The sequence below is a fragment of the Catenulispora pinisilvae genome (assembly GCF_015356865.1).
In the GTDB taxonomy this organism is placed as follows: Bacteria; Actinomycetota; Actinomycetes; order Streptomycetales; family Catenulisporaceae; genus Catenulispora; species Catenulispora pinisilvae.
In genome coordinates, this window is record NZ_JAAFZA010000011.1 from 1 (window position 1) to 57,671 (window position 57,671).

Genomic DNA, 57,671 nt, shown 5'->3' on the forward strand with positions numbered 1-57,671 from the left:
GCCCCACTGTCCGCCCCACCGTCCGCCTCAAGCCCGGCGACGTCCTCGGGCTCGGCCTGCTCGGCCCCCGCACCCGCAAGCTGCGCGCCGTCCTGTCCTCGCTCGGCATCTCGATCGGGATCGCGACCGTCATCATGGTCGTCGGTATCCCGGCGTCCTCCCAGCGCGCCCTGACCGAGCAGCTCTCCGCCCTGGGCACGAACCTGCTCACCGCCCAGGCCACGGTCGACCAGCAGACCCAGACCCTGCCGCCGGTTCCGGCGTCGGCCCCGGCCATGGTCGCCAGGATCCCGCCGGTCCAGCGGGTCAGCGCGGTCGGCAACACGCAGGCCGAGGTGCGCCGTTCGCAGGCCATTCCGGCGCAGGAGAGCTCCGGCGTCATCGCCCTGGCCGCCCAGGGCTACGATCTGCCCGCGGTGATCGGGGCCGACCTGGCCGCCGGCCGCTACCTCACGCCGTCGGACGAGGCGTTCCCGACCGTCGTCCTCGGCTCCGTGGCCGCCACCTGGCTGGGGATCACCACGCTCCCGCCCGGCCAGCCCGCCCCGCAGATCTGGATCGGCTCCCAGGCCTTCACCGTGGTCGGCGTCTTCGCGGCCAGCCCGCTCGCCCCGGAGGTGCAGCAGGCCGTCGTCGTCGGCTGGGACGCCGCCCGCCACTACCTGGCCTTCGACGGGCACCCGACGCAGATCTACGCCCGGGTCCAGGAGTCCCAGATCGACGCGGTCCAGTCCGTCCTCGCCGCGACGGTGTTCCCGCAGAACCCCGGCCAGATCGTGGTCAGCCAGCCCTCCGCCGCCCTGGCCGCCAAGCGCCTGACCGAGACCGCGCTGTCCGGGCTGTTCCTCGGCCTGGCCGGGGTGGCCCTGCTGGTGGGCGCGGTCGGGGTGGCCAACACCATGATCGTGTCAGTGCTCGAACGGCGCCGGGAGATCGGCCTGCGCCGGGCCCTGGGCGCCACCCGGCGCCAGATCCGAGGCCAGTTCCTGACCGAATCCGTCCTGCTGTGCCTTCTCGGCGGCCTCGCCGGCGCCGCGGTGGGCACCCTGGGCACCGCCGGCTATGCCATGTCCCGCGACTGGCCGGCCGTCATCCCCGTCGCCTCCGTGGTCGGCGGCGTCGGCGCGGCGCTCGTGGTCGGCGTGCTCGCCGGGGTGCATCCGGCGGTGCGGGCCTCCCGGCTGCCGCCGACCGAGGCGTTGGCCACCGTGTGACGGCGCGTCAAGCCTCCGGCAGCGTCGCGGCGATTCCGGCGATGAGCCGGCCGAGCGCGCGGTCGAACAGCACTCCCGAATCGGACTCGTGCGGCGAACTGGCGTCGAGCACGACCCGCCGCACGTAGGGGTACTCACCGGACTCGATCACCGACATGACATACGGGATCCAGTCCGGGGCCATGTTCGCGTGGTCGGCACTGCCGGTCGCCGCCATGGCCCGGGCCGCGTGGTGTTCCTGCTGGGCGTGCCCGATCGCGAACGTCCGGATGATCTCGGCGACGTCCATCATCTCGTCGATGTCCAGGCCGAGTCCGTCCAGGCCGGCCAGGGTCACGTCGACCATGCGCATGATGGTCGGCCCGAAGACCGGCCCGCGCGTCATCACCTCTGCCCACCAGGGGTGGGCCAGCACCAGGGCACGCAGGTTGTGCGCCATGCGCCGCAGCGTCTGCTCCCAGTCCGGCTCCGGCATGGTCGCCCAGCGCGGCCAGTCCTGGCGCAGCACTTCGTCGGTCATCAGCAGGTGCAGCTCGTCCTTGTTCCGGACGTAGCGGTACAGCGACATCGGGCCGGCGCCGATCTCGGTGGCCACCCGGCGCATCGAGGCCGCCTCCAGGCCCTCGGCGTCGGCCACCGCGATCGCGGCCTTGGCGATCTGGGCGCGGCTGTAGCCGGGCACCCGGCCGCGGCCGGTCACCTCGGGCCGCAGCCAGATGACGGCGTCGTCCTGGTCGGGCATGCCCTCATCGTAGTCATTGCGTACGGTGAACGCATAAGGTAGCCTCCGATGCGTACGACGTACCCATAGGAGGGGCGATGCCGGAGACACTGCTGGAAGCCGAAGGGCTCCGCAAACGGTTCGGGACCACCCAGGCCCTGGACGGCGTGGACCTGACCGTGCCGAACGGATCGATCATCGGCCTGCTCGGCCCCAACGGCGCCGGGAAGACCACGATGCTGCGCATCCTGTCCACGCTCACCCGGCCGGACGCCGGCCGCGCGACCATCGCCGGATTCGACGTGGTCCGCGACGCGGCCCGGGTCCGCTCGGTGATCGGGCTGGCGGGCCAATCCGCCGCCCTGGACGAGAAGCTCACCGGCTACGAGAACCTGCTGATGTTCGGCCGGCTCTCCCGGCTGACCGAACGCGACGCCAAGGCCCGCGCCACAGAGCTGCTGGCGCACTACGACCTCGCGGCGGCCGCCGACAAGCTGGTCTCGACCTACTCCGGCGGCATGCGGCGCCGGCTGGACCTGATCAGCAGCCTGATCGTCTCGCCGCGGCTGCTGTTCCTGGACGAGCCGACGACCGGTCTGGATCCCCGCAGCCGCAACGAGATCTGGGCCACCGTGCGCCAACTCGTCGCCGAGGGCACGACCGTGCTGCTGACGACCCAGTACCTCGACGAAGCCGACCAGCTGGCCGACCGCATCACCATCGTCGACCACGGCCGCGTGGTCGCCGACGGCACCCCGGGCATGCTGAAGTCGGCGATCGGCACCCGGGTGCGCGTCCAACTCGCCGCCGACGCCGACCCGGCCCACGCCGCGCGGCTGCTGGCCGAACTGACCGGATCCCCGGCCGGACCCGGGAGCCTCCCGCACACGATCGAAGGGGCCTGCGACCCCGCGCTCAAGGTCCCGGCCATAGTCCGCGGACTCGACGCCGCCGGGATCGCGGCCGAGGACGTCCTCCTGCACACGCCGAGCCTGGACGAGGTGTTCCTCACGCTGACCGGCAGCCAGGCCGGCGTTTCGGCCGATGCCCCGAACGCGGCGTCGGCCGACCCCGACGCGAACCCGGCCGACGCCTCGGACCGCACCCCGGCCGACGCCCTCGAAGGAAGCGTGAACCGATGACCGCCCAGACCGGGACCGCCCAGACCGGCACCCCGTTGACCGTCGGCCCGGCGCGCACCGCCGACACCCCGTTCGGCCGCGCCGTCCTGGCGCTGCGCGACGGCCGGGCCATCGTCCTGCGCAACCTGTCCCAGATGCGCCACGCCCCCGGCGAGATCGTCGGCGCGGTGCTCTTCCCGATCATCATGGTCGTGATCTTCGGCTACATCTTCGGCAGCGCGATCTCCGTCCCCGGCGGCGGCGACTACCGCGACTTCCTGATGCCCGGCATGTTCGCGATGACCGCCACCTTCTCGGTCATCGTGACGATGAACAAGGTGGCGGCCGACAACGGCAAAGGCGTGATGGATCGCTTCCGCTCCATGCCGATGGCCCGCTCCGCGGTCCCCTTCGGCCAGACCGGCGCCGACCTGATCATGTCAGTCCTCGGATTCGCCATCATGTCGGTCGTCGGCCTGGTCGTGGGCTGGCGCATGCACGACGGGGCCGGCTCGGCGCTCGCCGCCTTCGGGCTCATCCTGCTGTTCGCGTACGCGCTGCACTGGGTCGGCGTCCTACTCGGGCTGATGTTCAAGAACGAGTCGACCGCGGACCGGATGACGCCCCTGGTCTTCCCGGTGACCATGCTCTCGAACTCCTTCGTCCCGACCACCGGCATGCCGGCCTGGCTCCGCGTCATCGCGGACTGGAACCCGGTCTCCTCCCTGACCCAGGCGGCCCGCCACCTGTTCGGCAGCCCGGGCGCGGTCACCAGCCACGCCTGGCCGATGCAGCACCCGGTTCCGGCGGCGCTGATGTGGGCCGTGGTGATCCTCGGGGTGTGCGTTCCGCTCGCGGTGCGGCGGTATCAGCGCGCGGGACGGTGAGGCGCCGGGCGCGGGTGTGCGTATGGGTGTGGGTTCTGGTTCCTACGATGGCAGCTTCGCAAGATTCCGTGTGATCTGAAAGAGGCGGCCCGGGGCGATGACGTACACCACGATCGGAAGGCTGCACCGGAACTCCGAGGACGACTTCACACTGCCGTCGGTCTACGACGGCCGCACGGTCGTCGACCGCTTCCGGTTCGCCATCGGCAAGCGGCCCGAGATCGATCGCGGCGGGGCTGAGCGGGTGCTGGCCCGGCGTCAGGAACGGGATCCCGGTCTCCAGCACCTGATCGACCAGGCGCGGACTTCGCCGCACAGCGATCCGGAGTTGGTCGCGGAGCTCGCCGACGTCGACGTCTTCGACCTCGCGGCCCAGACCCCGCGGCAGGCGGCGTTGGTGGCGGCGGTGATCCGCGCGGGTGGGTACTCGGATGCGGCGGACGCGGCCCACGCGGCGGTCGCCACGGTTGCGGAGGGCGCGGGCGGCGCCGTCGCCGAGGTCGAGATCTGGGAGTGCGCAAGGGATCTGGCCTTCGCGCTGGAGGCATTCGCACACTTCTGCCACCTGGCCAGCGAGCCCGGCGCGGTCCGGTTGCGACGGGCCGAGCAGGCGCCGATGCTGCTCGACGTCTGGCCGCACCTGAGGCGCCTGCTGGAGCTCCGGCGCCGGGTTCCGGGCCCGGACCACGTCGACGCCAAACAGGCTGCGGCCCGGCTACGGGAAGACGATCCCACCGGCTTTCATCGAACCCTGACCGGCTTCCTGTTCCCCGAAGAGGGGCTCTGGGGCCGGGACGACCGGTACGCCGCGCTCCAGGGGCTTCTTCCGGCCGTCGCCTTTCTTCCTGGGATCCGTAGTGCGGAGCACGCTGTGGAGCTCGGCCCGGCCTTTCGCGAGCAATCCTGGGAGTGGTGCGGCGACCTCGACATCGAGTTCACGTTCCTGACCTACGTCGGCGCCGGCGCCCTGCCGTTCCTGCTCGCCTGGCTCGACGGCGGCCATCGCTGTGAGCCCGGCGGCCCCTGCGCCGTCCACGATCGGGTGCTGGAGCTGGTCGCGCGGATCCCGAGCGCCGAGGCGATATCGGCGTTGCTGGAGCGGGCCGGGGACGCCAGGGTACTGACCCGATTGCACGAAGCCGTGGCGCGATTCCCGAGGCGGGCCTTGCAAGTTCTGGCTGAAGTCGACCCGGCTGAAGTCGATCCGGCCAGGGGCGAAACGGGGGAGATCGCCACCGCGGTCCTGACCGAGGTCGTCCGCGCCGATCCGGAGTTCGCGCGCGCGGAGCAGGCGTACTTGAGCCCGGTCGGCGACAAGCGTGTCAGCGCACTGCTTCCCGATGATCCTGACAACGCCGCGCTCATGTCTCAACTCCCTGCGATTCTCGCCGTGCCGCCGTGGCGCGATCGGAAACGCAAGCCCGCCAGGCTGATCACGGTCGAGGCCCTGGTGCCGCCGTCCGACACCGAAGTCGGCTGGGAGCCCGGCGAGCGCGAGCGCTGGCTGGGCCCGCAGGACGCCGGCTGGGCGCCGCAGGAGGGTTGGTCGGGCCTGCTGCAAGAGATAGCCGAGCGCACGGCCGACGAGCTGACCGCGCTCTACTTCGCCGCGCACGGACCGGACGACCTGGTCCGTCCGCTGCTGACCGAGGGCTGGCGGCCGGTGATCAAGTCGGACGACGACCGGGTCCTGGCCTTCGTCGCGCGGTACGAAACCCTCGCACTGCCTGCGATTCTCGGCATCGAACGGCGGCCTGCGCTGCGCGCGCGGCTGCTGCTGCCGTTCGCGAACCCGGAGATCGCCGCGTTGATGGTGGACGGCGCGAGTCGGCTGCGCAGCGTGCAGGGCGCGGCGACGGACTGGCTGCGCCGGCATCCCGAGGCGGCGGCGCGGTGCGTGCTGCCGACGGCGTTGGGCAAGCGGGGCAAGTTCCGCCGCGGCGCCGAGGCGATGCTGCGGAGCGTCGAGGCGGCCGGTGCCGACGTGCCGGCGATCGCGACCCGCACCTACGGCGCCGAGGTCGGCCAGGCGGTCAAGGAACTGCTGGCCGACGACGGGCTGGGCGCCTTCCCGCGCACCATGCCCACACCGCCGCCGGCCGCCCGGGCCGCGCTGTTGGCCCCGATCCGGCTGCGGGACGGCCGGACCGCGCTGCCGCAGAGCGCCGTGCAGGCCGTCGTCGACATGCTGATGATCTCGACGCCGGACGAGCCGTACGCCGGGTTGGAGACCGTCAAAGCGGTCTGCGACGCCGACTCGCTGGCCGAGTTCGCGTGGTCGCTGTATACGGCCGCGCGCGAGACCGGCCTGCCCGCGCTGCGCGCGTTCGGAGACGCGAGCATCGTCGAGCGGCTGCTTCCCGTGCTGCGGGAGCAGAACGAGATCGGCGAGAACACTGTCGGGGACGAGTTCCAGGTACTGGCCGCGATCGGCGGAGACCGGGCCTTGACGACGCTGCACACCTACGCGGTGAAGGGCCGGCATGCGCTGACCAGGAAGACCGCGCAGGAGCAGTTCGACGCCATCGCCGAGGCGATGGACCTGTCGGCGCCCGCGTTGGCCGATCGGGTGGTTCCGGACCTCGGCCTGGGGCCGGACGGCACGCTGGTGCTGGACTACGGGCCGCGCCGGTTCGTCATCGGGTTCGACGAGCTGTTGCGCCCGGTGGTCCGCGACGAGGCCGGCGATCCGGTGAAGGCACTGCCGAAGCCCGGGAAGAACGACGACCCGGAGCTGGCGGACGCGGCGTACAAGAAGTTCACGGAGCTGAAGAAGAGCGCCCGAACCGTTGCCCTGGACCAGATCAAGCGGCTGGAGTCGGCGATGCGCGGACGGCGGCGATGGGATCCGGAGGACTTCGCCAATTACCTGGTGGCGCATCCGGTCATGCGCCATCTGGTGCGGCGACTGGTCTGGGGCGTTTATGACGAGCAGAAGAACGTGCTCGGCTCGTTCCGGGTGGCCGAGGACCTGAGCTATGCGGACGCACACGACACCGACTACGTGATCCCGTCCGAGGCCGGGGTTCGCATCGGCGTCGCGCACCCCGCAGATCTGGGTCCGACGCTGGGGGACTGGTCCGAGCTCTTCGCCGACTACGAGATCCTGCAACCGTTCGAGCAACTGGGATGGCCGATCCCGGCCCTGACCGACCGGGATCGCACCGCCAAGCTGCTCGAACGGCCTTATGTCACACCGGATCCGACCCACATCAGTTACCTGGGTTCGCAGACCTCGATCTCCGCTTCGGCGATCGTCTGGCTCCAGTCCCGCGGCTGGCAGCGCGGTCCCCTCCCCACCGGCTCGCTCGCCGACGGCGCACGCTGGCGCCGTACGCTACGGCCGGTGGGCGGCGATCGGCACGTGGTGCTGGAGCTGGAGCCGGGGATCCTGGCCGGGGCGCCGGGCCAGTCCGAGCCTCAGTACATCACCGCGGTCTGGCTGAGCGGGACCGGCGAGGACTCCGAGTTCGACCGCGACGCGTTGCCCTGGTCCGAGCTTGACGACGCGACGGCGGCGCAGGTGTTGCGGGAACTGGAGGAGATGGACTGACGGTCGGTGCCTTTGCCTTTGCCGGCGAGCTGCTGTGGCCGACCGACGGTCGTCTGCTAGCGATCGGCCGCTGCCCGCCGGCGCCGATATTCCGCCGCCCTGGCCTGGTAGTTCTCGTGCTCCTGTTGGTGATCCGGCGGAAGGTGCGGCGCGTCCGCGGAAGTCGTGGCGAAGAACCGCGTGAGTGCGGTGTTCGAGCCCGCGGCGAGTTCCCCGGAGCGCGGGAACATCTCCGCCTCGTAGCGCGCGACCGCGTCTTCGAGGCTGCTCTCCTTCTGGATGGCGTGCTTGATGGCGTGCGCGAGTTCCGCACCGTCGAGCAGCGCTAGGTTCGTGCCGTGGCCGCCGAAGGGCGCCATCAGGTGGGCCGCGTCGCCGAGCAGCGTCACGCCGGGGACGCGGTTCCAGGTCAGCGGAGCCGGCAGCGCCCAGAAGCTGCGCGCGACGTAGTCGCCGTCGTTGTCGGTGATCAGCGGGCGCATGACCTCGGCCCAGCCGCTGAACTCCCGCACTAGGTGAGCGCGGACGGCCTCGTGGTCGGTGACGTCGACGCCCGCCGCGACGTCCCAGTCGAGCGCGGCGCGGAAGGCCACGTAGCCGCGGACCACGCCGTTGCTGTTGCGCTGGACGATCACCGCGCGGCCGGCGCTGTCGGTGGAGAACATGTGGCCGTCGCCGACGATCGCGGCGACCTCGGGGTGCCTGGTGTCGACGGCGTCGAAGCGGGCGTCGAGGAACTGGACGCCGAGGTACTGCGGCGCCGCGTCGGTGAGCAGCGGGCGGACCCGCGACCAGGCGCCGTCGGCACCGATGACGAGGTCTGCTTCCGTCTGCTGGCCGTCGGCGAACTCCAGCCGGTGCGCTCCGCCCCCGAGCGGGGCCACGTGGACGAGCTTGTGCCCCCAGCGAACCGTGCCGGGATTCAGGTGCTCGTAGAGCATGGTCCGCAGTTGGCCCCGGTCGATCTCGGGAGCCGCCTGGTCGTCCCCGGCCGGAGTGAACGCGGCCAGCATGGTGCCGTGCTGGTCCCGGCGGGCCTTGGCCTGGCCTTCGAGGCGGGCCAGGGCCAGGAAGGCGTCCATCAGACCGGCGTCCTCCAGCGCGATCTGGCCGGAGTCGGCGTGCAGGTCGAGGGTCCCTCCCGGGTCGCGGGAGTCCACGGCGGTGTCCGCGTCGTATACCGCCGGTTCGATGCCGTGCCGCTGGAGGACGCGGGCACACATGAGGCCGGCGGGGCCGCCGCCGACGATGGCTATGCGAGGTGTGGTCGTCATGCCTCCCACGGTAAGTGAATCGGATCAAAAAGTCGAACGGTTCTAAGTTTTGATCCGATCGACGGAGATGCCCTAGGCTGAGCCCGTGACCGAGCCCGGACGCCGCGAACGCAAGAAGGCCGCCATCCGCCAAACCCTGGCGGACACGGCCCGCGACCTGTTCCTGGAACGCGGCTACGACGCGGTCGGCGTACGGGAGATCGCCGAAGCCGCCGACGTCTCCGTGGCCACCCTCTTCAACCACTTCCCCGACGGCAAAGAGGCACTGGTCTTCGACCAGGACGCCGACCGCGAGGCAGCTCTCGTGGCCGCAGTCCACAACCGCCCCGCCGGCCGAACCATCCCCCAGGCCCTACGCCAGTCGCTCCGCGACGAGCACTCCCTCCGGATCCGCACCGACCCGCGCTTCACCGCCTTCCTCCACCTGATCGACACCACCCCGCCGCTGCGCGAATACGCCCGCCGCATGTGGCTCCGCCACGAGGACGCCCTGGCCGCGGCCATCGCCACCGACACGGGCCTGCCCACCGACGACCCCGCCTGCCAGGCCCTGGCCCACTTCGCCCTCGAAGCCGTGGCGCTGGTCCGAGGCCGCGACGACGCCGAGGCCGCGCTGGACCGCGTCTTCGCCCTACTCGACGCGGGATGGACGGGCCTGACGCAGGGTCTGTAGGTCGCACTTGAGACCATTCATGCGGCACGAGGAGTGAGTCGGCCATGAACGACCAGGTACCCGTCACCACCCGGATCGCTGATCCGGCCCGCCTCCCGTTCGCGTACGCGGACGCGCTCAATGCCGGGGACGCCGACGCCGTCCTCGCGCTGTTCCACCAGGACGCGACGATGCGCACCTTCAGTGGCGAAGTCCTCACCGACCGGGAGGCGCTGCGCGCTGAGACGCTCCAGTCGATCGCGGCCCGGGCGCGTCTGACCAACAAGCCCAGGTCCACCCTGATCGGCGGCGACACGGCCCTGAGCATCGTCGATTGGGACCTTGAGGCGACGTTGCCGGACGGCACCCGGATCTCGCCGACCGGAACGACGACGGCCGTCGCCCGCCGGTCCGCCGACGGGTCGTGGCGGTTCGCCGTCCTCCACTGTCAAGGAACAGTCGGATCTCCCCAGTGGCGGACGACAGAGCCCTCCGCTGGTGGACGGTAGAAGTTGGACGGTAGAAGCCCTTACGCGGCCCGGGCGGATAGCTGAGCATAGGGCGCATGCGTATCAGCCTTGGTGATGTATCCCTATGGTTCGACGTATCCGGGCCGTCAGTCATCCCGCAGGGGGACACGACGGTGGAGCGCCCGGTCCTGGTGGCTGTGCACGGCGGCCCCGGCCTGGATCACAGCACGGTGAAATCTGCCCTGGAGCCACTGGCCGAAGACTTTCAGATCCTGTACTTCGACCTGCGCGGCCATGGTCGTAGCGATCAGAGCAGCGCAGAGTTCTGGAACCTGCGGACCTGGGCTGATGACCTGCGGCAGCTGTGTGACGCGCTCGGGCTGCGCAAGCCGGTCGTCCTCGGCAGCAGCTTCGGCGGGGACGTCGCGCTCACCTACGCGGCGCTGTTCCCTGATCACCCCGGCGGCGTCATCCTGGCCAACACCACCGGCGGCCGTAGGGACCGGCAGCGCGTCATCGAGGCGTTCGGCCGCCTCGGCGGCGACGAGGCAGCTGCCGTCATCCAGCGCATCTTCGCCGGGGACGCCGGGGACGCCGGGGACACCGAGAACGGCCAGGCTGAGTTCAACGGCCAGGCCGAGTTCAACCGAGTCTGCTACCCGCTCTACAGCGGCACACCGGGCTGGGCCGAGGAATCCCGCCAGTGGATGGCCCGGACCGTCCGAAGCACGGACGTCGCAACGTCCTACGACTACGAGCGCGAGAACCGCATCTTCGATCCGTGGGGAGTGCTCAACGCCATCAGCTGCCCCATGCTGGTCCTCGCCGGCGAGGACGACCCCATCTGCCCGCTGCCCGTGGTCGAGGAACTGGCCAGTCGGCTGCCCGCGGAGAACACCCGCCTCGTGCGTCTTCCCGGCGCGCGCCACACCATCTTCCGCGACCGCCCGGACCTCGCGTTCCCAGCCGTAAGGAACTTCGTCTCCCAGATCTGGGAAAGCCAGTCCGGCCACTGAGCCCGCGTCACACCGGGAGCGACACCGGGGTGCCGAGTGCGGCGAGATTCGGAACTTGGTCGCTGAGGCCTGAGTCCGTGGCGGTGAAGCTGGAGGCGTCGAGCACCATCGTGATGACCGTGCCCTGCGGCGCTTTCGCACCCGGCGCAACGCTGCATGAGTCGCACACGAAAGGCGCCTTGCCCACCACCTCGATCGCCCAGACCGCTTCGCCGGGATCGGTGGCCACGACGTCTCCGCCCATGGCCAGGTTCGCGGCGCGCCGGGTACTACGCACCGCCTCGGCGGACCGCGCCACGCCGCCTTCCGCACTCGCCGCCGCGTCGGCCAGCCGCGCGAGCCGGGCAAGGGTCGCCGACGACACCGTTCCGTCGATCAACGCGGAGTCCGGGCCAGGGCTCGTGCTTGCCTTTGCGCCCGACGTGGTCGTGGCGGAGCCCGCTCCAGCCGATGCGCACCCTGCGGCCAGCGCCAACGCGGCCAGCGTCACAGCCGCCGAGGCAGCCGTCCTGGCCCGGTTCTCGCCCGATGTCATGTCTCCCCCTACGCCATTTGATTCGCCGCGGTCGACCGGCGAAGGTTGGACGTCGCGTACCGCCCGGGGGTTCCAGCGGGCCGCGGCACCGACGCCGCCGCGCATGTAGGGACCCGAGATAGATGAGCAGCGCGCCCTACGTCTCCTCAATAGTTGAGCAGAGTTCAGACGGGGCTGGTCATGGTAGTCGAGCAATGGCCCCAACCCACACCCCGCTGAAATCCGTAGCGCACGCGTGGCACCACAGTGCGTCGGCCGGGGCAAGGCAGGAGTAGATAGCACTACTATTCTCAGGCCTCTCAGTTGCCTTGGTGGGGGCCGGACGGAGCGGGGCGGGATGATGGAGAACAGCCGGTTCGAAACGCTGGACGCCAGTGATCTTCCCGGGGTGGCCGGGTACACGTTCCGGGCACGGATCGGTGTCGGTGGGATGGGGCGCGTGTACTTGTCCTTCACACCGGGCGGGCGTGCCGTCGCCGTGAAGGTCGTGCGGCCCGACTATGCGGCCGACGGGGAGTTCCGGCGGCGGTTCAAGCTCGAAGTCTCCGCCGCGCGCAGCGTCGAGGGGTTCTACACCGCCCCTGTCGTCGACGCCGATCCCGAGGGGCCGGTGCCGTGGCTCGCCACCGCCTACATCCCCGGTCCGTCCCTGGCCGACGCCGTGCGGCGGCACGGTCCGCTCCCCGAGCAGGCCGTCTTCCGGCTGCTGGCCGGGGTTGCCGAAGGGCTGAAGGCGGTGCACGCCCGCGGGCTCGTCCACCGTGATCTGAAGCCCGCCAACGTCCTACTCGCCGCCGACGGGCCGCGCGTCATCGACTTCGGGATCGCACACGCCGTCGACGCCACCACCGCCAGCCTCACCGTGAAGCGGATGGGTACGCCCGCCTACATGGCTCCCGAACAGGTGCTCGGCAGGGAGGTGGGGACCCCCGCCGACGTCTTCGCACTCGGCGGGCTCATGTACTTCGCCGCCACCGGCCGGACCGCGTTCGGCGAAGGGCTGGCCGTGTTCCACCGGATCACCGATCTCGCACCCGATCTCCAGGACTGCCCCACCGATCTCGGGCCGATCATTGAGCGCTGCCTCGCCAAGGAAGCCGGCGCACGTCCCACGCTCGACGAGGTCATCACGCTGGTACGCGACCAGTTCGCCGAGAAGACGCTCGCGCACACCTCGTCGTGGCTGCCGCAGACTGTCGTGGCTGAGTTCGCCTTGTACGACGTCGCAGCGGCTCCGGCGATCGGCGGAACGGATCCGGGACCTACGGCGCAACCCGGTCCGGCCGTCAGGTCCCCGGGCGTGTCCAGGCCGCCCGCTGCCGACCGGCCGCCACTTCCCCCGACACAGATCGCCTCAGATGCCACGCAGGACGGATCGCCGTTCGCAAGACCGGCGCCGTACCCACAAACGGGACAGCCAGGACAGCAGAACGAGCCGTACTACCAGTACGGACCACCCGCCCCTCCACCGACGGGAACCAACCCGGCCATGGCGGTGATGGCCACGGTCGGCGTTCTGGCCCTGGTCATCGCGGTCGTACTCGGCGTGACGCAGCCCTGGAAGCACACGTCCTCCGACAACACCGGCCAGACATCGAATGAATCGACTACCAGCACCACCACCACGACTCCCTACGTGCCCCCGACGACGTCCGAGTACGTGCCCCCGACGACGTCCGAGTACGTCCCGCCGACGACCGACTACCTCACAACGACCACCCCCGCGTTCAGCTGGAGCAACCTGAACGAGGCGGCGTCGGACACGACACCGCAAACCGCCGAAGCCGTGCTCCCTGAGACCTTCACGGATTCCGACGGCCGCGTCTACAAGCAGCAGGGCGCCGGCGCAGACCCCTGCGTAGAGAACTCGCAGACCTCGTCAGTGCAGAATCTGCTCAGCTCGAACCACTGCTCCGCCATGGTCGACGGCAGCTACACCAACGATGCCGGCACCATCTTGATCAGCATCGAGGTCATCGTCTTCCCCGACGCGACGACCGCCTCGAGCGTCGAGTCCCAACTCGCCAACACCAAAAGCGGCGATCTGGGATTCTGGTGCCCGAAGACCGGCACCGGCGCGTCGGTATGCGACAACGGCACCAACGGCGCGATGAGCCGCGGAAACGTCCGGGCGGACTATCGCTATGTCGTCAACTCCGATGCGGTTTACATCGACTTGGCCGCCAGCGGCAACGATACTGCGTTGCAGAACGGGGCGCAGATGGCGGCGAAGTCCGCCGGTCCCGAGGTCTACTGGAGCGGGCGAAGCAGTTGAGACTTCAGCTCACCTGTCAGTGCCGAATACTGCACCCTACCTGGTGAAGCGACGCTTTGGACCCGTGCTGTCCGCCGCCGAGACGACATGTTGCCGATGGCCTTGCTCACGACGTCGCAGATACCCAGCCGGCAAGCGACCCTCAGCCCCGACCGCGCTCAGCACACCAGTAGAAACCCGAGTGATGCTTCTGGCCAGCCCGATTCCGCACCGTGCGCCACGGTGCCGACCGCACCACGTAGGTGGAATCAGTCACGCACACGTTTGAAAGTGCTGAGATACCGCGCACTGCTGACTCACTGCTGAGATACACGCTCGATTGCCAACCTAAAGCCGATCCCTACAGCGCACCGTCAGCTCTGCGCCATATCCACGAACCGCGAGTAGTGCCCCTGGAAAGCGACCGTGATGTTCGCGGTCGGACCGTTACGGTGCTTGGCCACGATCAGGTCCGCCTCGCCCGCGCGCGGTGACTCCCGCTCGTAGGCGTCCTCGCGGTGCAGCAGGATGATGACGTCCGCGTCCTGCTCCAGTGAGCCGGACTCGCGCAGGTCGCTCATCATCGGGCGCTTGTCGGTGCGCTGCTCGGGGCCGCGGTTCAGCTGGCTGATGGCGATGACCGGGACTTCGAGTTCCTTGGCCAGCAGCTTCAGTGACCGTGAGATCTCCGACACCTCCTGCTGGCGGTTGTCGGGGCGCTTGGAGTTCGCGGCGCTGTGCTGCATCAGCTGCATGTAGTCGATGATCACCAGCTGGAGGCCGTGCCGCTGCTTCAGCCGCCGGGCCTTGGCCCGGATCTCCATCATCGACATGTTCGGCGAGTCGTCGATGAACAGCGGCGCCTCCGACACCGGGCCCATCCGTCGTGCCAGCCGGGCCCAGTCCTCGTCGGTCATGGTGCCGCTGCGCATGTGGTGCAGCGCCACCCGGGCCTCGGCCGAGAGCAGGCGCATGATGATCTCGTTGCGGCCCATCTCGAGGGAGAAGATGACGCTGGTCAGGCCGTTCTTGATGGAGCAGCTGCGAGCGAGGTCCAGGCCGAGGGTGGAGTTGTGGGTCGGGATCCACGAGTGGCCGGCCAGGTAGAGGTGGTCGTCGTTGTCGACCTCGACGCACCGCACCGGCACCGAGTCGATCCGCCGAACGGCGGTGATGTACCGCTGCCGGGTCGTCGGGTGGTCCCGCGTGGTCTGCCGCACCAGTTTGCGGGTGAGGCGGAACACCGGGTCGGCCGGGGTGAACGTGACGGTGTGGGCCGTCGTAGTCGTTCCGGAAAGGACGGCCTGGTAGCCGAGGCTGAGGATCAGCTCGTGGGTGTCGAGGGCCAGCCGCCGGTTCGTGACCGAGAACCGCACGGTCCCGGTGCGGTCGACGGACCCGTTGCTGTCCAGCAGCCCGGCGAGCAGCGCACGCCGCTGCCGTACAGAGGCCCGCAAGTACGCCGCCGGGATGTGCTTGCCGTCGAGTCCGTCGAGTCCGTCGAGTCCATGCGCGGCGTCCGAGTGTCCGGCGTCCGAGTGTCCGCCACCCAGCAACACGCCGAGGGCGTACGGCGACAACGGCAGGTCCGCCTCCGGCAGCTCCACCGCCGAGGCCACCGGCACCGAGTGGTTCAGTCGCCGGTCGGCCGTCTCGCAGCGCAGGGTCCCGGCGATCTCCTCGGTGGTCTTCACCGAACCGGTCGCGCGAGGCGGAGGTGGGCCGCCGGCGCCGACCAGCGCCCCCTGGGCGGCCCGCTGTGACGCCCGGGTCTCGGTGAACCACTGGTGCTGCCCGTCGGCGGCGATGACCGAGCCGTCGGAGAACTCGACCTCGTAGCAGGGCCGGTCGGTCATGACCTCGGTGGCGGCGATAACGCGGGTGGGCCGACCGTCGGCACCGAGCAGCAGGTCGCCGACGTGTACCTCGCCCATCGTGGTCCAGCCGCTCGGGGTCGGCAGCGGGGTGTCCAGCGCCAGCGCCTTTCCGATGGCCGGACGCGCCGCGATGATCACCATCTGCCCCGGGTGCAGCCCGTTGGTCAGCGCGTCCAAGTCATGGAACCCGGTCGGGACGCCGGTCATCTGGCCCGAGCGGTTGGAGATCGACTCGATCTCGTCGAGCGCGCCCTCCATGGCGTCGGCCAGCGGGATGTAGTCCTCGCTGGTGCGGGCCTCGGTGACGTTGTACATCTCCTGCTGCGCGGCGTCGACGATCTGCTCGACGTCGCTGCCGTCGGTGCTGTACCCCATCTGGACGATGCGGGTGCCCGCCTCGACCAGCCGGCGCAGGACCGCGCGCTCCTTGACGATCTCGGCGTAGTAGCCGGCGTTGGCCGCGGTGGGGACCGAGTTGATCAGGGTGTGCAGATAGGGCGCCCCGCCGACGCGGTTGATGTCACCCTTCTTGGTGAGCAGGGCCGCGACGGTCACCGGGTCGGCCGGCTCGCCGCGGCCGTAGAGCTCCAGGATCGAGGCGAAGACCAGCTCGTGGGCCGGCTTGTAGAAGTCGATGGCCTTGATGACCTCGATGACCTCGGCGATCGCGTCCTTGGACAGCAGCATGCCGCCCAGCACCGACTGCTCCGCCGGGATGTCCTGCGGCGGGGTCCGCTCGAAGCCGCCCTGGTAGGCCTCGTCCGCGGTGTACGGCAGGTCGTCGATGCTCATGTCCCGCCTCCCTTGCCCGCATCACCACACCCGCGAAACCATCGCCTTCTTTTGTACGCGACGGGTCCGACAGGGCCGAAGCCTCCACGGTACGGAACCGCGCCCCGCGGGTCGAGGCGGCCGTCCACACCCCCTGTGGATAACCTGTGGAAAACCCGGGGATCGCTGTGGAGACACGCCGGTGAGCCTGGGGACAGAGTGTGGAAGGCCGCTGTGAATAATCCGACCATCGACCGATCGTGAAGCCCTGACGTGCACGGGAGCGTCGCCGGTTCGTCCACCGGCTGTGGACGAAAATTTTCCTGGAAGAATCTTGCTCAGAGCCCAGGCCTTTGCTAGACAGCGGGCCGTTATGCCGTGGTCTTCCCCGTCATCCGGTCCAGCAGGTTCCGGGTCGCGGTCTGGATCCGCTTGTCCACGAACCCTGGTGTGGACAGCCCGTGGTTCCAGTGGAACGTCCCGGCGTCGAAGACCCACGCCCCCGACGGGTACTGACACAGCACCGTCTGCTGGGTGTCGGTGATCGGCTTGTCCTTCGGCCCCTCGGCGGTGAACGGCGAGGCGGCCAGGATCGTGGCCTTGGGCCCGCCCTTCACCCGCGGGAACACCTTGTCGGCCTCGCCGGCCACCAGGTGCGGGATCTGCTCCCCGTCCTTGAGCCCGGTCCCGCGCCAGAACCAGTGCGAGGTCGTGGACACCACCAGCGGCAGCGGCTTGGGGTCGGTGATGATCGCCGTGTACATCGACCCGAGGATCTGCTGCTCGGGCTGGTTCAGGTCGCGCCACAACACGGTGGGCGGCACGCCGCCGGTCGCCGCCGGGTCCGGATGCCGTTTGTAGCAGGTCACCTGCCGGTGCTCGGTCCCGGTCGCGGAGGGGTCCATGCGGATGTTCCAGTAGACGTTGTTCGCGGCCATGAACGCAGCACTGACACCCCTAGTAAGCGCACCCTGAAGAACGGAGCGCATCTGCGGCGACCAGTACTCGTCGTGGCCGGAGAAGACCATCGCCTTGTACAGCGTCGGGTCGATCCGTCCGGCGTGCAGGTCGATCCCGGAGGCGTAGGAGATCGTGTACGGCTGCGCCTCGACCCACTGCGCGAAGGCCTGGTCGAGCTCGAACAGCCGGGGCAGCCCGTCCTGGTGGTAGGGCCGGTCGAAGGAGACCCGGGTCGAGCAGATGTCGGCGCCGCCCTGCTTCCCGCTGGGCAGGTAGGCGTTGTACAGGCTGGCCCCGATCGACTTGTCCACCGGGTACTGGTTGTACGCCTGGTAGGTCGTGAACGGCAGCACCACCAGCAGGTCCGCGGCCTTGCCGTCCTCGCGCACCACGAACGGCACGCAGCTGCGGTACTTCTGCGCGGTCTCGAAGGTGGCCACGTACAGCCCGCCGCGCCAGGTGGCCGGCACCTTCAGCGTGTACGAGGACTGCCACGGCGCCAGCACGGTCCGGGTCGGCTCGAGGACCTTCAGCCCGGCCTGGGTCCGGCCGCTGATCTTCGGGCTGGTGAAGACCAGCTCGGAGCCCTTGCCGGTGCCGCTGCGGCCCAAGCGGTAGAACTTGATCGTGAAGCTCTGCGAAGGGCGCACGCTGACGTGGAAGTCGATCGACTCCCCGAGGTTGATGCTGGTCGCCGAGGCGTAGCCCTTGATCTGCTGGCCCTCGTCCTCGACGGCCTGGTAGCCCTCGGCGTCCGGACGCCAGGCGCCGTCGTCGGACAGGGCCAGTGACAGGGCCGGGACGGTCTCGCCGGTGTTGGTGTCCGGGACGCCCTCGACGCCCTCGGACTCGCCGTCTCCGTGGGCGTGGGGGTCGCCGTGGCCGTGTCCGCGGCCGTATCCGAGCGGCTTGGCGGCGTCCTCGGCGGCACCGCCGTGATTTTCCAGCATGTAGGCGCCGCCGGCCACGGCGGCTAGGCCCAGGCTGCCGAGTATCAGCAGTGATTGGCGGCGGGAAGGGGCGTGCATGAACGAAGTCAACCAGCTGCGCGCCAGCGGCGGCAAACAGAACCGGAACAAAACCGCTCCACCGCGTTTGAGCTGCGGTGGAGCGGTTCTGTGAACAACCTGTTTTGAGTCTTCCGCCAGACCTGCGGAAATGAATTTCCGAAAGCCCGGCGAAAAGATCTCAAAAGGTCTTTGTCAGGCGCCGACGACGGTGATCTCCACCTTCGCCTGCACGTCCGGGTGCAGCCGCACGGACACGGTGTGCGCGCCGACGGTCTTGATCGGGTTGCCGATCTCGATCCGACGCTTGTCCACGTCCGGGCCGCCCGCCTTCTTGACCGCGTCGGCCACGTCGGCCACGGTCACGCCGCCGAACAGCCGGCCGGAGTCCCCGGCCCGGGTCGCCAGCCGGACCCGCAGGCCCTCCAGCTCGCCCTTGAGCTCGGTGGCGTGCGCCAGGTCGCGGACCGTACGGACCTTGCGGGCCTTGCGGATCAGGTCGATCTGCTTCTCGCCGCCGCGGGTCCACGCGATCGCGTAGCCGCGCGGGATGAGGAAGTTGCGGGCGTAGCCGCCCTTGACCTCGACGACGTCGCCGGGCTCGCCGAGCCCGCCGACCTCGTGGGTGAGGATGAGCTTGGTGTTCATGTTCTCTCCTCCCCCTTCCTAGCGGGTGGTGCTGGTGTAGGGCAGCAGCGCCATCTCACGGCTGTTCTTGACCGCCACGGCGACGTCACGCTGGTGCTGGGTGCAGTTGCCGGTCACGCGACGAGCACGGATCTTCCCGCGGTCCGAGATGAACTTCCGGAGCAGCGTGGTGTCCTTGTAGTCGACGTACGCGACCTTGTCCTTGCAGAAACCGCAAACCTTCTTCTTCGGCTTGCGGAGAGGGGCCTTGGCCATTGGATCTCTCCTGGTTACTTCTTCACTACGAGTTCAAGGGTCCGTTTGAGGGACCGGGCCGGCAGGCCCTTGGCGGGTGAGCGCCTTTAGAACGGGGGCTCGTCGTTGCCCCAGCCGCCGTCGCCGCCGGATGCCCAGGGGTCGTTGCCGCCGCCCTGGTTCCCGCCGCCACCGCCACCGGAGTTACCGCCGCCGCCGCCGGAGTTGCCACCCCAGCCGCCGCCACCACCTCCTGCGCCGCCCTGGCCGCCGGGCCGGTTCGCCTTGGTGACCTTCGCCGTCGCGTACTTCAGCGACGGGCCGATCTCCTCGACGTCCAGCTCCACGACCGTGCGCTTCTCGCCCTCCTTCGTCTCGTACGACCGCTGGCGCAGCCGTCCGGAGACGATCACCCGCATACCGCGGGTCAGGGACTCGGCGACGTTCTCCGCCGCCTGCCGCCAGATCGAGCAGCGCAGGAACAGCGCGTCGCCGTCCTTCCACTCGTTGGTCTGGCGGTCCAGGGTGCGGGGCGTGGACGCGACGGTGAAGTTCGCGACCGCCGCACCCGACGGGGTGAAGCGCAGCTCGGGGTCGTCGGTCAGGTTGCCGACGACGGTGATGACGGTCTCGCCTGCCATGTCAGGTCCTCAAACGTGAGTGCGGGGTGTCTTACCGCTGGTCGGGACGGATGACCTTGGTGCGGACGACGGTCTCGGACAGGTTCGCCTGACGGTCGAACTCCTTGACGGCGTCCGGCGTGGCCTGCACGTCGACGACGGCGTAGATGCCCTCGCTGACCTTCTTGCCGCTCTTGGTCTTGATCTCGTAGGCGAGCCGACGGCGGCCCCAGATGTCGTTCTTCTCGATGCTGCCGCCCAGATCGCGGATGACCTTGAGGAATCCCTCGAGGGCCGGGGCGATCGAACGCTCATCGAGGTCCGGGTCCAGGATGACCATGACTTCGTACTGACGCATATGCGTAACCCACCTCCTTTGGACTATGCGGCCACGGTCTCTCCGTGGCAGGAGGGTTTAGCGCGTCTCCCCTGGTCGGCACGGTGCAACTCGCCTTCGTCGGCGACGCTACTCCGGGCCACTGACACTCGGGGAACGGTCAAGGCTACCCCGGCGAGCCGCCCGGATTGAAATCCGTGTCGGTTGACCCGATCCTGGGTATTGGTCCGATTACGTTTGTGATCCGCTGTGCGCACGTGAGTGAGGTGACAGGGCATGACGCAGACGACCCCCGGCACGGGTGACTACGGCCCCGAGGTGGCCGGCCGGCCCGGCTCGACCGCCGCGGACTACGCGGAGGATCCCCGTGAGCGCCCGGGCTTCCACATCGGCAGCCACACGCACGAACTCGCCCTGACCGTCGCCGCCCTGGTCCTGGCCGTGGTCGGCGCGGCGCTGATCGGCTGGACCGGCGGACACATCCTGGGCGGCTGGATCGCGCTGGCCGGCATCGTGGTCGGGCTGTACGCGCAGCTGACCTCGGACACCACCTATGAGCGGATGGTGAACGTCTGCTCGATCGGGATCGCCGCGGTGGCCTTCGCCTTCCACTTGCACCACGGTGGTCTCTGGTAGTCCCACCGGCACCACGGGTTCGCCGGTCAGTGGCCTCCGGGCCCGCTGACCCGGCAACCACCGGCGCGGGTGGTCCTGTCGGCGCGAGCGGTTAGCGTGTTGGCCATGGCTATGCGCATCGGCTCCCACGTCGGCAACGAAGACCCGATCGCGGAGGCGGCGGCCCGCGAGGCGAACGCCGTCCAGATCTTCCTGGGCGATCCGCAGAGCTGGAAGGCGCCGACCGTGGCCTACCCGGGCGGCGCCGCCGCGCTGCGGGCCGCCGCCGAACAGGCCGACCTGGCCGTCTACGTGCACGCCGCGTACATCATCAACGTCGCGCACACCAACAGCCGGATCCGGATCCCCAGCCGCAAGCTGCTCCAGCAGACCGTCGCGCTGGCGGCCGAGGCCGGTGCCCGCGGCGTGGTGGTGCACGGCGGCCACATCACCGCCGCCGACGACCCGGACGCCGGCTTCGACAACTGGCGCAAGGCCGTGGACCAGTTGGAGCAGCACTGCCCGGTGTTCATCGAGAACACCGCGGGCGGCGAGCACGCCATGGCCCGGCGCCTGGAGTCGATCGCCAAACTGTGGGACGCCGTCGGGCACAGCGGCATCGGCCTGTGCCTGGACACCTGCCACGCCTTCGCCGGCGGCCTCCCGCTGGAAAGCGCGCTCGCCGGCCTCAAGGCCGTCACCGGCCGGATCGACCTGGTCCACGCCAACGACTCGCAGGGCGGCTTCGACTCCGGCATCGACCGGCACGCCAACTTCGGGGCCGGCGAGATCGCCCCGGCGGAGGCGATCGCCCAGGTGATCGCCGAGGCCGGGGCCCCGGCGATCTGTGAGACCCCCGGCGGTGCCGAGGCACAGGCGGCGGACATCAAGTGGCTGCGGGAGCGCGTCGCATAAGGTTGGCGCATGGTCTTGAGGGTGCGGACGCTGAGCCGCGAGGAACATCTGGCGTTCATCGAGGAGCGCGCGGCGGAGAAGAACGCCACGACCTCTGTCAGCTTCCTGCAGTGTCCCGCCAATGGCGACGTGAAGACGGACTGGCGCCCGGAGTCGGTCGGCTGGGTCGACGACGCCACCGGCCAGGTCGTCGGCGCGGCCCTGGTGCTCTACCGGGACGTGCCGATCCCCAAGCGCGACAAGCTCCCCTTCCTGCGCCGGTCCCTGGCCTACCTCCCCGAGGGCCCGATCCTGGACCTCACCACAGCCGAGGCCGGCCCGGCGCTGAAGCAGCTGCTGGCGCACCTGCGCAAGCAGCGCGCCTTCACGGTGAAGATGGGCCCGCAGCTGGTCTCCCGGCGCTGGACCGCCGAGTCGCTGAAGAAGGCCATCGCCGACGCCGACGGCGGCGTACGCCTGAAGGACATAAAGGCGGACTTCGAGGACCCGACTGCCCTGCACGTCATCGAGAACCTGCGGGCCACCGGCTGGACCCGCAAGGAGTCCGACGGCGCCGGCTTCGGCGACTTCCAGCCCCGCTACGTGTTCCAGCTGCCGCTGGTCGACGACTCCGGCAAACCGCGCGAGCTGGAGGACATCCAGAAGGGCTTCAACCAGCTCTGGCGCCGCAACATCAAGAAGGCGGCGAAGAACGGCGTCGAGGTCACCATCGGCGGCTACGACGACCTCCCGGAGTTCCACAAGCTCTACGAGGTCACCGCCCGCCGCGACCAGTTCACCCCGCGCCCGCTGCCGTACTTCCAGCGGATGTGGAAGGCGATGGAGGCGGAGAACCCGAACCGTCTGCGCCTGTACCTGGCCCGCCACGAGGGCGAACTCCTGGCCGCCACCACCCTGGTGACCGTCGGCGACCACGCCTGGTACTCCTACGGCGCCTCCGGCGACCACAAGCGCGAACTGCGTCCGTCCAACGCCATCCAGTGGCGCATGCTGAGCGATTCGCACGCCGCCGGCTGCAAGGTCTACGACCTGCGCGGCATCAGTGACACTCTGGACCCCGAGGACCACCTGTTCGGCCTGATCCAGTTCAAGCTGGGCACCGGCGGCCAGGCGGTGGAGTACCTGGGGGAATGGGACTACCCGTTGAACCGGCTCCTGCACCGGGCCTTCGAGCTCTACCTGTCCCGCCGCTAACTCGACAGCTACCCTGTCCCGTCGCTATAGAGCGCGGACAATACGCGTACGTATAAGGAGTCGGAACCTTGTCGCTGACGCTGCACGTCGACGCCGAGCGCTGGCGCGCCCACCAGGACGAGGTCCTGGCCCGGCACCCCGATCTGGTGCCGGTGGCCAAGGGCGTCAACGGCTACGGCCTCGGCATCGCGACCCTCATGGAGGCGGCCTCCAAGCTCGCCGCGAGCGGCGTGGAGATCACGGCGGTCGGCACGGCCGCCGAAGCCGAACAGGCCAAGGACCACTACTCGGGCCGCCTGCTGGTCCTGACCCCCTACCTGGTCGGCGAGGACGTCCGCGACCTCCCGGACCGCGTCATCCGCACCGTGGCCTCCGTCGAGGCCCTGGAGGCCCTGACAGGCCGCCGCGCAGTCGTCGACCTGAAGACCTCGATGCGCCGCTTCGGCCTGGAGAAGAGCGAGATCCCCAACCTGGCCGCCGCCCTGGAATCGGACCAGACCCGCGTCGAAGGCTTCTCCGTCCACATGCCCCTGGACCGCATCACCGGCGGCCACGACTACGTCCGCGAAGCCAGCGACTGGGTCGAAGCCCTCACCGCCGCCGGCATCCCAGTCCCCACCCTGTTCGTCAGCCACCTGTCCCCAGCCGAAATCAGCACTCTGGCCAAACGCCACCCCGGCACCACAGTCCGACCCCGCATCGGCACCGAACTCTGGCTCGGCGACCGCGGCGCCCTCCAGGCCCGAGGCACCATCCACAGCGTGCAAAAGGTGAGCAAGGGCGACCGCTTCGGCTACCGACAGCACAAGGCACGCAAAGACGGCTACCTCCTCACCGTCTCCGGCGGCACAGCCCACGGCGTCGGCATGGAGAACCCCAAGAACTTCGGCCGCGGCCCATCCGGCCTGGTGAACCGGGCGAAATTCATCCGCCGCGCCGCCCTGGCACTACTGAACCGGACAATGTCCCCCTTCTCCTGGCAGGGCCGGACACTGTGGTTCGCAGAGCCCCCGCACATGCAGGTATCGGTGCTGTTCGTGCCCGACGGCGTGACCCCACCGAAGCTGGGCGAGGAACTGCCGGCCGAGGTGAGCCCGGTGATGACGCACGTGGACCGGGTGGTCTTCGACTGACGTGGCCGGGCGCCGGACGTGCGGCCCGCCGCCGCTGCAACCGGTTACCGCACACCGCACCCGGGCACGTTCTCGACCAGCTGACCACCGACCCGCCCACGCCCTTACCGGCGGCCGCATCACCAGCGCGCGTCTACGGGCCCTTCGATTGTTTTTCTTCCGGTCGGTTTTCGGTTCGTTCCCCTCGGTCGCGTCGGCAGGGCTTTGCCTACAGTGCCGGTTCTCGGGAGTCAAGTTCGCGCTGTACGCAGCCGCCACCTTCACGCCTGACCGCAGCGCGCGGACTTTACTCCCGGGGTTCGGCGCTGTACCCCTTGGGGCTGACGACGCGACCGTGGGGAACGAACCGCACCACCTCACAAACCGCCGCCGCAGGGCCCTGACCGGACCACCCTATGGAATTGCGCCAGTTCCCCGAGGGAGCCAAGAGCCCCCGCCGGAGGCGCCTGCCGTTGACTTCAGGCACCCACCACGCACGACCGCCGCCCGCCAACGCAACGTATGCGCAGTGACTCGGACTGCCGCGCACCACCCGCACAACCGGCGGCCGCCTACGCACATCGAGCGGCACAACGAACTGCGTCTCGATCCGTGATTAGTCAATACCAGGTAGTTCCGTAAAAAATGCCTTTAACCAACACACCAACCGCAAGCCACAAGCCACAACCCTGCCACCCGCACCCGTCACTTCACCCGTCACTTCACCCGCCACTTCACCCATCACTGGCACCCGTAACTGGCACCCGTCACTGACACCATCACAGGCACCCGGACCCGCTCGCCCATCTGCCAAATCTGATACGGCCGCGCAGTTCCCTGCGCGGCCGCCCCCCTTACGTTCCCTCAACAGGCCTCAACTACCGAGCATCAACGAAGCTGCCACGCCGGCGCCGGATGGCGTATCCGATGCCGAACAGCCCGGCGAGACCGGCGGCGCCGAAGGCCATCTCAGTGTTCTCACTGTGCGTGCCGCTCGCGGGCTTCGCCGGACCGGTGTTGAATCCGCCGAGCATGTGCTGGTTCGCGTACGCGGTGCCGGGGACCTTGTCGGCGTAGCGGCCGTTGACGAGGCGCTGGTAGCCCACGAGCGAGATACCGGCGGAGCCCACCGAGTGGATCGCGTCGTTGTTGAGCGGGGTCACGTGGTCCTTGAACAGCCCGTACCAGGCGTGGATCTGCGGCTCGTAGAACGCGATCGCGCCGTTGCCCAGCTTGGCGGCGGCTGCCGTCATGTCGGTCTCGGTGCTGCCCGAGGCGATGTTGAATTCGGTCCAGGCGTTCTGGTGGGCCGTGCTGCGGGCGGTCCAGACCGAGGCGCGTTGGCCGGAGGCTGAGACCGCCGCGGTGGCCATGAACTCCTGCTTGGCGACCGCGGTGGTGCCGTATGGGGCCGTCACGAAACCGGGGTTGAGGTAGTACACGGGCACCGTGGCGCCGACCAGGTGTGGTGCCTGGGCTGCGACGGCGGCGGGGGCCGGTGCGGCGGCGTGCACCGACAGCGGTGTGCCGGCCGGGCCCAGTTGGGCGAAGAAGCCGCCGAGGCGCTGGAGTACCACCGGGGATGCCGCTGCGTGGCTCGCGGCGGCGACGTCGGTGCTGGACGCGCCGGGGACGGCCGGGACGGCGGTGGCCGCCGAGCTCAGCGGCGCGACGGCGATCACGAGCGCGCCGGCCACGGCCGAGGCGCCGATCAGGGTGCGCAGGGCGGACACTTTGTCGGTACGCATCGTCGTCTCACGCTCCGATCTGAGAGAGGGTGTCGTCCCAGGTGAACTGGTCGTTGCTGACGTAGCTGTTGTAGTCCATCTGGTTCATGCGCTGGTCGTCCGGCCACGGGTCGCCGAAGCTGATGGTCTGGCTGCCCGAGTCGTAGCCGTAGATCACCTCGGAGTGGCCGCCGCCGGCGGTCCAGGAGATACCGGTCTGCAACGGGTGGCCGGCGTTGATGTCGGAGACGATCTGATCGAAGCTGACCGCGCCGCTCTCCACCCCGGGCGATATTCCCAGGGCCTGGTAGGCGGTCTGGTCCCAGGCGAGCTCTCCGGCCTGGTTCGGGCACTGCTGCGAGGTGTCCTGGCCGATGGCCAGGTCGCAGAACGAGTTCTGGTCGGTGCCGTGGCCCAGGAAGGTGGCGATGGTGTCGCCCGAGGCGGCCCAGCACCACTCGTCCTGCTGCTGGACCTGCATGTCGATGCCCAACTCGGCGGCCGACGCCGTCGTGGCGAACACGAAGGCCAGTACCGCGGTACAGGCCGCGACGAAGGCGCCACGCCGGGCAGGCGCGCGCAGCGGAGTTCTTGCTCCCATTCCAGTCTCCTTGCGGTGGCGGTGGGTGTGCTGATGGGGAAGCGGACCGGGGCGAAAGCGCCGCCGGCTGAAAGCGCTGACCGGTCCGGGCTTCGGCCGACGTGAGCCGAACATGAACCGAACGTGACCCGACGTGAGCCGAGGTGGCGATGCTCCGGACCGGCAGCGCTTTCGACGGAAAGATAAGGACTGGCGAGCGCCCCGAACAGCACCCTGCGACGCCGTCGTCCACGTACCGGGAACGCCTGTGAACGCGCGGCTCGCCGCCGCGGCCGCCGGCTTCGGCCCCGACATGCCACAACGCACGATTAATCAAGGCGCGTGCATGGAAGGACCATGGATAGCCGGTAAATTCACACCGGCCTGGAGGCATCCACTCGACCGTGCCAGCCGCCGAACGGCCGCGAATCGGAGTTCTGATGGCACACCTCGACAAGATGGGTCCCGCGGACGCCGCGGTGGCGGCGGCGATCCACACGGGGCCGTTCGACGTCGCGTTGCGCACGGCGATAGCCGCCCGCGGCCTCAGCCTGGAACGGCTCCGGAACCGGCTGGCCGACCACGGCCTGAACGTCGGCGTGACCACGCTGAGCTACTGGCAGCGCGGCGTCCGGCGGCCCGAGCGTCCCGAATCGCTGCGCGTGGTGGCCGCGCTGGAGGGGATCCTGGGCCTGCCGCCGCACTCGCTGACCGTTCTGCTCGGGCCGCCGAAGCCGCGCGGCTTCGCCCTGCGCACCGGCCAGTGGCCCAATCCGTTCGCCGACATCGTCCGGGTCCCCGGCGACCTCGGCCGCCAACTCGCCGACCTGGACAGCCCGGCCGCCGGCAAGCTGGACATCGTCGCGGAGTACAACACGGTCACGGTGGGGGCCCGGCGCGAACTGGTCGAGGTGGAGGTCATCTGGGTGCTCCGCGCGCACTACGACGGCGTGGACCGAGCCCTGATGATCTACAGCGGCGACCCGGGAACCGACGCCGACGCCATCGAGATCGTGGTCGGTGACGGCTGCCGGATCGGCCGCGTCCGGCGCCACGCCCAGACCCGCTCCGTCATCTCCGAGTTGCTGTTCGACCGGTCCCTGAGGGCCGGGGAGACCCAGGTCCTCACCTACGCGATCCGTCCCCACGCCGATATCGAATGCTGCCAGCACTTCAACGGCTACCGCTTCGCCGGAGGGATGTTCGTGCTCTACGTCCGCTTCCACCCGGACGCCCTCCCGGTGCGCTGCCAGCGATTCACCGCCCGCCACACCCAGGGACCGACGGACGAGAGCGCCGAACTCACCGTGGACAGCCATCGCGCCATCCACATGGTGGTGCCCGACATCCGGCCGGGGATCATCGGGGCGCGCTGGGAGTGGATCTGAGCCTCGCCGCTCCACACCCTCATTGGGGCGGCAGTGAGAATTGCACCTGTTCCAACCGCTGCGGGTCGCCGATCACCGAGTACTCCGTGATCCTGCCGTCCTTGATGGCGAACGTGAGCGCCAGCAGCAGACGGCCGCGCGGTGCGACGACCAGTCCCATCGTTCCGTTGACGAGTACGACGTCTGCGAACCTGGCGTTGCGGGTGAGCAGCAGCGTCTCCTCCACGACCGCGTTCGCTCCCGTGACCTCCAACGGCACCCCGGGCGGCAGCCCGACGGCGTCGGCGTGCCGGACGACGCCGGGGTCCAGGACGGCGAGCAGTCCGGCGATGTCGCGGCCGCGTGCGGCGGCCAGGAACGATTCGACGACCTGGCGGTGCCAGGCGAGGTCGACGTGTCCGGCTGAGCCCGCCGAGCCCGCCGAGCCCGCCGAGCCCGTCGAGCCCGCCGAGGTGTCGGTGACGCGCAGTCGTGCGCGGCTGGCGAGCTTCTTGGCCGCGACCGGCGTCCGGTTCACGATGACGGCGATCTCGTCGAACGGCACCGCGAACATGTCGTGCAGGACGAACGCCACTCGCTCGGCGGGGCTGAGGCGGTCCAGGACGACGAGCATCGCCCGGCCGACCGACTCCACCAACAGCGCCTCCTGCTCCGGTTCCGCCGTGCGCTCGTCGGGGATCGCGGCGACGGTGTCGTCGTGACCGGCGATCTCCCGGCGTGCCTTGCGTGAGCGGAGCATGTCCAGGCAGATGCGCCCGACGACGGTCGTGAGCCAACCCGGAAGGTTCTCCAACTGGTCCGCACCGGTGCGGTCGAGCCGGACCCAGGACTCCTGGACGGCGTCCTCGGCGTCGCTGAGCGAGCCGAGCATGCGGAAGGCGACGCCGCGCAGGTGGCCCCGGTGGGCTTCGAACCGCTCGGCCAACTGGTCGCGGTCGTCGCCCCGGTCGTCGTCCCGGTCGTCCATGGGTCACCTTTCCGAGGGCCGATCCGTCATACCCGTGCCCGGCCCGAAAGTCCTCGGAACCGGGTGCGGAAACCTACATGAAAGAGCATGACATGCCCGAAACAACGCCGCCGATCGCCTTCCCGAACGAGCCGGTACGCATAGCGGTGGCCTTCCACAGCGGCTACGGCCACACCGCCCGACAGGCGCAGGCCCTGGCCGACGGCGCCGGATCCGCCGCCGGGACGGAGGTGGACCTGGTGACCGTCGACGACCCTGACGACCCGGTGCTGTGGTCCACCCTGGACGCCGCCGACGCGATCGCCTTCGGCACACCCACCTACATGGGCGGCTCGTCGGCGGTCTTCAAAGCCTTCGCCGAGCGCACCAGCAAGGTCCTCGCCGACGACCTGCGCTGGCGCGACAAGATCGCGGCCGGGTTCACCACCAGCGGCGGGAAGAGCGGGGACAAGTTCAACACCCTGGTCGACCTGGCGGTACTGGCCGCCCAGCACGGCATGATCTGGGTCGGCCTGGACCTGCCCGCCGGCTGGACCACCAGCACCGGCTCCGAGCACGACCTGAACCGGCTGGGCAGCTGGCTCGGCGCGATGGCCCAGGCCAACGCCGACCAGGGCCCGGACGTCGCGCCCCCGGCCGCCGATCTGCGGACCGCGTTCCGGCTCGGGGAACGCGTCGCCGAGGTGACCCGGATCTATCGGCTGGGCGTCGGGGCGCTGGGCGTCGGGGTGCAGGGCATCGGGGTACAGGACATCGGTGTCCAACACGCCACCGGATTGTCGGCGGTGCGCTGAAACGATCGCGGCGTGTGGCTGTAGCTGAGGCCGACCGACCATTTATCGGTTCCGGAATGCGCGTGGTTCCACGGATACGAGAGCCCTTAGACGCCTCCTAACCTGATCCGGTAATCGGGTATTCGGGCTTTTAAGGGAGTGACATCGTGGGAGCTTTCACGCGTATCACGCTGGCCGGCTGCGCGGCCGGGATCGCGCTGAGCGTCGGCGGTACGGCGGCCGTCGCCGCGGCGAGCAGCACCTCCAGCACGCCACATCCGACCGGGGTGGTGCATGCCGCGGCGGCCATGTCCTGCGCGGACCTGGACCAGGTGTTCCAGTCCCCTCAGACGAACGGCACCTATCCGGTGACCGTCGTGTCCAACCAGCCGGACGGGATCGTCGGCTACGGCGGCGAGCAGTATGCCTACAGCTACCCCTCCGGCGGGGTCTCGGGCCAGTTCGCGAACGGTCAGCTCACCGGCAGCACCAGCAACTACCTGTTCAGCGACCGGGCCACCTTCATCCCGCCCACGGGCGGCGGGTTCGGCGGAGCGTCCCAGCCATTCTCGATCAACGCTCCGGTGCCGCTCAGCTACACGCTGGCCCGGACCGGCGCCGGCCAGTACACGGTCGGGCTGAACTTCGGCTCGGGAATCAACCGCCAGTTCACGTTCGCGGCGCAGTGCATGGGCGAGTCGCTGGTCGGCTACACCCGGGCGATCGGCAACAACGAGTACACGGACGACGCCACCTACACCATCACCATCGGCACCTTCGTTCCCACCACCATCATCCACTAGACGCTCAAGTCTTGGACTCTCAAGTCTTGGACGCTCTAGTCCTGGACTCTCAAGTCTTGGACGAGCGAGCCCCAGCCCGCTGCCCGCGATCTGATCGCGGGCAGCGCGCTGTCTCAGGCCACTGATACTTCGCGGGAGTCGGGTCTAGTCCGGTCCGCAGAAGCAGCCGACGCAGGCGTTGACGAAGACGCGCACGGCATCGCGCCGATCCGGGCTGCGCCACGCGACCCCGAGTTCGCCGGGCGACAGGCCGTGCACCGGTCGGTAGACCACGTCGTCTCGCTGGTAGATCTCGACATTGCCGGCGGGTAGCAGTGCCATGCCGAGTCCGGCGGCGACCGCCTCCAGGGTCTCCTCCGCAGTCTCGGCCTCCGCGGCGACTGTGGCGGGGCGCGGCCGGTCCGCGGCGGCCAGCCAGAACTCGCGGAGCGGACCGGCGCTTGTCGGGAGGGCGATGAAGGGCTCGTCGATGAGCTCGGCGAACGGGACCGCGTTCCCGCGAGCCAGGCGATGTCCGGGCGGCAGGGCCACCCACCGCTGTTCGGTGGCGATCACCCGCCAGGAAAGCCCGGTGTCGCGGGGGAGCGGCAGCCAGGTGATGGCCACGTCCACCGCGCCCTTGGCGAGTCCGATCGACGGATCACTCCAGGGCACCTGACGAAACAGCAGCCGCCAGTTCGGCAGGGCGTCGGCCAGCCGGTCGGTGACGGTGGGAATGAGCCCACGGCCGATCCGGGTTTGGAAGCCGACCGTCAGGATGGCTCGCTGTGTGGCGGATGCCTCGGCCGTCTCCTGACGTGCCTGTTCCCAGAGCTCGATGATCCGCCGGGCGCGTGGCAGCAACGCCGCACCGGCCGCGGTCAAGGTGACCGTGCGGCGATCCCGGTCGAACAGGGTCACCCGCAGGCAGGCCTCCAGCTGCCGGATCTGTTTGCTCAGCGCCGGTTGCGAGATGAACAGCCGGTCGGACGCGGCCCGGGTGAAGCTCAGCTCCTCGGCGACCGCGATGAAGTAGCGCAGGTCCTGAAGGCGGGCATCCATAGCCGTAGGCTATTACAGCTTGTCTTGGACGCGCGGTCCGATCGGCCGCGAAGATCGCAGCATGGGACTGACGGGAAAGACGGCTCTGGTGACCGGCGCGTCTCGGGGAATCGGCCGGGCGATCGCCACCAGGCTGGCCGGCGCCGGCGCACTCGTCGCCGTGCACTACGGCCGCGACGACAACGCGGCCCGGGAAACGGTGACCGCGATCGAGCGCGCCGGCGGGAAGGCGTTCGCCCTCCGCGCCGAACTCGGTGTGGACGGCGATGTGGACACCCTGTTCGAGGGACTGGAGCGGCGGTTGGCCGGTCAGGCGCTGGACATCCTGGTGAACAACGCCGCTGTGTTCTCCGGCACCCTCGACCAGGTGACACCGGACGAGTTCGACCGCCTGTTCGCCGTCAACGTGAAGGCCCCGTACTTCATCATCAAGCGGGCACTGCCGCTGCTCCCCGACGGCGGCCGGATCGTCAACATCTCCTCCGCCGCCACCCGCATCGCCATGCCGGAGACCGCCTATGCGATGACCAAGGGCGCGTTGGACGCACTCGGCCGGAACCTGGCCCACCACCTCGGCCGGCGGGGCATCACCGTGAACACCATCGCGCCCGGGATCACCGAGACCGCCATGAACTCCTGGATCCAGGACTCACCGCACCTGGTGGAACAGGCCACCGGCCTCGTCGCGCTGCGCCGCGTCGGCCAACCAGCGGACATCGCCGATGCCGTGGCCTTCCTGGTCTCCCGCGACGCCCGCTGGATCACCGGCAACTGGATCGACGCGACCGGCGGCATGCTTCTGGGACCCGGCACGCTCGGCGATTAGAGCGTGCGGGTCCGGTCGATCAGTTGACCAGTAGCCGCAGTAGCCGCAATACAAACAGGATCCTGACCCGCGCCGGTCTCTGTAGGCGGCCAGGACGGTAGAGGCCTGATCCACAAGTGCTCTTGATCACAGAGCTGTTCCAGCTCGACGTCTCCCGCCACAATGATCACCATGGCGATCCGTGGAGTGCTGTTCGACGTCGATGGGACCCTGTATGCCTTTGAGGGTGCCGAGGAGGCGGGACTCCACGAACACCTGGTAGCCGAAGGGCTCACTGAGCGGTTCGCATCGCCGGCGGAGGCGCTGCGTGTGTGGCGGGAACTCAAGGAGGAGGAGTACGACCGGTTCCTGCGCGGCGAGTCGACCTTCACCGGCCAGAAGAACGAGCGGACCCGACGCTTTCTCGCAGCGGCCGGGGTGGTCGGCGCATCCGAATTGGCGGATGACGCGGCGGCGGCGTGGTTCGCGGACTACGCGGCGCGCAAGAACACGACCCGGCGGGCGTTCGACGACGCGAAGCCGGCGCTGGACGACTTGGCGGGCCGGTACCGCCTCGGCGTCGTGTCGAACTCGGCGACCGTGCACCAGCGCTCGAAGCTGGAGGCGATCGGCCTGCTCGGCTACTTCGCCGAACCGCTGGTCTGCTCCCAGGAACACGGCGCCGCCAAGCCCGCCGCGAGCATCTTCCTCGCCGGTTGCGAGGCGCTGGGCGTGGCCCCCGCCGAGGTGGCCTACGTGGGCGACAACTACGAGACGGACGCGGTCGGGGCACGGGACGCGGGGTTGCAGGCCATCTGGCTGGACCGCTCGGCTGGCGGCGCTACTGGCGACGGTGCGGGTGTTGGCGCCGGTGCTGATACCGCCCCGGACACCGGTATCCGGGTGATCGCCTCGTTGACGGAGCTGGGGAGTTTGTGATCCCGATACTGGTGCCGAGTCGGTCCTAACGTCCTATTAGCCGTCAGGGCTGCACGAAGTGGTACCCGGCCTCCAGCAACTGCGGTATGAACCGCCTCAGCGCGGCGACCGTTTGTGACCGGTCCCCGCCGCCGTCGTGTTCGAGGATGATCGAGCCGGTGTGGGTGTGGCCCATGACGGTCTGCACGATGTGGTCGGTGCCTGGGCGCGACCAGTCGCGCGGGTCCACGGACCAGTCCAGCGGCCGCAATCCCATCTTGGCGCAGACCGAGAACACGGTGGGCGACCAGTTGCCGCCAGGCGCGCGGAACAACACCGGCTGCCTGGCGCCGCCCTTGGTGATGGCGTCATTGGCGCGCTCAATCTCGGCGGTCACCCGCGCCTCACTCATCCGCGACAGGTCAGCATGATCCCAAGTGTGGTTGGCGACCAGGTGCCCGGCAGCGCTGACCTCGGCGACCAAAGAGGCATGCTGTGCCGCGTTCTGACCGATCATGCAGAACGTCGCGGCGATCTTGTACTGGGCCAGCAACGCCAGCACCTGCGGGGTGTATTTGGAGCTGGGGCCGTCGTCGATGGTCAGCGCTATCGCCTTGTCGCCCTCATGGACGTAGAACTGCGGATGCCCCGGCGCCGGCGGCGCGTCATTACGGTTCGCGGCGGGCGCCGTGGTGGGCGACCCAGCGGCGCCGCCGTTGCTGGAACCAGAGCTAGAGCCGACAGGGCTAGAGCTGACAGAGCCGGCGCTGCCAGTGCTGGAGCCGGAACCCGCAGTGCCGTGGCCGGGGAACGGAGCCCCACCGGTGGTCGGACGCGAGCTGGGCTCCGAGCCGGTCGGAACGGTCGCGCCGGCTGGCGTCGTCGCCCGAACCGGCCCCGCACCGGCGGATCCGCCGCCGTTGGAAGCGCATCCGCTCAGCAACGTCACACCACCGACGCCCAACAACAACCGGCGTGACAGCCCCCGGCCGGGCCGGAGCCCGGCGTCGCGGCGAACTTCTCGAGGATCAAGGCCCGGTACGTTCATGCCAATGGGACGCGCCAACCCCACGCGGGGTTGAGCCCATCTTCGGGTCTTTAGAAAATAGAGAAGGGTGCCCCGCCGCCGCGACGGTGCTCTCCCTCACCACCAACTCATACGGCGCCCAAAATTCAGCAGGCGCCGTCTCATCCTCCTTATCCAGTCGGGCAATCAGCCGGTCGACGGCAAGCTGCGCGATGGCCGTCTTGTCCGGCGAGATGGTGGTGAGCGTCGGTGTGTTGTACCGACCGGCCTCGATGTCGTCGAAGCCGACCACGGCGATGTCCTCGGGGATCCGCACCCCGTTCGTCAGCAGAGTGCGGATGGCACCCAGCGCGACCAGGTCGTTGTAGCAGAACACCGCGTCGGGGGGACCCTGCGGGTGGGCCAGCAACGCCGTCATCGCCTCGGCGCCGCTGGCGAGGTGGAAGCGCCGGGTGGTGACGATCAGGGACTCCTCGACGGCCAGGCCGCGCGCCTCGTGCGCGTCGCGGAAGCCGCGGGTGCGCAGCTGGGCGGTCTCGCCGCTCTCCCACGGCTGGTCGCCGACGGCCGCGATGCGGCGCCGGCCCAGGTCCAGCAGGTGCTCGGTCGCGGTGCGGGCGGCGGCGACGTTGTCGATGGCGACGTGGTCGTAGGCGCTCTCCGCGATGCGCTCGCCGAGCAGTACCAGCGGCTGGTCGGCGCCGCGGCGGGCGAGGTCGGCGTGGGTGAGGGCGAGCGGGCTGAGGATCACGCCGTCGAACATCGCCGACGCGGCCGAGTCGCGCATGACCAGTTCGCGTTCCCGGTCCGGTTCGCCGTCGGTCTGGTCGACGACGACGGTGTAGCCGTGCGCGCGGGCCTTGGTGATGACCGCGCGCGCCAGCTCGGAGAAGTACGGCACGTCCAGTTCCGGGACGACCAGCGTGATCAGGCCGGTACGGCCGCGCTTGAAGTTGCGGGCCATGAGGTTCGGCTTGTAGCCGAGTTCGGCCACGGCCGCCTCGACCCGCGCGCGCACCTCGTCGGAGACGGGCGCGTACCCGTTCACCGCGTTCGAGACGGTGCGGATCGAGACGCCCGCGCGTTCGGCTACGTCGCGGAGGCGGACGCCGGCCATTGATGTCCTCCTACGGAAGGCTTGGGTGACGAAGGGTTGCTGGGAGCTGGAACAACTGGAGTAACTGGAATACCTGGAATGGCTGGAACAACGACATCCTGGGCTGAGATCCTATTGCCGCGACACGCTGGGGGAGCCGTCGATCGCGGTGCGACCCACCGGGCGCGTCGCGACGTCCACGCAGGTGTGACCGACGACCTCACCCGCGCTGACCAGCACGAGGTGCAGCCGCGCGACATCCGCCGCCGCTTCCGCCCCGGCTGGCCCCGCGGCCCCGTCCACCCGAGTAGGCATCAGCTCCCTGATCCGGACCGGTTCGCTCAGCCGGAACGGCTGCACCTTCACACTCTGTCCCGAGCCGCTGCCGGGCACAGGCACCCGCGTGAAGTCATAAGGCTGCAACGTCGCACCCCAGACCGGAACGACCGTCACCTCGACCGCCGCCGTCCCGTGGTGCGAGATCCGCACGTCGAACTCGACACCACCCTCGGCCGCGACGAGATCGCACCCGGGAGCCAGCGGGACGACGTCGGGGATGGCGACCGTCACCGCGTTGGTCAGGTTCGGCGGGTTCCCGCCCTCGTCCTTAGCGCTACGGTCGAAGGCGTAGATCCCGGCCGTCTCGTGCTCGATGTCATACAGCTCGGTCCACACATAGCCGGACAAGCCGTCGTACCGCCGCAGCTCCAGCGTCTGCCAGCGCAGGTTCCAGCCCCGCTCGACACTCGTGAGGCCGCCGCCGAACTCGCTGTTCAGGTTCGGCACCCGCGGGACCGGCCGGCCGTCGGCCATCAGCACCTTCTCGACCACCACGCCCGGTCCGATGCCGACCGGGAAACCGGGCTCGCCGTCGGCGAGCAGCGCGCGGACCTTGGCGGCCCAGCCGTCCGGGTATTCGTCGTAGACGTGCCAGTCGACCAGGTCCGTGGCCACGTGCGACCAGCCGGAGTCGTCGACCGCAGGCCGGGACGGGTCCAGCGCCTTGAGCAGGTCGTAGGCGTGCCGGGTCGCTTCCTGCTTGCGCGGATCCGCGGCCACGTCCCAGTCCAGGCCCCACTCCTCGTTGTAGAGGCCCCAGATCACGATGCTCGGGTGGTTCCCGTCCCGGCGCACCATCGGCTCGATCTGCGCCTCGAAGCGCGCGACCGCCTCGGCCGTGAAGACCCCGGTGCTCGCCGGCTCGGCCCACACGAGCATGCCGAGCCGGTCGGCGTGGTGCAGGAAGCGCGGGTCTTCGAGCTTGAGGTGCTTGCGGACCAGGTTGAACCCGGCGGCGCGGGCCGCTTCGAGGTCTGTCACGAACGCTTGGTCGTCCGGCGCGGTGATCCCGGTGCGCGGCCAGTAGCCCTGGTCCAGGACGCCGCGGACGTAGAGGCGTTCGCCGTTGAGCAGGACGCGGTCGCCGTCGGTCTCGACGCGGCGCAGGCCGGTGGTCGCGGTGACGCGGTCGGTGCCGTCGGCGGACTCCAGGGTCACGGTCACCGGGTAGAGGTGGGGATCGGCGGGGCTCCACAGACGCGGCTCGGCGATCGGGAGCCGGAACGAGACCGGCTGGGTCGGGTCGGTGACCGTGACAGTGACTGACTGCTGGTCGGCGATTGCCGCCGTGACCTGCGCACTCGCGCCAAGGTCGCCGCCGATCGAAACAGTCGCCTCGATCGCGTCCAGCTCCGCACTCGCCCGCAGCGCGACATCAGCCAGGTACGTAGCCGGCCGCGCCTCCAACCACACCGGCTGCCAGATCCCGCTACTCGGCGTGAAAGCGCAGACATCGTAGACATCGCGCGGAATGCTGCGCTGCTTCCCGTGGACGATCTCCCGCTTGTCCAGCGGCGCGTGAACCCGCACCACCAGCGTGCCCTCACCGTCGGCGTCGAGGGTGTCGGTGACGTCGAACTCGAACGGGGTGTATCCGCCTTCGTGCTCACCGACCAGCGTCCCGTTCACCCACACAGTCGCGAGGTGGTGCACCGCGCCGAAGTGCAGCACGATCCGCTGCCCGGACCAGTCGGCCGAAGCGGCGAGCTGCCGCCGGTACCAGCCCCACTCCAGCCAGTGTGCCTTAGGCCCGGCGGCCTCCGTCTCCCACGCGAACGGGACGACGATCTGCTCGCCCCAGCCATCCGGGTCGCGGGAGAAGTCCCACGTCCCGTTCAGATTCAGCCAGGCGTGCGAACGGTCGAAGTGCGGCCGGGGGTATTCAGGACGAACGGTGGACAACGGTGCTCCCAAAGATGTGCGGATACGGTCTGCCGAGCAGTGCGGTGCGAAGTCAGCCGGTGAGGCTGCCCCGCAGCGCGCCGCCCCGGAAGTACCTTTCGAGGAAGAGGAACAGGACGATCAGCGGAACCACCGTGACCAGGCCCCCGGCGATGAGCACGGGCACCAGCTGCGCCTGGGTGCCGGTCTCAGCAGCCTGCGACAGTGAGGACAGGCCGACGGTGAGCGGGTACAGATCGTTGCGGCTGAAGATGATCAGGGGCAGGAAGTAGTTGTTCCAGATCGCCACGACGCTCAACAACAGCACCGTGACCAGCCCCGGCAGGCACAGCGGCAGCGCGATCCGGAAGAAGATCCGCAGCTCGCCGGCCCCGTCGATGCGCGCGGCGGCGATCATGTCCTGCGGCACCGAGGCGTCGATGAACGTGCGCATCAGGTAGATGCCGACCGGCGAGACCATGCTCGGCAGGATCATGCCCCAGATCGAGTTGACCAGCCCGACCTTGGCGTAGACCAGGAACAGCGGCAGCGCGAGCGCGGTGATCGGGACCAGCAGGGTGGCCATCACCAGATAGAACAGCGAGTTCGCGCCGCGGAACCGGAACCGGGAGAACCCGTATCCGGCCAGGGCGGACAGCGCGGTGGCGCCGATCGCACCCGCGACGGCGTATACGAGCGTGTTCTGCATCCAGTGCAGGTACACCCCGGCGCCGCTGATGTCCTTGCCGAGGTCGGCGAGGTTCTGGAAGAGCCGGAAGGGCTTGCTGAACCAGAACCCGGGGCCGGCGTAGACCCCGGCCTGGGTCTTGGTCGCGTTGATCAGCAGCCAGACCAGCGGGGCCAGGATGAACACCGCGAAGCCCGCGCAGACCAGGGTCAGGAGCGTCGTCGTGCCCCGGCGCAGCCCGTACAGCCGGACCGGCACGGCGCCGTCGTCGGGACGCGGCTTCGGGGGCTTCGGGGGAGCGCTGGGAGTACTAGTGCTGCGTTTCACCGGAACTCTCCGTTCCTGCGCCGTACCGCGAAGGCGCCGAGCGAGACCAGGCCGATGATCAGCGCGAGCACCACGGCCGCGGCGGCGCCGAGGTTGTACTCACCGCTGCCGACCGCCGTGTTGTAGACGTAGAGCGTCGGCGTGAACCCGTAGGAGACGGCCTGCGGTTGGAAGGCCGACAGGATCGACGGCTCGGTGAACAGCTGGAGCGCGCCCACCATGTTGATGAACACCAGCATCACGATCGTCGGCCGCACCATCGGCAGTTTCATCCGCAAGATGATCGTCCGCAGCGGTGCGCCGTCGATCACGGCCGCCTCGGTCACGTCCCGTGGGATGGACTTCAGCGAGGCGTAGAGGATCGTCATGTTGTAGCCGGTCCACTCCCAGATCACGATCAGGACGATGGTCGGCAGGATCAGCTTCGAGGAGAAGAAGTCGACGTGGCCGAACCCGAGCGACTTCAGCGCCTTGGAGTACGGCCCGAAGCCCGGCAGCAGCAGGAACGACCACATCACGGCCGCGACCACGCCCGGCACTGCGAACGGGATGAAGAAGACGGTCCGGAAGAACCTGCCGAACCGCACGACGCCGGCGTCGAAGACCGCGGCGAAGAAGAACGCGATCGCGATGGTCAGCGGCACCTGCACGACGGCGAACAGCAGCACCCGCCACACGCCGTCCCAGAACTCGTGCGAACTCAGCACCGTGCGGTAGTTGGCCAGTCCCGAGAACCGCGTGCCGCCGACCAGCTTGCTGGTGAACAGGCTGTCGTAGACCGCGTATCCGGTCGGCACGATCATGAACAGCGTCAGGATCACCAGATGCGGCGCGACGAACACGGCGCCGGGCCACTGCCGACTGCGTCGGCGCCGCCGGCCGGTGCGGTGCGGCGGCGCCTGTCCCGTGGATGCCGCTGGTTCCGCTGCTGGTCCCTTGGACGCCGGTGGTCCCTTGGACGCTGCTGGTCCCGTCGGCGCCGCCGGTCCCAGGCCCGCCGACGGCCGCACCGCCGCCGCCGGGAATCCGCTCTGCTCGCTCACGTCCTCGTACTCGCTTCCTGTCGCACCCCTTCGGCCGTGGCACCCCTCAGCTCGCGGTGACGGTGAAGCCCTGGGCCTTGGCGTAGTCGCTCAGCTGCTTCTGGAAGGCCTGGAACGCCTGCGGCAGCGTCTCAGTGCCCTTGGTCACCCCGGCGAACGTGGACGTCCACTGGGTCAGCGCCGCGGTCATGATCGGCGGCCACTGGGTCTGGGCCAGGTGCTGGGCGGCGTCGGCGAACACGGCGTTGGACTTGTCGTCGCTGGAGATCGGCAGCGTCGTGTTCTGGAAGTCCGGGGAGTTCAGCAGCGGCACATAGCCCGGGAACGCGCCGGCCACCGGTCCGCTGAGGATCTTCCAGGCGTCGGCCGAACCGCCGAACCACTGCGCGAACTCGGCGGCCTGCTTGGCGTGCTTGCTCCCCTTGACCACCGCGAGCGTGGAGCCTCCCCAGTTGCCCGCCAGGTTCTGCCCGGCCTGGGCCTGCGGCATCGGGGCCGCGCGCCAGTCGCCGATCGTCTTCTTGACGCTCAGCTGCATGCCCACCGGCCCCCACGCCGGGCTCAGCCGCGCGGCGTTCGCCCCGGAGTCGAGGTTCGCCCACTGCGCGGGCGAGAAGTCCGAGGCCGTGGTGACTTCCTTCTTGTCGATCAGGCCCTGCCAGTAGTTCGCGAAGGCGGTCTGCGCGGCGCCGGTGAAGTTGATTCCCACGGAGGTGCCGCCGCTGTAGGTGAATGGGAAGGCGCCGTACTGCTGCATCAGAGCCAGCACGTCCTGGGTGCTCTCCGGATCGAAATTGGTGATCGCGGCGTTGGCATCGGCGGTGTGCAGTTTGTCGGCGGCCGTGGCGAACTGGTCCCAGGTCGTCGGGACCGTCAGGCCGGCGGCCGAGAACTGCTTGGAGTTGTAGTACAGCGCGAGCGGGCCGAGGTCGACCGGCATCGCGTACAGCGCCGAACCCTGACTCACCTGCGACCACGCCGCCGGCGCGATGTCGGCCCGCGAGGAGGCGACGCCGTACTGGGACAGGTCCACGAGGTTCTTGGTGATCTCGAACGACGGCACCTCGAAGTACTCGAGCTGGGCGACGTCGGGGGCGCCGTCCCCGGCCTTCAGCGCGTCGTTGAGTTTGACGTACTCGGCGGTCGTCGCCCCGGCGTTCTGGAGCTTCACGCAGACGTCCGGGTGCGTCTTGTTGAACTCCTTGACCACCAGGTCATAACCGGCCGACCAGCCCCAGAACGTCAGCGGGGTGGCGTTGGCGGCGCAGCCGGAGCCGCCCGCGGCGCCGGAAGCGGAGCCGCCGGAGGCCGCACCGGGGCCGGCGGTGGACGGGGAACTGCTGCACGCCGCCGCCGAGACCGCCACCAGGGCCGCGGCCGTCAGCCCGACCAGACGCCGGCCGCCGAGGCCGGGGAACGCGCGGCGGGCCGAGCCGCCGGCACCGTGGGGGGTACGCATCGTCATTCCTGCTCTCTGTCGTCATCAACCTGTGGAGCTTGGTGGCCGGCTCTGCAACGTTGCAGAGAACCGTAACTCGGCGCCCTGCAACGTTGCAATAGAGTGAACATCACGTTTCGGCCGCAGCAGACGCGACCGGTGTGCGACCCGGCGCGACCAGCGCGCGCGCCGATGGCGCCTCGCTACACGGCGGTCGTCCAGACCTGCGTGGACAGGCCGTTGCAGTCGTAGATCTGTAGCTGGGTGCCGTCGGCGGTGTTCGCCTGCGGGTCGTCCAAGCAGCGTCCGGACTGCGGGTTCAGCAGCGAGCCGTTGCTCTGCGGTGCCCACTGCTGGCCGCCGTTGCCGCTGGCGCAGTCGTTCAGCTCGACCTTGGTGGAGTTCGCGGTGCCGTCGCCGATGATGTTCAGGCACTTGCCGAAGGCCCGGACGGTGCCGTCCGGCTGCATCGCCCACTGCTGGCCGGGCACGCCGTTGCAGTCCCAGAGCTGGACCGCGTTCCCGCTGGTCGGCGTGTTGGTGTTGACGTCCACGCACTTGCCCGCCGCGCCGGGGTTGGTGATCGCCGCGGTCGGTGCGCCCGGCATGTTCCAGACCTGCGTGGACAGGCCGTTGCAGTCGTAGATCTGTAGCTGGGTGCCGTCGGCGGTGTTCGCCTGCGGGTCGTCCAGGCAGCGTCCGGATTGCGGGTTCAGCAGCGAGCCGTTGGCCTGCTCGCGCCACTGCTGGCCGCCGGCGTTGTCGCAGTGGAAGAGCTCGACCTTGGTGGAGTTCGCCGTGCCGTTGCCGTCGATGTCCAGGCAGCTGCCGAAGGCGCGGACGGTGCCGTCCGGCTCGACCGACCACTGCTGGCCGGGCACGCCGCTACAGGTCCAGAGCTGCACCGTGTTCTCGTCGGTCGAGGTGTTGGTGTTGACGTCCACGCACTTGCCGGTGGTCCCGGGTCCGGTGATCGCGCCGGTCGGGCCGGGGGCCACGTCGTAGCCGAACTGGACCTCGCACTTGCCGTTGCTCAGGTGCGTGCCGGCCAGGTAGAGGACGGTCGAGCCGGAGACGGACGGCAGGATCGGGGAGCTGTAGCCGGCGCAGGCCGTCTCCCCGCTGTCGTAGCCGCCGGTGGGGTTGGTGTTGACCGGGGCCGTCGTCTCGGTCCAACTGCCCGTGCCGAGATTCGTGTTGGCGAACAGCACGGTCCCGGACTCGTCCTGCACGGTCACCGCTCCGTCGTTGCCGGAGACCACCCGCTGCCCGGAGACGAGCAGCGTGCCGTTCGGACCGCCGATCGGGGACCAGGCCAGGCCCGGGGTGTGCAGGAGGTGCCGGCCGTCCGAGGTCTGGACCAGGCTGCCCAGGCCGGAGGCCGGGGTCCAGTTCTCGCCGTCGGGCGAGGTCTTGAGGTAGACCGAGCACGCCGTGTCGGGGTCGAAGCCGGCCTTGCAGTCCTCGTACGTCATTCCGTAGGTGCCGTTGGGCAGCTTGACGACCGTGGTCATGCCCGGCCGCTGGACATTGTCCTGCACGGCGACGTCGTAGACCTCAGAGCCCCACGTCGCGCCGCCGTCCGTGCTCGCGACGTGCGCCAGCACCTGGTTGTAGCCGTTGGCCGAGGGCCGCTCGTCGGAGAAGTAGCAGACCAGGTCGCCGTTCCCGGCCACCCCGAACTCCGGCTCCCAGATGCCGTGGCCCTGGGTGTTCGCCGTCCCCGACTCCGATGTGCAGGAGCTGCGATAGCTCCAGGTGGCGCCGTGGTCGGTGCTGGCGAACACCTCGATCGCCTGCTGTGTGTAGTCGTTGTGGTTCCACGCCGTCCCGGACGCCAGCAACGTCCCGGCCGGCAGCGAGCCCTCGGCGCGCGGCAGCTCGAACAGGGTCGGGCCGTCCAGGTCCCAGCCGTGCACGGTGTCGGTCACCGTCCCGATCGGCGAGGCCGACCAGGTGTGGCCGTCGTCCGTCGAGGTGTAGACCGGGAAGTTCGCCTTCGTCGATCCCACCCCGGAGTGGGCGAAGGTGGCCAGCAGCTCACCGTTGAGCGAGCCGCTGTTCGCCAGGCGGATCACCCGCGGGTAGCTGGCGTCCTCGTTGGGGTTGGCGGACAGGTTCGGTGCGTACAGGACGCCGGTCGTCGGCATCGCGGTGGTTGCCGTGGTCGCGGTGGCCTTGGCCGCAGTGGTTGTCGTGGTCGTGGTTGTTGTCGTGGCTGTCACGGCTGTCGCGGGCGGCGCGGCGATCAGCACGCCGGTCGTCACCGAACCCAGCAGGAGCGCCGCTACCGCACCCGCGGCGGCGACCCGCCCCCGCGTCCGGCGGGACAGTCTTCGTGGTCTGCTCCGGATCATGGAAGTCTCCTCGGTCGCAGGACTCTGCAACGTTGCAACGTTGAGCGATGGTGAACGCTGCAACGTTGCAGAGTTATGTGCGCGGAACGTTAGCGACAGATGTCCGGCGCCACAAGTGTCCGGCGCCACAAGCCCGGCGGTACAAGCCCGCCGGGATCGGTCAGCCGTTCGTCGGCGTCTCCTCGAAGGCGTCGGTCAGTTCCGCAAGCGCCTCGGAGACGATCGCAGGGTCCAGAGAATCGCAGGGGGTGTCGGAGTGGTCGGGGCGGGAGTCGTCGAACCGGGCGTGCGTGATCTGCTGGTCGGGATCGTCGATGCCGTTCCCGGCCTCGATGCCCGGATCGAGACCGACTACCAGTTGGCAACCGGCCGCGAGGTCCCGGGAGATCCAGCGCGTGAGGCTGCTGCGGTGCTGCGGTTCTCCGCGTAGCCAGCCGCGCCGGATCAGCCGCAGCACGCCGCGGATCGGCATCGTGCGTCCCTCGAAGCGTTCGGCCCGGCCGTGCTTACGCTCGTCTTCGGTCAGGGTGTAGATCGGTCTGCCGAGCTGGAGGAAGGGTTGCAGGATCTCGTAGTCGGCGAACAGTTCGGACCAGGCGGGCAGGTCGGGGCCGAGGTCGACGGGGTGCGCGAGGTGGATCGTGGCCGTCTCGGGGAGCTTCAGCGGGTCGTCGGCCAGGTCGGCCAGGCTGCGGTCCTCGGCGATGCGGAAGGCTGTCATGCACGCGGCTGCGGCTGCGGCGTCGTCCCGGTCCCGGCCGCGGGCGGCGCCGTCGTTTTCGGCGATCCAGACCAGCCGGCGGGTGATGTGCCAAGTCAGCGGGTGCGCGACGAACAGGTCTTGGAACTCGGCGAGCGTCCACCGGCGCCGGGTGGCCATGGCGGTCTCCAGCCGCCGGATCTGGTCCTCGGCGATCATGCGGACGTCCTTCCGGAGCCCGGCGAACCTTTGGTACGCCGCCTCGGCGCGCTCCGGGTCGTCCTTGGCCCCGGGCTTCGGCAGGGTTTTGCGTTGCCTGCCGTGCTCGTCGGTGACGTACGGCCGGAGGTGTTCGTCGAACCCCGCGACGAAGCGCCGGGGCCCGTAGTCCAGGACGAGGGTCCCGTCGGGGTCGAGGCCGAAGTCCGGCACCAGCCGGTCGGCGAGCCGTTCGGGCGTCAGTCCCAGCCGCGCGGCGACGTCGCCGATCCGTTCCTGCGCCCGGGCCTTGAGCGCCGGGTAGCGGATCTTCTGCGCGATGCCGTTGAGGTGCATCAGCGCCACGTCGGTGCCGATCTCGCCGAGCACGTCCAGGCCCTTGACGGCCTTGGTGGTCCGGCCCTCGCCCGGCCAGGCCCGCAGCAGCGGGGCCAGCCGGCGCACCGTCTCGTCGTCACCGAACCAGCCGAGCTGGGTCAGGGCCCAGTCGTCCCGGGCCGGCGAGCCGTCCGCCTGCCAGCCGCGGAACAGCGTCCAGGAGAACTCGGCCAGGGACTCCGGGTCGCAGGCTTCGCGGACCGCTCCGATACCGGGATACATAGCGCCGGGACTGGATATCGCGAGCATGGTCAGCAGATGGTCGGTCGTTTTGCGCGGGAGCGCCTGGTTGCGGTCGCGCAGCCGGATCTGCGGGAGCGGTCCGGATCTGGCCCACCGGCCGATCGTCGGTATGTGGTCCGGGAGCAGTTCGGCCGGATCGACCAGCATCGGCGGCAGAGCGTCGGCGGGGGCGTCGGGTATGCGGGTGTTCGTCGCCGTGAGAGAGGCGATGACGGCGCGGACCTCTGGCGCCAGCTCCGGCAGCGCGGCCGCCGCCCGTTGCGGTGCGGCCAGCAGGTGCCCGGCCAGCAGGTCGCGGGCCAGGACCGCCGCCTGCGTCGAGCCGCTGGTCGCCGGCGCGAGCAGCCGCGTCGCCCGGACCGGGAAGCGCTTCATCGCGCCGAGCAGCGCGGGCTGGACGTACTTGCGGCCGACCCGGTCCACCAGGGCCTGGAAGGCTCCGTCGGAGGGCAGCAGCGCGAGCGCGTTGAGCATCGTGCGGGTCTCGGGCACGGAGAGGTCTTGGTCCAGGGCGTCGATCAGCAGCGGGGCCATCGCCGCCCCGAGCCCGTCGACCATGGTGGCGACCACTCCCGAGGGGTAGTCCCACCAGCGGGCCGGAATCCAGTCGCGCAGCGCGGCGAGCTGGTCGGCCGAGGTGAGGGCGAGCAGCGGCATCCAGCGGATCGGATCCTGCGGGGGAGCGGCGCAGCATTCGTCGACCCAGTCACGCCGGTCCGGCACGAGATAGGAGACGACGGCCCGCTGCGCGGAGTCGCGCCGACACCCGGCCAGCCGCTCCACGGCCGCGGCGTAGACCTCATCGTCGGCGGCGGCCATCCGGGTGCGGAGCCGGCGCGACGCGTACTCGTCCCGCCACCAAGCGCGCGTGTGATGGCCGTAGCGCGGCACCGGGACGACCCGAAGCCCCCCGGTTCCGGGCGAGGAGTCGACGGTGGCAGAACCGAACTCGGCGTAGGCACAAACGGCGAACGGCAGGCCGTGCTCGGCGACCCAGCCATCGGCGAACGGCCACGCGACGCCCCCCACGGACCGGTGCACCTTGACCGCCGCGATCACCGCCGCACCCACCGCGTCCGGCGCACCGTGCAGGTGAGCCAGCGCCCGCTCGGCCAACTCCGGATCAGACCCCGGATCGCGCAGCACCCGCTCGACCTCGGCAAGGGCCTGCGACGACAGCATCGCGCGCGGGCTGGGCTCGTGCGCCCCGACGACCGCCGCATCGCCTCGCCGCTTGTGCCGGCGCTCCTTCCACGCGGCGGGGAGGATCAGCGCGTCCTCGTCGGACTTGCGGGGCCTGCTGGGCTTGCTGGGCTTGCGCGAAGAGGAGGCGGCGGCGGATCGGGTGCTCATGGAGGGACACCGTAGAGCAGCGGGGCGTCAGAGCATCCAATGGCATGCGAATGGCAGGTTGTCGTCCTGGTGCCCAGACCCGCCACCGCGCGACCATGGAGATTCTGGTCAGGGCTCTGAGAAGGGAACCTGAAGGACATCCGGTGGGGGGACAAGATGTCTAACGACGTATTGCAGATGGACGCCGACGCCATGGACGGCTTCTCTGCGCAACTTCGAGATCTGATGCAGTGTGAGTTCGACTCGCTCTATCCCGACACGATCAGCGGCGGGATGGGCGGCATCGACGCCGAGCACGCGCTGGCGGACTTGGCGAACACCACGACCCTGATCGGGCAGCGCCTCGACAGCTACCTGTCGGCGTTGGCCAAGCTCGCCGACGCGAGCGCACAAGCCGCGCGGGCGATGGATCAGAATCTCGCCGCGGGCGCCAACTCGCTGCCGTCCACGCCGTCGCAACCCCATAAGGGAAGGGGGGCGAACTGATGGCGGCGCGCAACGGGAACGACTGGAGCGTGTTCTGCCGGACCAGCGATCCGGTCCCGGGGGACGTCGGACAGATCGGCACGATCGCGCAGAAGCTCACCGACCGGGAGACCGCGGCGCACATGGTCGCCGTCGGCGTCAACGGACTGTGCACGGATCCGGCGCTCGGCAATTGGCTCGGCGCGAGCGGCGACGCCTTCCGCAACACGCTGGAGCCGTTGCCGGGGATGCTGCGGTCGATGGTGGACGCTTTCAACCAGGCGTCGGGTGCGATGTCGCGGTACGCCGCCGCGCTGACGAGCTCGCAGAGCGCCGCCGACGGCGACTACCGGCGCCGCGACGCGGCGCTGAAGGCGGCCGCGGCGACGAACGGCGGTGTACGGCCACACCTGAGGGTGGGCAGTTTCGGTTTCGTCGACGCCCCGCCGGGAGTGCCCGACACCGGCGATTGGTATACGCAGCAGGACAATCTCGACAACGACGCGGTGCCGCAGCACGACCAGGCCAGGGCCGCGCTGGTCCGTGACCTGAACGACGCCAACGACACGTTGCGGCGGGTTCTGTCCTCGCTGGGCAACCCGGCGTTCACCGACTTCAACGCCCAGTACGCGAAGAACGGCGGCGATCCGTCCGCGCTCAATCCCAGCTCGTTCCAGGGGTTGGGCATCGGCCTGGAGGACGCCGATGCCAGCGATCTGAGCGACATCCTCAACGGCGGCCAGACCGATCTCGACCCGGACGCGGTGCGTGAGGAGCTCTCGCAGGTGGCGTTCGACTATCAGAACGACCCCGAGTTCTGGAAGAAGTTCGGGCCGTCGCTGGCGAACGTCGTCGACTGGCTGCACGCCCATCAGGGTCCCGGCGACAGCGACGCCACCGACCAATCCCTGATCCAGGACCTCGGCCACCGGGTCTCCGGCGCCGCATCCAGTGGCGCGCTCACCGAGTCTATGCTGGCCGGGCTGGGGACGGCCGGGCTGATCGGGCTGGGCAAGCTGATCGGCACGACCCCCGGCGCCGACTTCGGGGACGGGCAGGGGGCGCAGTTCCTGTCCGACTTGTCACGGCTGTACATCAACAAGGAATCAGGACTCAGCGACCAGGACCCTTCGCAGCAGGACCTGGGCGGTGCCCTGAACACGGTGCTGAACACGACGTCGCAGAACAAGTACGCGGCCATCGACCTGTTCTCCGGCGCCGACGGCCAGGACCTGGCGACCAAGCTGTTGCACGGCTGCACCGTGGTGTCGGCCGAGTTCCCCGACGATCACGGCTACGACAATTCGGCAAACCCCGAGATCCCGGGCCTCGACCCGAAGACCGTCGCCGCTCTGTTCACCGCGGCCTGCCCCCGATCGCCGGCCGACGTCGGCGCTCGCGGCTCGTCCCCGCTGGCGCAGCAGACCCTGCAAGCGGGCTTCAACATCATCGAGGCCGCCGCCGCGTACAACGGCTGGCAGCCTCCGAACCCCACGTACGGCAAGGCCACGGGCTCACAGCTGCCGTCGCCGGTCAGCCAGTCGCTGGAGGGCTACGCGAAGGCGTACAGCTTCGACCTCGGGAGTTCGGCTCAGCTCAGCAACGTCGACGGGGTCAGCCACCTCGGCGTCATCCAGCCCGACGGCCAGCCCCTCCAGTTCCTGATCTCCCATCAACAGCTGCACAACTTCCTGTCGGTGGCGTTGCAGGATCCGCACAGCGCCGCAGACTTCGCTGGATTCACGCAGGGCAACTACCAGAACGCACTCAAGTTGTCCTTCATGGGCGGACCCGACTACACCAAAATCGCCGCGGGCTTGGTCGGCATGTCGCAGGACACGCTCAACGACATGCATCTGAGCGGCGCGGCAGCGCAGGACGCGGCGAACGCCCAGCACGCGGCCCTCGTCAACGCCATCCTCGGCGGTCTGGGCAACGCCCCGTCGGGCACCCCGGTCGGGGTCGGCCAGGCCGTGGACGGCTTCCTGACCCCCTACATCGATCAGCTGCCCATGTTCTCCACCGACAACCAGGCGAAGGAACAGATCATCGTCGGCCAGAGCAACGCCCAGCTCAGCGGGTCCGCGATGAGCATCGTCGTGCAGGCCGCGGTCGAGTCCGGCAAACTGCCGATCGGCGGGCTCGACGGTCCGCCGGCGAACGCCTTCGATCACGGCCGCCTGATCCACCCCGAGGACCTGAACACCTGGTGGGCCAGCGTCGGCTGGAAGTTGAAGATTCAGCCCGACAGCGGGCAGATCCAGGCGCCCACGCTGGGGACGTATGCCGACCAAGTGAAGAACGCGATCGGGGACAACCAGCCCTACTGACAGCAGGTCGCCGCTTCCGAAGGAAGCCAGGAGCGGCACTGGCGGCCCCGGCAGCCGCCGACGGCAGGACTATGCTGATAACGTCCGAGGCCGCGCGAAAGGAACCGGAGCAGTGGACCTGCCGCCTGAGACCCACGCTCGTCCGCGGTGGCATTCCACCGCGCACCCACGCTTTCGTGCGGCGGCCAGGATCGGCGACGTCTGGTGGGTGGTGCGGCTCAACTCGTTTCCCGAGCACCCAATGTGGACGCTGTTTATCGACGGCAACGGCAAAAGGTTCGACTGGACCACTGGGGAACCCGCAGGTTGGGGCGATCCCTTCAGGCCCACCGAACCGCCACTGGACGCCGCCACCGCGCGCGACGCGTTGGCACCCATCGAGCAGTTCGACGTCTATGGCAGCGAAGTCGGGCAACCCTGCGAGGCGTGGTATTGCTGCGGCTATCTGGTCGAGCCGGGCGCGCGGCGGCGGTCAGCTGATGTCCTCGCTCTCCACAGCCGGCCACGCCACGATCAAGAAGGTGGCCAGCGGACCGAGCAGCAGCGATAGGACGAACCAATTAGACCCCATCGCTCCTACCGCGGCTTGCGGGACCGTACACCTGGTAGGACGCTGGTGATCTCCATTCGGAGCCAGGCCGCCGTGCCCGCGTATGGTGCTCGCGTGATCAAGATTCCGGAGGCCTTCGCACGAGGCACGATCGATCGCGAAGGTGACAGCGGTGCACGGTGGGTGGCCAGCCTGCCCGGGCTCGTTACAGAGCTGCTTGAGCAGTGGAGTTGCTTGCCAGACGGGCCGATCATGCACGGAGAGGTGGGCATCGTCGTCCCGGTAAGACGCGAGGAGCAGGCCGCCGTCGTGAAGGTCTCCTTTCCCCACCCCGGCAACGCGTGGGAGCCGGCCGCATTCGAGGCATGGCGCGGTCACGGTGCAGTGCGGCTGTATGAGCGCGCGGATGAGCGTTTCGCAATGCTGCTTGAGAGAGCCGGCTCGCAGACGCTCGCGGGGCTGCCCGACGACGATGAGGTCGTGCGCATCACGGGGCTGATCAACAGGCGGCTGGCCGTGCCGGCGCCGCCGGACCTGCCCCGACTACGCGACCGCGTGGCGCAGTGGGCTGAATCGCTTCTCCAAGACGCAGCGGACTTCACAGACGCGCTCCCGAAGCCGGCCGTCGACGAAGCAGTCGCCACGCTCCGAGAACTCGGAACCGATCAGCCCGAGGTCGTCATCCATGGCGACTTGCACGCACGGAACATCCTTAACGCGGAACGGGAGCCGTGGCTCGTCGTCGATCCGAAAGGGCTTGTCGGCGACCCGGCTTACGACGGCGGCACGTTCCTCAAGACGTACGGGCCGACTCTGCTGGCGAAAGGCAACCGAGATCGGGACGTATTTCGCTGCCTGGACATATTCGCTGAGGCCGCCGAACTCGATCGCGAACGTGTGCGACGGTGGGCTCACTATCGCGCGGTCGAATCAGCGTTATGGCGACGTCGTCACCGCTACGTACGTTCGCGGGGGAGCGCGGCCCCGGACCGGTTGACGGAGCTCGCCGACCGCCTTGTTCAAGTGTTCTCCTCGCCGCAGAATACTTCACTTCGCTAACCGCGTTACGAGGCAAGCTCTAGCCCCAACGCCTCCCGCAATGTCCCGCCCTGATAGCCGGGCGGCGCGACGATGCCGCGCTCCCGTAGTTCGGGAAGCAGGCCGTTGACGATCAGGTCGTGCTGGCGCGGGTCGTCGAGTCCGTTGAGCATGATCACGTCCAGTACGCCGGCTCGGAAGCGCTGCTCGATCGCGTTCGCCAGCTGGTACGGCGTGCCCGCTTCGCTCCAGTGGCGGTGTCCTGTGCCGCGATGATCAGCTCGCGCAGGGTTTTTCCGTCGCGGACGTAGCGGGAGAAGATGTCCACCCGGCCGCGGCGGCCGTTGATCGAGGCGATGTCCGGGAGCAGGGTCTGCGGCAGTGGCTGGTCCAGCGGGGCTTCGGACAGGTCCACCGTGCCGCCGAGCATGTCCGCGAGGAGTGCGCGGCCTTGCTCGTAGTCGATCGCGTCGATGCGTTCGCGGACCAGGCGCTGTGCCTCCTCCTCGGTCGCGCCGTAGGTGGCGTGGAAGGAGCTGAAGATCAGGGGGAGTCCGTCGGGGCGGCCGAGGGCGGCGGCTTGGGAGCGGATGCGGGCGGTGTGCTCGCGGGCTATCTCCAGGGTCGGCAGTGAGGTGAAGACGATCTCCGCGTAGCGGGCGCCGAGGCTGATCCCCTCCTCGGACTGTCCGGCCTGGATCAGCACCGGTCGGCGTTGGGGCAGTGGTGGGATGTTCAGCGGCCCGGCCACCGAGAAGTACTCGCCGAGGTGGTCGATCGGCTTGATCAGGGACCGGTCCAGAACGGCGCGTCCGTCCGGGCCGAGGGTGAGGGCGCCCGGCTGCCAGCTGTCCCAGAGGGCGTGCACGATCTCCAGGGTCTCGGCGGCGCGGGCGTAGCGGGCCGGCGGGCTCGGCAGCGGGTCGGCGGAGTAGTTCTCCTCGCCGATCGAGGAGGTGACCAGGTTCCAGGCGGCGCGGCCGTTGCTGAGGTGGTCCAGCGTGCCGAACATCCGGGCCAGGTTGAAGGGGTGGTGGAAGGTGGTGGACACGGTCGCGATCAGGCCGATGTCCCGGGTGACCTGGCTGAGCGCGGCGACGTAGAGCAACGGCTCCTGTGCCCCGATCGCGCCCTGCGCACCGAAGCGCAGCAGGTCCGGGACGAACAGCGCGTCGAACCCCGCGGCCTCGGCGAGCCCGGCCACCCGGATCGCGCTGTCCAGGGTCGAGCGCTTCGGGTCCAGGGCGAGTTCGTAGACGCCGGGCTGGCCGCCGGCGCCGGTCACGGTTCGCAGGGTTCTGGGTCGCGGGGTTCTGGGTTGCTTGGCAGGCATGACGGACTCCGGGTATGACTCATGGCCCCGTTCGGGGCGGCCAGGGTGGAGCAAGGGGGAGAGAAGGAGCAGTGTGGGAGGAGAGGCGTCAGTTCAGCAACGGGAACGCCTGGTCAGCGGACCCTGATCCATGATCCCAGTCTGGGCAGGGCCGACGGTACGCGTCAACACCGTCCCACGGCTGCGGTCCTTACGTGCCCGAGGGGTGAACCACCGGCCGGAGCCCCGGACCCCTGCGGTAGCAGCCAGCCTCACCCCCGCCGCCGCCGCGCAGCCTCCGTGACCGACGGCGGCTGATACCCGGCATCCCGCGAGGACACGGTGACCCCGGGCGGCACGATCTTGTCGATCTCGTCCAGCACGTCCGGGGTCAGCCGCAGCGACGCCGCCCCGACCTCGTCCCGGCGGCCGGCCAGGGACTTGCCGACGATCGTCTCCGACTCGCCCTGGCTGTAGACGTCGGCGGTGTCGACCAGGTTGATACCGGCGTCGAGAGCCCGGCGGATGATCCGGACGCTGTCGTCGTGGTCCGGGTTGCCCCGCGCCCCGAACATCATCGTGCCCAGCGCGAGCGCGCTGACCTTCACGCCGGTGCGGCCGAACGGGCGCAGCGGAATGCTCATCGGGTCTCTCCTTGGGATGGCGATCCTTGGGATTGCGACAGCAGGTCGATGTCGGCGTTCGGGCCGGCGCTCTGGAACGCCTGCCACAACCGGGCATAGGACCCGTCCGCCTGAAGCAGCTCGGTGTGGGAGCCGATTTCCAGCACCCGGCCGTGACCGAGGACCACGATCCGGTCGGCGGTCATGGCGGTGGTGAGCCGGTGCGCCACCACGATGGTGGTGCGGCGCCGGGTCAGCGCCGCGGTCGCCTGCCCGACCCGGCGCTCGGTGGCCAGGTCCAGCGAGGCGGTGGCCTCGTCCAGGAGCAGGACGTCGGGATCGACGAGTTCGGCGCGCGCCAGGGCCAGCAGCTGCCGCTGCCCCGCTGACAGCGTCCGGCCGCGTTCCCCGACGTCGGTCAGGTATCCGTGGGCCAGCCCGGCGATCATCTCGTGCGCGCCGACCGCCCGGGAGGCCGCCTCCACCGCGGTGTCGGTGGCGTCGGGCCGGCCGTAGGCGATGGCGTCCCGCACGGTGCCGCCGGAGATGTGGGACTCCTGCGGCACGATGCCCAGCCGGTGCCGGTACTGGCCGAGGTCGAAGTCCCGCAGATCGACGCCGTCGATCCGCACCGCGCCCGACGTCGGGTCGTAGAACCGGGCCACCAGCTTGACGATCGTGGACTTGCCGGCGCCGGTGGTGCCGACCAGGGCGACGGTCTCGCCGGCCGCGATCCGGAAGCTGATGCCGTGCAGGACCTCGCGCGGTTCGGCGCCCTCGGCCTTGCCAGGCTTGCCAGCCTCGGCTGTCTCCGCGGCTTTGGCAGTTTCGGCAGCCTCCGTCCGATAGCCGAAGCTGACGTCGTCGAACTCGATCGCCCCGGCCAACTCCGGCACCGGTACCGGAGCGAGTGCGGCCGGTGTCGCCGAGGGCGTACGCATCAATGCCCGCAGCCGCCCCAGCCCGACCACCGCCTGCTGGTAGCCGTCGAAGACCTGCGAGAGCTGCTGGATCGGGGAGAAGAACAGGTCGACGCAGAGCAGGAACGCGATCAGCGTCCCGGCCGACAGCGCCCCGTCCCGCACCTGGTGCGAGCCGAGGAAGAGCACCGCCGCGCTGGCGACGACGCTCAGGAACTCCACGAACGGGAAGAACGTCGCCATCAGCCGCTGCGCGTACAGCCGCGAGTCCCGGAACGCCCACGCCCGCACCGCGAACGCCCGATGGTTGTACGCCTCGCGCCCGAACGCCTGCGTGACCCGGATCAGCGTCACGTTCTCCTGCAAGTCGGCGTTGACCGCGCTGACCTTCTCCCGGGCGTCCAGATACGCCGGCACCGAGCGCCACCGGAACAGCGCCGTCGACACCGCCAGCACCGGGAGCGCGGCCACCAGCACCAGCGCCAGTCCCGAGTCGATGAACAGCAGCGCGATCAGGACGCCGAACACCGTGAGCACGCTGACCACGAACGTCGCCAGGCCGGTCTGCAGGAAGTTCGACAGCGAGTCGACGTCCGTCGTCATCCGGGTCATGATCCGCCCGGCCTGCTCGCGCTCGTAGTAGTCCAGTCCGAGCCGCTGCAACTGCGCGAAGGTCTTGACCCGCAGTGTGTAGAGCAGCCGTTCACCGGTGCGGCCGGTGACGCGGACCTGGCACACCCCGGCGATCCAGTCGGCGACGACGATCGTCGCCGCGGCCGCCGAGACCAGCAGCAGGGTGCGCTCGGAGCGGCGGGCGATGCCGGCGTCGACGCCGTGCCGCACCAGGACCGGGATGGCGATCTCGGCGGCGGCGTCGAGGGCCACCAGGATCAGGCCGAGCAGCAGGGCGCCGCGGAACGGCCGGACCAGCGAGCCGAGCCCGAAGTGCGGATCGGCGGCGCGGGCCTGCTCGTCGGGGACGTCAGGATCCTGATCGACCAGCGGCATCTCGGCCAGGTGCTTCATCATCCGCGGGGTCGGCGGTGCCGAGCCCAGGACGCCCCCGCCGCCGCCCAGGCCGGCCCGGCCGCCCCCGCCGTGGGCGCCGGCGGCGCGCGCGGCGAAGGCCTGCGCCACTCGCAGGCCGACAGTTTCGCCCGCCGCGCCTGCTCCGCCCGCCGTGTCTGCGGCACCTGCCCCGCCAGCGGCCCCCACGCCGCCAACCTCGCCAGGCCACCGCCACAAAGACTCGGTGATCCCGTCCGGCCGGTACGGCTCGGCCGCCTCGACGGCGTCGATGTCCAGCTCCCCGGGCGCCGCCTCGCCCGACAGCAGCGCCCGATAGACCGCGCTGCGTTCCTGCAACTCGGCCGCCGTCCCGACGTCGACCACCCGGCCGTCGTCCAGCACCGCGATCCGGTCGGCCAGCTCCAGCGTCGAGGCCCGGTGCGCGATGATCAGCGTGGTGCGCTTGCGGGTGACCCCGTGCAGGCCCGCGTGGATCTCCTTCTCCACCCGGGCATCGATCGCCGAGGTGGCGTCGTCCAGGACCAGTACCCCCGGATCCCGCAGAATCGCCCGGGCCAGCGCGATCCGCTGCCGCTGGCCGCCGGACAGTGTCAGGCCCTGCTCGCCGACGACGGTGTCGTAGCCGTCCGGCAGCCCGTCGATGAACTCGTCCGCCCGGGCTACCCGCGCCGCCGCGCGGATGCGCTCGATCGAGGCGTCCGGCTCCGCGAACGCGATGTTCTCGCCGATGGTGCCCGAGATCAGCCGGCTCTCCTCGAACACGAACCCGAGATGGGAGCGCAGCGAGGCCAATCGCAGGTCTCGGACGTCGATGCCGCCGACCCGGACCGAACCCGACAGCGGGTCGTAGAAGCGCGGGATGAGGTGCGCCGCCGTCGACTTGCCGGATCCGGCCGCGCCGACCAACGCCACGGTCTCGCCGGCCGCCACCCGAAGCGAGAAGCCGTTCAGCAGCGGTGTACTGCCCTGCTCGCCGTGGCCGTAGACGACGTCGTCCCACTCCACGGCCAGCGGCGCGTCCGGCAGCTCCGCGGCGTCTTCGTGGTCTGCGATGCCCGGGGTGACGTCCACGATGTCCAGCACCCGCTCGACCCCCGCCCGCGCCTGCTGCCACACGGTCAGCAGCGTGGCCACCTGACGGACCGGGTTCACGAACGAACTCAGATACGTGGTGAACGCCAGGAACGTGCCCAGCGTGATGTCGCCGCGCAACGCCAGCCACCCGCCGAGCGCCAGCACCGCCACCTGCCCCAGCGGCGGCACCGCCTGAAGCGCCGGGTTGTAGCGACTGGTCAGCCGCGCCACCCGCACCCGGGAGGAGAACAGCCGGCGCGCGCGGGCCTGGAGTTCGCGGATCTCGCGCTCTTCCTGGCCGAAGCCCTTGACCACCCGGACGCCGGTGACGGCCTCCTCGACGCCGGTGGCGACCTCGGCCGCCTCCTGCTGTGCGTGCCAGGTGGCCGGGAACAGGTCGTTGCGGCTGCGTCGGGCGATCACATACAGCGCCGGCGCCACCACCAGGGCGACCAGCGTCAGCAACGGCGAGAGCACCGCCATGAACACCAGCGAGACGAAGAACATCAGGATGTTGCCGGTCATGTTCGGCAACATCTGCAACAGCTGTTGGATCAGCGTGATATCGGAGATGGAACGGCTCACCACCTGGCCGGTCCGCAGCTCGTCCTGATAGCCGCCGCCGAGCCGCAGCAGGGCGCCGAGCGCGTCGTTGCGCAGGTCGTACTGGACGCCGAGGGAGAGCCGGCCGGAACAGTAGCGGCGCAGGAAGCTGCCGACGAACCGCACCAGTCCGAGCCCGGCCAGGACCACGAGCCACGGGGTCATCCGCAGCGAACGGTCGTCGACGCCGTCGACGATGTGCCGCAACACCAGCGGCAGCACCGCGGTCGCGATGGCCGAGACGAGCGCCGCCCCGTAGGCGGCGATGAAATCGGTGCGGTGCCGCAGGCAGTAGCCGGTCAGGCGCCGCAGCCACTGGTCGTCCCGTGCTTCCGCGCTACCGCCGGCCGTCTTCTCAGAGCTGATCGGGTTGGAGCTGTTTGGGTCAGAGCTGTTCGGGCCAGTGCTGTCCGGGGCAGAGCTGATCGGGGCTGAGCTCACGAAGCGGCACCCACGCGGTCGACCGCGTCGTGGATCCGGTTGGCCGGGCGGGCCAGACCGTAGCGGTCGCGCAGCGTGCTGCCTTCGTATTCGGTGCGGAACAGACCCCGCTCTTGCAGGATCGGCACAACCTTGTCCACGAATGTCTCCAAACCGGACGGCAGGACGGCCGGCATGATGTTGAAGCCGTCGGCGGCGCCGTTCTCGAAGTAGTGCTGGATGGTGTCGGCGATCTGCACCGGCGTCCCGGTGAAGGTCCGGTGGCCGCGGCCGCCGCCGAGGCGGGCGATCAGCTGTCGCACCGTCAGGTTCTCCCGCCTGGCCAGATCGACGATCAGCGTGTAGCGGCTCTTGGCGTCCTCGATGTCGTCCTCCTCGGGCAGCAGATGCAACGGCAGCGGCTGATCGAGATCGAGTGTGTCAGGGTCGAGTTTGAAGCGGGCGGCGAGGTTCTGCTTCTGGTGCTCGGGGTCGATCAGCCGCTCCAGCTGGTCCTCCAGTTCGCGGGCCTCGGCCTCGGTGTCCCCGATGACCGGCACGATTCCGGGCAGGATCTTGATGCTCTCCGGGTCGCGGCCGTGGGCGGCGGCGCGGGCCTTCAGGTCGGCGTAGAACGCTTGCGAGTCCTCCAGCGTCTGCTGGGCGGTGAAGACCGCCTCGGCCCAGGCCGCCGCGAACTCCTTGCCGTCCTGCGAGGAGCCGGCCTGCACCAGCAGCGGCCAGCCCTGGGGCGGACGCGGCGAGTTCAGCGGGCCGTCGACCCGGAAGAACCGGCCGCGGTGGTTGATCGCGCGGACCTTCTCCTTCAGCGTGTGCACCCCGGCTGCCTTGTCCGCGATCGTCGCGTCGTCGGCCCAGCTGTCCCACAGCTTGGTGACGACGTCGACGAACTCCTCGGCCCGTTCGTAGCGCTCCTTGTGCAGCGGCACGTCGTCCAGCCCGAAGTTGCGGGCGGCGTCGGCGCCGGCGGTGGTGACGATGTTCCAGCCGACCCGGCCGCGGGAGGCGATGTCCACCGAGGCGAACCGCCGGGCCAGGTTGAACGGCTCGTTGTAGGAGGTGGACGCGGTGGCGATCAGGCCGATGTGCTCGGTGGCACCGGCGATGACGGTCAGCAGCACGGTCGGTTCGAGCTTGCCCGGCGGCCGTCGCGTGGGGTCCTGCCCCTGGGCCGGGCTGTCGGCGAAGAAGATCGAGTCCAGTTTGCC

At 69.7% G+C, this 57,671-nt stretch carries 44 protein-coding genes and 2 pseudogenes (1 of these 46 running past the window's edge); 21 read left to right on the forward strand and 25 right to left on the reverse strand.

The features are described 5' to 3' along the window. Positions 1-1,214 (forward strand): ABC transporter permease (locus IZR01_RS05145; RefSeq protein WP_228558939.1); only part of this gene is annotated, 1,214 nt, incomplete at its 5' end. 7 nt (positions 1,215-1,221) lie between these two features. On the opposite strand, the gene IZR01_RS05150 is transcribed toward IZR01_RS05145, so the two are convergent. Further along, a complete protein-coding gene (locus IZR01_RS05150; protein ID WP_194895656.1) occupies positions 1,222-1,956 on the reverse strand; it encodes a TetR/AcrR family transcriptional regulator C-terminal domain-containing protein in 735 nt (244 codons plus the stop codon). 77 nt (positions 1,957-2,033) lie between these two features. Between IZR01_RS05150 and IZR01_RS05155 the strand changes: the two genes are divergently transcribed. The 3 genes from IZR01_RS05155 to IZR01_RS05165 all read left to right on the forward strand — a co-directional run bounded on the left by IZR01_RS05155 (position 2,034) and on the right by IZR01_RS05165 (position 7,496). Further along, the gene (locus IZR01_RS05155) at positions 2,034-3,077 is read left to right on the forward strand and encodes an ATP-binding cassette domain-containing protein (protein WP_194923078.1); all 1,044 of its coding nucleotides are present in this window, start codon (positions 2,034-2,036) and stop codon (positions 3,075-3,077) included. Then, positions 3,074-3,943 carry an ABC transporter permease gene (locus IZR01_RS05160; protein WP_194895654.1) on the forward strand — a complete coding sequence of 290 codons (870 nt, stop codon included), beginning with the start codon at positions 3,074-3,076 and terminating at the stop codon, positions 3,941-3,943. The genes IZR01_RS05155 and IZR01_RS05160 overlap by 4 nt, the downstream gene beginning before the upstream one ends. Before the next feature lie 97 nt (positions 3,944-4,040). Beyond that, positions 4,041-7,496, forward strand: coding sequence for a DUF4132 domain-containing protein (locus IZR01_RS05165; protein WP_194923079.1), 3,456 nt, complete (start codon positions 4,041-4,043; stop codon positions 7,494-7,496). A gap of 56 nt (positions 7,497-7,552) precedes the next feature. Here the strand turns inward: IZR01_RS05165 and IZR01_RS05170 are convergent, their stop codons facing one another. Further along, positions 7,553-8,770, reverse strand: a complete 1,218-nt coding sequence (locus IZR01_RS05170; RefSeq protein ID WP_194923080.1) for an FAD-dependent oxidoreductase — start codon at positions 8,768-8,770, stop codon at positions 7,553-7,555. A gap of 85 nt (positions 8,771-8,855) precedes the next feature. Between IZR01_RS05170 and IZR01_RS05175 the strand changes: the two genes are divergently transcribed. From IZR01_RS05175 to IZR01_RS05185, 3 genes are read left to right on the forward strand one after another with little or no spacing between them, the layout of a single operon-like run. Further along, entirely contained in the window at positions 8,856-9,443 is a 588-nt protein-coding gene (locus IZR01_RS05175) for a TetR/AcrR family transcriptional regulator (RefSeq protein WP_194895651.1), read from the forward strand. 44 nt (positions 9,444-9,487) lie between these two features. Next, positions 9,488-9,931, forward strand: coding sequence for a YybH family protein (locus tag IZR01_RS05180; RefSeq protein WP_194895650.1), 444 nt, complete (start codon positions 9,488-9,490; stop codon positions 9,929-9,931). Positions 9,932-9,987: 56 nt separating this feature from the next. Further along, complete coding sequence (locus IZR01_RS05185) at positions 9,988-10,908, forward strand: alpha/beta fold hydrolase (protein ID WP_194923081.1); 921 nt, start codon at positions 9,988-9,990, stop codon at positions 10,906-10,908. A gap of 7 nt (positions 10,909-10,915) precedes the next feature. On the opposite strand, the gene IZR01_RS05190 is transcribed toward IZR01_RS05185, so the two are convergent. Further along, positions 10,916-11,443, reverse strand: coding sequence for a hypothetical protein (locus IZR01_RS05190; RefSeq protein WP_194923082.1), 528 nt, complete (start codon positions 11,441-11,443; stop codon positions 10,916-10,918). Positions 11,444-11,780: 337 nt separating this feature from the next. Between IZR01_RS05190 and IZR01_RS05195 the strand changes: the two genes are divergently transcribed. Beyond that, complete coding sequence (locus IZR01_RS05195) at positions 11,781-13,718, forward strand: serine/threonine protein kinase (protein ID WP_228554930.1); 1,938 nt, start codon at positions 11,781-11,783, stop codon at positions 13,716-13,718. 353 nt (positions 13,719-14,071) lie between these two features. Here IZR01_RS05195 and dnaB read toward each other — a convergent pair whose 3' ends face one another. The 6 genes from dnaB to rpsF all read right to left on the reverse strand — a co-directional run bounded on the left by dnaB (position 14,072) and on the right by rpsF (position 20,172). Further along, positions 14,072-16,366 carry a replicative DNA helicase gene (gene dnaB, locus IZR01_RS05200; RefSeq protein WP_194923083.1) on the reverse strand — a complete coding sequence of 765 codons (2,295 nt, stop codon included), beginning with the start codon at positions 16,364-16,366 and terminating at the stop codon, positions 14,072-14,074. 350 nt (positions 16,367-16,716) lie between these two features. Beyond that, entirely contained in the window at positions 16,717-18,333 is a 1,617-nt protein-coding gene (locus tag IZR01_RS05205) for a N,N-dimethylformamidase beta subunit family domain-containing protein (RefSeq protein ID WP_194895646.1), read from the reverse strand. A gap of 174 nt (positions 18,334-18,507) precedes the next feature. Then, positions 18,508-18,960 (reverse strand): 50S ribosomal protein L9, encoded by a 453-nt coding sequence (gene rplI / locus IZR01_RS05210; RefSeq protein WP_194895645.1) that lies wholly within the window; start codon positions 18,958-18,960, stop codon positions 18,508-18,510. Positions 18,961-18,978: 18 nt separating this feature from the next. Beyond that, positions 18,979-19,215, reverse strand: coding sequence for a 30S ribosomal protein S18 (gene rpsR / locus IZR01_RS05215; protein ID WP_194895644.1), 237 nt, complete (start codon positions 19,213-19,215; stop codon positions 18,979-18,981). 86 nt (positions 19,216-19,301) lie between these two features. Next, complete coding sequence (locus IZR01_RS05220; protein ID WP_194923084.1) at positions 19,302-19,835, reverse strand: single-stranded DNA-binding protein; 534 nt, start codon at positions 19,833-19,835, stop codon at positions 19,302-19,304. 31 nt (positions 19,836-19,866) lie between these two features. Beyond that, complete coding sequence (gene rpsF, locus IZR01_RS05225; protein WP_012784585.1) at positions 19,867-20,172, reverse strand: 30S ribosomal protein S6; 306 nt, start codon at positions 20,170-20,172, stop codon at positions 19,867-19,869. A gap of 255 nt (positions 20,173-20,427) precedes the next feature. Between rpsF and IZR01_RS05230 the strand changes: the two genes are divergently transcribed. The 4 genes from IZR01_RS05230 (at position 20,428) to IZR01_RS05245 (ending at position 24,008) form a co-directional block, all read left to right on the forward strand. Continuing rightward, positions 20,428-20,787, forward strand: a complete 360-nt coding sequence (locus IZR01_RS05230; RefSeq protein WP_194895642.1) for a hypothetical protein — start codon at positions 20,428-20,430, stop codon at positions 20,785-20,787. 105 nt (positions 20,788-20,892) lie between these two features. Next, positions 20,893-21,681, forward strand: coding sequence for a deoxyribonuclease IV (locus IZR01_RS05235; RefSeq protein ID WP_194923085.1), 789 nt, complete (start codon positions 20,893-20,895; stop codon positions 21,679-21,681). Positions 21,682-21,690: 9 nt separating this feature from the next. Next, positions 21,691-22,875: a lipid II:glycine glycyltransferase FemX gene (locus IZR01_RS05240; protein WP_194895640.1), complete on the forward strand. Its 1,185-nt coding sequence runs from the start codon at positions 21,691-21,693 to the stop codon at positions 22,873-22,875. Positions 22,876-22,943: 68 nt separating this feature from the next. After that, positions 22,944-24,008: an alanine racemase gene (locus IZR01_RS05245; protein ID WP_194923086.1), complete on the forward strand. Its 1,065-nt coding sequence runs from the start codon at positions 22,944-22,946 to the stop codon at positions 24,006-24,008. 857 nt (positions 24,009-24,865) lie between these two features. Here the strand turns inward: IZR01_RS05245 and IZR01_RS05250 are convergent. Continuing rightward, complete coding sequence (locus IZR01_RS05250; protein ID WP_194923087.1) at positions 24,866-25,735, reverse strand: hypothetical protein; 870 nt, start codon at positions 25,733-25,735, stop codon at positions 24,866-24,868. Between the two features lie 7 nt (positions 25,736-25,742). Beyond that, positions 25,743-26,315: a papain-like cysteine protease family protein gene (locus tag IZR01_RS05255; protein WP_194891944.1), complete on the reverse strand. Its 573-nt coding sequence runs from the start codon at positions 26,313-26,315 to the stop codon at positions 25,743-25,745. A gap of 419 nt (positions 26,316-26,734) precedes the next feature. Here IZR01_RS05255 and IZR01_RS05260 point away from each other — a divergent pair, with 419 nt between their 5' ends. After that, positions 26,735-27,682, forward strand: coding sequence for a helix-turn-helix domain-containing protein (locus tag IZR01_RS05260; RefSeq protein ID WP_194891943.1), 948 nt, complete (start codon positions 26,735-26,737; stop codon positions 27,680-27,682). Positions 27,683-27,701: 19 nt separating this feature from the next. Here the strand turns inward: IZR01_RS05260 and IZR01_RS05265 are convergent, their stop codons facing one another. Continuing rightward, positions 27,702-28,649 (reverse strand): sigma-70 family RNA polymerase sigma factor, encoded by a 948-nt coding sequence (locus IZR01_RS05265; protein WP_194923088.1) that lies wholly within the window; start codon positions 28,647-28,649, stop codon positions 27,702-27,704. A gap of 92 nt (positions 28,650-28,741) precedes the next feature. Between IZR01_RS05265 and IZR01_RS05270 the strand changes: the two genes are divergently transcribed. Then, the gene (locus IZR01_RS05270) at positions 28,742-29,443 is read left to right on the forward strand and encodes a flavodoxin family protein (protein ID WP_194923089.1); all 702 of its coding nucleotides are present in this window, start codon (positions 28,742-28,744) and stop codon (positions 29,441-29,443) included. Between the two features lie 146 nt (positions 29,444-29,589). Beyond that, positions 29,590-30,225 (forward strand): hypothetical protein, encoded by a 636-nt coding sequence (locus tag IZR01_RS05275; protein WP_194891940.1) that lies wholly within the window; start codon positions 29,590-29,592, stop codon positions 30,223-30,225. Between the two features lie 144 nt (positions 30,226-30,369). Here IZR01_RS05275 and IZR01_RS05280 read toward each other — a convergent pair whose 3' ends face one another. Beyond that, a complete protein-coding gene (locus IZR01_RS05280; protein ID WP_194923090.1) occupies positions 30,370-31,266 on the reverse strand; it encodes a LysR family transcriptional regulator in 897 nt (298 codons plus the stop codon). Between the two features lie 61 nt (positions 31,267-31,327). Between IZR01_RS05280 and IZR01_RS05285 the strand changes: the two genes are divergently transcribed. Both IZR01_RS05285 and IZR01_RS05290 read left to right on the forward strand, forming a co-directional pair. After that, positions 31,328-32,092, forward strand: coding sequence for an SDR family NAD(P)-dependent oxidoreductase (locus IZR01_RS05285; RefSeq protein WP_194923091.1), 765 nt, complete (start codon positions 31,328-31,330; stop codon positions 32,090-32,092). Between the two features lie 171 nt (positions 32,093-32,263). Continuing rightward, the gene (locus tag IZR01_RS05290) at positions 32,264-33,010 is read left to right on the forward strand and encodes an HAD family hydrolase (RefSeq protein WP_194923092.1); all 747 of its coding nucleotides are present in this window, start codon (positions 32,264-32,266) and stop codon (positions 33,008-33,010) included. 43 nt (positions 33,011-33,053) lie between these two features. Here IZR01_RS05290 and IZR01_RS05295 read toward each other — a convergent pair whose 3' ends face one another. From IZR01_RS05295 to IZR01_RS05330, 8 genes are all read right to left on the reverse strand, one after another. Continuing rightward, positions 33,054-33,938: a polysaccharide deacetylase family protein gene (locus IZR01_RS05295; RefSeq protein WP_194891936.1), complete on the reverse strand. Its 885-nt coding sequence runs from the start codon at positions 33,936-33,938 to the stop codon at positions 33,054-33,056. A gap of 79 nt (positions 33,939-34,017) precedes the next feature. Beyond that, complete coding sequence (locus IZR01_RS05300) at positions 34,018-35,133, reverse strand: LacI family DNA-binding transcriptional regulator (protein ID WP_194891935.1); 1,116 nt, start codon at positions 35,131-35,133, stop codon at positions 34,018-34,020. Positions 35,134-35,244: 111 nt separating this feature from the next. After that, entirely contained in the window at positions 35,245-37,353 is a 2,109-nt protein-coding gene (locus IZR01_RS05305; protein WP_194923093.1) for a glycoside hydrolase family 2 protein, read from the reverse strand. Positions 37,354-37,405: 52 nt separating this feature from the next. After that, positions 37,406-38,347 carry a carbohydrate ABC transporter permease gene (locus tag IZR01_RS05310; RefSeq protein WP_323746118.1) on the reverse strand — a complete coding sequence of 314 codons (942 nt, stop codon included), beginning with the start codon at positions 38,345-38,347 and terminating at the stop codon, positions 37,406-37,408. After that, complete coding sequence (locus IZR01_RS05315; protein ID WP_323746919.1) at positions 38,344-39,390, reverse strand: carbohydrate ABC transporter permease; 1,047 nt, start codon at positions 39,388-39,390, stop codon at positions 38,344-38,346. Before IZR01_RS05315 ends, IZR01_RS05310 begins: the two co-directional genes overlap by 4 nt. Positions 39,391-39,436: 46 nt before the next feature. Then, positions 39,437-40,849 carry an ABC transporter substrate-binding protein gene (locus tag IZR01_RS05320; RefSeq protein ID WP_194923094.1) on the reverse strand — a complete coding sequence of 471 codons (1,413 nt, stop codon included), beginning with the start codon at positions 40,847-40,849 and terminating at the stop codon, positions 39,437-39,439. Positions 40,850-41,031: 182 nt separating this feature from the next. After that, a complete protein-coding gene (locus IZR01_RS05325; RefSeq protein WP_194923116.1) occupies positions 41,032-42,978 on the reverse strand; it encodes a ricin-type beta-trefoil lectin domain protein in 1,947 nt (648 codons plus the stop codon). Positions 42,979-43,345: 367 nt separating this feature from the next. Then, positions 43,346-46,078 (reverse strand): DUF4132 domain-containing protein, encoded by a 2,733-nt coding sequence (locus IZR01_RS05330; protein ID WP_194923095.1) that lies wholly within the window; start codon positions 46,076-46,078, stop codon positions 43,346-43,348. Positions 46,079-46,234: 156 nt separating this feature from the next. Here IZR01_RS05330 and IZR01_RS05335 point away from each other — a divergent pair, with 156 nt between their 5' ends. The 4 genes from IZR01_RS05335 (at position 46,235) to IZR01_RS05350 (ending at position 50,482) form a co-directional block, all read left to right on the forward strand. Then, positions 46,235-46,564 (forward strand): hypothetical protein, encoded by a 330-nt coding sequence (locus IZR01_RS05335; protein WP_194923096.1) that lies wholly within the window; start codon positions 46,235-46,237, stop codon positions 46,562-46,564. Then, positions 46,564-48,873 (forward strand): putative T7SS-secreted protein, encoded by a 2,310-nt coding sequence (locus tag IZR01_RS05340; RefSeq protein WP_194891930.1) that lies wholly within the window; start codon positions 46,564-46,566, stop codon positions 48,871-48,873. Before IZR01_RS05335 ends, IZR01_RS05340 begins: the two co-directional genes overlap by 1 nt. Positions 48,874-48,985: 112 nt before the next feature. Beyond that, on the forward strand, positions 48,986-49,423 hold the full coding sequence (locus IZR01_RS05345; RefSeq protein ID WP_194891929.1) for a hypothetical protein: 438 nt from the start codon (positions 48,986-48,988) through the stop codon (positions 49,421-49,423). 114 nt (positions 49,424-49,537) lie between these two features. After that, entirely contained in the window at positions 49,538-50,482 is a 945-nt protein-coding gene (locus tag IZR01_RS05350) for an aminoglycoside phosphotransferase family protein (protein WP_194891928.1), read from the forward strand. 5 nt (positions 50,483-50,487) lie between these two features. Here IZR01_RS05350 and IZR01_RS05355 read toward each other — a convergent pair. From IZR01_RS05355 to IZR01_RS05370, 4 genes and pseudogenes are all read right to left on the reverse strand, one after another. Beyond that, positions 50,488-51,794, reverse strand: a pseudogene (locus IZR01_RS05355) (NtaA/DmoA family FMN-dependent monooxygenase). A 380-nt stretch (positions 51,795-52,174) separates the two neighbouring features. Then, positions 52,175-52,417: pseudogene (locus IZR01_RS54070) on the reverse strand (aldo/keto reductase); the annotation flags it as partial. Further along, the gene (locus IZR01_RS05365) at positions 52,414-56,388 is read right to left on the reverse strand and encodes an ABC transporter ATP-binding protein (RefSeq protein WP_194923117.1); all 3,975 of its coding nucleotides are present in this window, start codon (positions 56,386-56,388) and stop codon (positions 52,414-52,416) included. The pseudogene IZR01_RS54070 and the gene IZR01_RS05365, both read right to left, overlap by 4 nt. 71 nt (positions 56,389-56,459) lie before the next feature. After that, positions 56,460-57,671 carry the 3' portion of an LLM class flavin-dependent oxidoreductase gene (locus tag IZR01_RS05370; RefSeq protein WP_194891946.1) on the reverse strand. Its footprint extends 105 nt past the window's final position, so 1,212 of the gene's 1,317 nt are visible here — the last part of the coding sequence; its start codon lies off the right edge, out of view — the gene reads right to left on this strand; it ends in the stop codon at positions 56,460-56,462.

What these genes read in the sequence shown, in the direction of transcription:
- IZR01_RS05150 (WP_194895656.1), bottom strand. Translation starts at nt 1,956, where the DNA reads ATGCCCGACCAGGACGACGCCGTCATCTGGCTGCGGCCCGAGGTGACC.
- IZR01_RS05155 (WP_194923078.1), top strand. Translation starts at nt 2,034, where the DNA reads ATGCCGGAGACACTGCTGGAAGCCGAAGGGCTCCGCAAACGGTTCGGG.
- IZR01_RS05160 (WP_194895654.1), top strand. Translation starts at nt 3,074, where the DNA reads ATGACCGCCCAGACCGGGACCGCCCAGACCGGCACCCCGTTGACCGTC.
- IZR01_RS05165 (WP_194923079.1), top strand. Translation starts at nt 4,041, where the DNA reads ATGACGTACACCACGATCGGAAGGCTGCACCGGAACTCCGAGGACGAC.
- IZR01_RS05170 (WP_194923080.1), bottom strand. Translation starts at nt 8,770, where the DNA reads ATGACGACCACACCTCGCATAGCCATCGTCGGCGGCGGCCCCGCCGGC.
- IZR01_RS05180 (WP_194895650.1), top strand. Translation starts at nt 9,488, where the DNA reads ATGAACGACCAGGTACCCGTCACCACCCGGATCGCTGATCCGGCCCGC.
- IZR01_RS05185 (WP_194923081.1), top strand. Translation starts at nt 9,988, where the DNA reads ATGCGTATCAGCCTTGGTGATGTATCCCTATGGTTCGACGTATCCGGG.
- IZR01_RS05190 (WP_194923082.1), bottom strand. Translation starts at nt 11,443, where the DNA reads ATGACATCGGGCGAGAACCGGGCCAGGACGGCTGCCTCGGCGGCTGTG.
- IZR01_RS05195 (WP_228554930.1), top strand. Translation starts at nt 11,781, where the DNA reads ATGATGGAGAACAGCCGGTTCGAAACGCTGGACGCCAGTGATCTTCCC.
- dnaB (WP_194923083.1), bottom strand. Translation starts at nt 16,366, where the DNA reads ATGAGCATCGACGACCTGCCGTACACCGCGGACGAGGCCTACCAGGGC.
- IZR01_RS05205 (WP_194895646.1), bottom strand. Translation starts at nt 18,333, where the DNA reads ATGCACGCCCCTTCCCGCCGCCAATCACTGCTGATACTCGGCAGCCTG.
- rplI (WP_194895645.1), bottom strand. Translation starts at nt 18,960, where the DNA reads ATGAACACCAAGCTCATCCTCACCCACGAGGTCGGCGGGCTCGGCGAG.
- rpsR (WP_194895644.1), bottom strand. Translation starts at nt 19,215, where the DNA reads ATGGCCAAGGCCCCTCTCCGCAAGCCGAAGAAGAAGGTTTGCGGTTTC.
- IZR01_RS05220 (WP_194923084.1), bottom strand. Translation starts at nt 19,835, where the DNA reads ATGGCAGGCGAGACCGTCATCACCGTCGTCGGCAACCTGACCGACGAC.
- rpsF (WP_012784585.1), bottom strand. Translation starts at nt 20,172, where the DNA reads ATGCGTCAGTACGAAGTCATGGTCATCCTGGACCCGGACCTCGATGAG.
- IZR01_RS05230 (WP_194895642.1), top strand. Translation starts at nt 20,428, where the DNA reads ATGACGCAGACGACCCCCGGCACGGGTGACTACGGCCCCGAGGTGGCC.
- IZR01_RS05235 (WP_194923085.1), top strand. Translation starts at nt 20,893, where the DNA reads ATGGCTATGCGCATCGGCTCCCACGTCGGCAACGAAGACCCGATCGCG.
- IZR01_RS05240 (WP_194895640.1), top strand. Translation starts at nt 21,691, where the DNA reads ATGGTCTTGAGGGTGCGGACGCTGAGCCGCGAGGAACATCTGGCGTTC.
- IZR01_RS05250 (WP_194923087.1), bottom strand. Translation starts at nt 25,735, where the DNA reads ATGCGTACCGACAAAGTGTCCGCCCTGCGCACCCTGATCGGCGCCTCG.
- IZR01_RS05255 (WP_194891944.1), bottom strand. Translation starts at nt 26,315, where the DNA reads ATGGGAGCAAGAACTCCGCTGCGCGCGCCTGCCCGGCGTGGCGCCTTC.
- IZR01_RS05260 (WP_194891943.1), top strand. Translation starts at nt 26,735, where the DNA reads ATGGCACACCTCGACAAGATGGGTCCCGCGGACGCCGCGGTGGCGGCG.
- IZR01_RS05265 (WP_194923088.1), bottom strand. Translation starts at nt 28,649, where the DNA reads ATGGACGACCGGGACGACGACCGGGGCGACGACCGCGACCAGTTGGCC.
- IZR01_RS05270 (WP_194923089.1), top strand. Translation starts at nt 28,742, where the DNA reads ATGCCCGAAACAACGCCGCCGATCGCCTTCCCGAACGAGCCGGTACGC.
- IZR01_RS05280 (WP_194923090.1), bottom strand. Translation starts at nt 31,266, where the DNA reads ATGGATGCCCGCCTTCAGGACCTGCGCTACTTCATCGCGGTCGCCGAG.
- IZR01_RS05285 (WP_194923091.1), top strand. Translation starts at nt 31,328, where the DNA reads ATGGGACTGACGGGAAAGACGGCTCTGGTGACCGGCGCGTCTCGGGGA.
- IZR01_RS05290 (WP_194923092.1), top strand. Translation starts at nt 32,264, where the DNA reads ATGGCGATCCGTGGAGTGCTGTTCGACGTCGATGGGACCCTGTATGCC.
- IZR01_RS05300 (WP_194891935.1), bottom strand. Translation starts at nt 35,133, where the DNA reads ATGGCCGGCGTCCGCCTCCGCGACGTAGCCGAACGCGCGGGCGTCTCG.
- IZR01_RS05320 (WP_194923094.1), bottom strand. Translation starts at nt 40,849, where the DNA reads ATGCGTACCCCCCACGGTGCCGGCGGCTCGGCCCGCCGCGCGTTCCCC.
- IZR01_RS05325 (WP_194923116.1), bottom strand. Translation starts at nt 42,978, where the DNA reads ATGCCGACGACCGGCGTCCTGTACGCACCGAACCTGTCCGCCAACCCC.
- IZR01_RS05330 (WP_194923095.1), bottom strand. Translation starts at nt 46,078, where the DNA reads ATGAGCACCCGATCCGCCGCCGCCTCCTCTTCGCGCAAGCCCAGCAAG.
- IZR01_RS05335 (WP_194923096.1), top strand. Translation starts at nt 46,235, where the DNA reads ATGTCTAACGACGTATTGCAGATGGACGCCGACGCCATGGACGGCTTC.
- IZR01_RS05340 (WP_194891930.1), top strand. Translation starts at nt 46,564, where the DNA reads ATGGCGGCGCGCAACGGGAACGACTGGAGCGTGTTCTGCCGGACCAGC.